The sequence below is a fragment of the Devosia sp. WQ 349K1 genome (assembly GCF_016595685.1).
Classification (GTDB): Bacteria; Pseudomonadota; Alphaproteobacteria; order Rhizobiales; family Devosiaceae; genus Devosia.
In genome coordinates this window covers 1-57671 of record NZ_JAENGO010000006.1, presented here as the reverse complement: position 1 = coordinate 57671, position 57671 = coordinate 1, and the positions used below count along the sequence as shown (strand labels likewise).

Genomic DNA, 57671 nt, shown 5'->3' with positions numbered 1-57671 from the left:
TTGTGGTGCCAGGCATTTCGGACACCGAGCGTAAGGCGGCTTATGCGGCCGATATTACCTACGGCACCAATAACGAGCTCGGGTTCGACTACCTTCGCGACAACATGAAATACTCGCGCGCCCAGATGGTGCAGCGCGGGCATGAATTTGCGATCGTCGACGAAGTGGACTCGATTCTGGTCGACGAAGCGCGGACCCCTCTGATCATTTCGGGTCCATCGGAAGATCGTTCTGATCTTTATGTGAAAATCGACAAGCTGATGGCGATCATAGGCGAGGGCGATTTCGAGCATGATGAAAAGCAGCGTTCGGTGACGCTGACCGATCAGGGCACGGAAAAGCTGGAAGAAGCACTGGCGGCCGAAGGCCTGCTCAAGAGCTCGTCCATGTATGACGTTGAGAACGTGGCGCTGGTTCACCACGCCAACTCGGCTCTGCGCGCCCACAAAATGTTCCGTCGCGACAAGGACTACATCGTTCGTAACGATGAAGTCGTGATCATCGACGAGTTCTCGGGCCGCATGATGGCGGGCCGCCGGTACTCGGAAGGCCTGCATCAGGCGCTTGAAGCCAAGGAAGGCGTCAAGATCCAGCCAGAAAACCAGACACTGGCGTCGATCACCTTCCAGAACTATTTCCGTCTCTACAAGAAGCTTGCTGGCATGACCGGTACGGCGGCGACGGAAGCGGAAGAATTTGCGGATATCTACCGTCTCGGCGTGATCACTGTTCCGACCAATCTGCCGGTTCAGCGTATCGACGAAGACGATGCGATTTTCCGTACGGCAGACGAAAAGTTCAATGCCATCGCCGACCTGATCAAGGAATGTCAGGATCGCGGTCAGCCGGTTCTGGTGGGCACGACCTCGATTGAAAAGTCGGAAATGCTCGCCGATCTTCTGCGCAAGAAGAACGTTGGCACGATGAACGTGCTCAATGCTCGTCACCACGAGCAGGAAGCGTTTATCGTTGCGGACGCGGGTCTGCCGGGCGCGATCACCATTGCGACCAATATGGCTGGTCGTGGTACCGACATTCAGCTCGGTGGTAACCTTGAGATGCGCATCCAGCGGGATGCGGAAGGTCTTGAGGGTGCTGCGCGCGATGACAAGATCGAAGAGATCAAGGCCAGGATCGCCGATGACAAGGCCAAGGCACTGGCGGCAGGCGGGCTGATGGTTATCGGCACTGAACGCCATGAGTCGCGTCGTATCGACAATCAGCTGCGTGGTCGTTCGGGCCGTCAGGGTGACCCCGGTCACTCAAAGTTCTTCCTGTCGCTGCAGGACGATCTGATGCGTATTTTCCCGGTCGACAGCATGGATTCCATGCTCGGCAAGCTCGGGCTTGAGCAGGGCGAAAGCATCACGCACCCTTGGGTCACCAAGGCGATTGAACGCGCGCAGGGCAAGGTTGAAGCTCGCAACTTCGATATTCGTAAGAATATTCTGAAGTACGACGATGTTATGAACGATCAGCGTAAGGTGATCTTCGAACAGCGTCTCGAGTTCATGGATGCGGAAGACGTATCTGAAACCATCACAGAAATGCGCCACGAGGTGGTGAGCAATGTGGTGGGCAAGGCCATTCCGCCGCGCTCTTATCCCGATCAGTGGAACATTGAGCAGCTGACCGCTGCGACCAAGACCTATCTCAATGTTGACGCGCCTATCGCTGAATGGGCTGCGGAAGAAGGCATTGAGGCTGAGGTTGTTGAAGAGCGTATCCGCGAAGCGGCAGACGCTGTGATTGCGGCCAAGCACGAGAAATACTCGGCCGATGTGATGAAGCAGGTCGAAAAGTCGATCCTGCTGCAGTCGCTCGATGGTCTGTGGCGCGAACACCTCGTGATGCTTGACCACCTCTCCAAGGTTGTCGGCTGGCGCGGTATTGCGCAGCGCGACCCGCTGACCGAATACAAGCAGGAAGCCTATGAGCTGTTCCAGTCTCTGCTGGCGAACCTGCGTGAATTGGTGACGACGCAGCTCTCCCATGTTGAGTTGCAGGTGCGCTCACCTGAGCAGGAACAGGCTCTCGCGCAGCAGCAAGCACAGGCTGCGCAGCGTCTTGCAGCTGCCGCCGCAGCGTCTGCTGCGCTGGCTCCGCAAGTGGCTCGCGAACCCTTGGCGCCAATTGATCCAGCTCTGCTCGTCGGCGTTTCGCGCAATGCGGATTGCCCATGCGGTTCGGGCAAGAAGTTCAAGCACTGCCACGGTGCCTTCGCTTAAGCGAACAGCATCCAGAATTGAGAAGGCCCGGAGCGATCCGGGCCTTTTTCTATTGGGGATTAGCAGGTGACGCGTATTTCAGCGTAGCCGGTGAGGCCTTCGTCGCCCGAGGAGGTGACCGAAACGGTGCAGGTCGAATTGGGCAGTGGGACCGCGACGCCAGAGGGGACAATTGTTCCGTCCACAAGGGTGATGTAGCCGCTGTCGACAAGGCTGACGTCGATCGTGGCGGCCTGATCGCAAATGGGATAGCTGTCGCCGGTGGTGACGAGGAGGCGCATGCCTGCGGGCAGGCAGTCATCGCTCACGCCTGCTGTGGGCGCTGGGGTGGTCAGGGGAGCGGGCACAGGCGGCGACGCTGGAGTAGGCTCCGGGGCGCTTGTTTGGCGCTCTTCGAGCGCGGTAAGGCGTTCTGTAAGGGCGCTGAGCTGCTGGGAGCCGGAATTTGAATTGCTGCCACGGGCGTAGAGATCAAGGCTGACGCGAAGCTGCGCCAGTTCGGTCGAGAGGCGCATGATCTCGTTTTGATTGGCGAGGTGCAGGGTCGCTGCTGCGCCGGCCACGCCTATCGCCACAACCATGCTGGCTATCGAGAGAACAATCGGAATTTTGGACGGCCGCGCCACAGGAGGCTGATGATCCTCGGAGGCAAAGTCTTCGGCTGGTACGATGGTTTCATCGATCAAAGTGGACGAAATATCGGGCTCAACGCGGATGTCCTCGTCTCGGCGATCCGGCGTATCGGCTTTTTTCTCGTCCACGTCTTTCTCCTAAGGTCCCCTGCCATTGCAGCATAGTGGGGCCGGAATGCGGCACCAGCGCGTGTTATGGGCGCTGGGCTGCAGAGGTGGGCAGTGTAGCAGGCTTGCCGGTGAAGACCGGTGGAATGTTCGGGTTCTGGCCGGGGTTGCCAAGACCAATGGCGCTGCCGATGCCCGAAACAAAGCCGGTGATGGCTTCGCTGCGCTGCTTGAGGGCGGCCTCGGTGGCAGCGGCGCGTTGGGCGGCGGTCATTTGAGCGTCCATCAGCTTTTGCAACGCGGCTTCGTCAGCCGCCACCTTCGACTTTACAGTGTCGCTCAAGCTGGTCGGCGGGCAGGCACCCATGGCGTCGAGTGGACCAGAGCTTTTTGGGTTGAAGATGTAGCGGCCTTCGCAGACGTCCCAAGTGGGTGGAACTTTGTTGATGTCGAAAGCTTCGTATCCGACCTTGATGTTCTTCCAGAACTCAAGATGCGGGCTGGTGGCATGCTTGGCCATATTGGCCGTTGTCATGCGGAACGGATAGATTTGCAGCTGGAAGGTGGGGTTGCCACCCTTAAAGCTTTCGCGGGCCAGCGCATAAATTTCAGCGATGCCCTCGTCGGTCATGGCGTAGCAGCCGACCGATTTACAATCGCCATGGACCATCAGGTTCGAGCCGGTGCGGCCGTGGGCGCGGTCAAACTTGTTCGGGAAACCGGTGTTGAACGCGAGATAATAGTTGGACTTGGGGTGCATCAGGCCAGGGGAGATGGTGTAAAAACCTTCCGGGCTCTGACGATCACCTTCCTTGAATTTCGGGCCGAGATCGCCCGAATAGGAGCAGATCTCATAGGTCTTGAAGAGGCGATATGTGCCGTTGGCAGACTTCTTCCAAACCTCAAGAATTTCTTCTTCCTTGAAGATACGGATGACCATGCCGTCGCTGGGCGACGAGCTGATATTGCGCAGCGCTTGGACCATTTCTCCGGTGAGCGGAATATTGTGGCGATTATCGCCACCTTTGACAAAGCTTGAGCACGCCGCCAGCGCTAAAGTCACAAGCGACAAGACAACGAAAGCGCCAAGACGGTTGAAGAAGGTGGACAATTGTCAGCTCTAGTTAGAAGCGCCGGAGACAGCGCACAAGGTTAGCGCATTATGACTTGTCGCGGTGAACGAAGCCTTATCAAGGCGCGCATTCTACGCGCTTCGCTTTGGGCTCACGAGACTGTGTCCGAGCGCCAGAGGAGGGCACAGGCACAAAAAAACGCCCCGGAAATCCGAGGCGTTTTTAATTCGTGATCGGTGCCAGACCTTAGAGGTTGGTCCCAATGGCGAGGAATTTCTCGCGGCGGTGTTCGCGGGTTTCGAGGCGCGACTTGCCATCGAAATCCTTGAGGAAGGTCGCAATAGCGCGGCGGGTCGATTCCATGATCGCCGGATGGTGGCGATGGGCGCCGCCAGTGGGTTCGGTGATAATGCCGTCGATGACGCCAAAGCCCAGGAGGTCCTGTGCGGTGATCTTCTGTGCGGTTGCCATGTCCTGCGCGCGGGCTGCGTCGCGGAACAGAATCGATGCACCCGCTTCTGGCGAGATGACCGAGTAGATGGCGTTTTCGAGCATCAGCACGCGGTTGGCCGTGGCAATGGCGATAGCGCCACCTGAACCACCTTCACCGATGATGATGGCAAGGTTTGGAACGCCAAGCTCAAGGCCCTTCTCGGTCGAACGGGCAATGGCTTCTGCCTGACCGCGCTCTTCAGCGCCGATGCCAGGATAAGCGCCTGCCGTGTCCACGAAGGACAGAACCGGAACCGAGAAACGGTCGGCCATGTCCATGATGCGAACGGCTTTACGATAGCCTTCCGGATTGGCCATGCCAAAATTGTGCTTGAGGCGTGTCTCGGTGGAGTTGCCCTTTTCCTGGCCAAGGATGGCCACGGGAACACCGTTGAAACGGCCGAAGCCTGCTTGCAAAGCTGCGTCTTCACCGAACTTGCGGTCACCGGCGAGCGGGGTCCATTCGGTAATGAGCGTGCGCACATAGTCAGAAAAATGCGGACGCTGCGGGTGACGCGCGACCTGTGTTTTCTGCCAAGGGGTGAGCTTGCGATAAATCTCCACCAGCGCTTCGTCGGCGCGTTGGGAGAGTCGCGTCACTTCCTCATCAATGGAGACAGCCTGATCGGTCTGCGCCAAGGATTTGAGTTCAGCGATCTTTGCTTCCAGATCGGCGACTGGCTTTTCGAAATCGAGATAAGACTGCATCCCACCGCCCGTAGGGGTCATTGTTTAAACGCAAAAGCGCCTGCGCTGCTGTTGCGCCTTAAAGTGGCCGGAAAGTGGCGGCGACGCAACGCAGAGTCAAGCTTAGCGAGAGAATTGGTTCCAATTTCGTGAGGATGGAGCATCACGAGTTGGCCAAAGGGTGATGCGTTTCGACCAGATCGCGGAGTTTTTCGTCCAGAACATGGGTGTAAATCTGGGTTGTCGAAATATCGGCGTGGCCAAGCAGAGTTTGGACAATGCGCAAATCTGCCCCACCGGCGAGCAGATGGCTGGCAAAGGCGTGGCGCAGAACGTGGGGGGCGACTCGGTTTGCCGAAATGCCGGACCGGGCCGCCAGCGCCTTTAAATCGCGGCCAAAGACCTGACGGGCCAAATAGCCATCCTCACCTTTGGCGGGAAAAAGCCAAGGACCGGGCGGCAGTTGCGTAAGCCAAGAGCGCACAGCATCTCGTGCACGGTCGTTCATAGGAACAACGCGCTCTTTTTTGCCCTTGCCCACGACGGTGATGTAGGCGGCTTCGCGCAGAACTGCAGCACGGCGCAGACTGACCAGCTCAGAAACGCGCAGGCCGGTGGCATAAAGCAGTTCGAGCAGCACATAAAGGCGCTGGGCATTGAGCTGTTTTGCTGGCTCCTGGGAGGCGTTTGCTTCCTCTTCGGCGAGCGAGAGCAGTTTATCCACTTCTTCCACAGAGAGCACTTTGGGCAAGGCCCGCGCCGTGCGCGGAGAGGCGACAATGCGTGTTGGATTATCCCCGCGCAGATTGTCGGCGCAGAGGAATTTGTGAAACTGGCGAATGGCGGATAGGCGGCGCGCGGCGGAGGAGGCCGACAGGCCCGTGGCATGCAGCCAATCGAGATAGGCCGTCACACTGTCGCGCGTGCAGGTAAGTAAGGTCTCGCTGCGGTCGGCAACGAAATCTGCATAGTCATTGAGATCGCGGCGGTAGGCATCAAGCGTATTGGCCGCCGCGCCGCGTTCGGCGCTCATCATTTCAAGAAAAGCGCCGACGAGATGGGTCCCACTCATTGGGCAGCTGGCTGGCTGGTAACGTTGGGCTGCGGCAGCATGGACCCCGCGCCTGTGCCACCGTTTGTGCCTGTGCCGGTTGTCCCGAGAAGGTCACGCGTCGGCACGCGCTGGCTAACCTCTTTCGGGGTTGGCTCGACAAAGCTGATGAGGGCGAACATGCCTGCATAGACCAAGCCGCCAAGGAAAATCAGCGTGATGAGCATCCGGAATAGTGTAGGCATTTTGGTCCTTCGCGCCGCGCGCCCGGCCTGATGAGCGCGCAAAATCTGCTGATGTGTTTCTGTGGTCAATCTGACCGATTTCACGCTGTTTAATCAACTGGTCCAAGGCTTCGCTTGACAGCTTGCGCGCTGATCGGTTGAAAGCGAGAGTGAATGCAGAGGGCCTCAGGTGAAAAACGGCGACGGCGGCGGTGCGAAGCAAGGCCGGGCGAAGGCCCTGGTGAACAGACTTGGGGGCAAGCCGATTGTGCTCGTGGGCATGATGGGCGCGGGCAAAACGACCGTTGGGCGGCGCTTGGCCAATCGCATGGGGCGCCTCTTTGTCGATAGCGACGAAGAGATCGAACGCGCAGCGCAAATGACCATTCCCGAGATTTTCGCTCAAAGGGGCGAAGTCGAGTTTCGCGCTGGCGAGCTGCGCGTTATCTCGCGTCTTCTCAAAGAAAAAGACATTATCCTGGCGACCGGTGGCGGTGCTTTTGTGCAGCCCGAAACACGGGCGGCGATCAAGGATGAAGGCCTTTCGGTCTGGCTCAAGGCCGATGCGGATGTGTTGTTTGAGCGCGTCTCGCGCCGCTCCAATCGTCCGCTCTTGCAGACGCAGGACCCAAGAGGAACGCTTGAGAAGCTCATTGCTGAGCGCTACCCGATTTATGAAGCGGCAGATGTGACGGTGATGAGCCGTGATGTGCCGCAAGAAACTGTTGCGACAGACATAGTGTCGGCGGTTCTCGACTACCTCAGGACAAAGAAATAATGGCTCAAATCGACCACACCGTGCATGTCGCGCTGGGCGAGCGCGCCTATGACATCCTCATCGGGCCGGGCCTTCTGGATGAAGCTGGTGCGATTCTGGCGGAAAAATTTCCGGGGCGTCGCTATGGCATCGTCACCGATGAAAACGTAGCGCGGGCGCAGCTGCCGCGTCTCGTCAAAAGCCTAGAAGACGCGGGCCTGTCGTACAGCACAGTGGTTGTTCCAGCCGGGGAAGCCAGCAAGTGCTATGCGGTGCTCGAAGATGTGGTCGAAGGATTGCTGTCGGCCAAGCTCGAGCGCGGCGACCTCGTCATTGCGCTCGGTGGCGGCGTGATTGGTGATCTGGCAGGCTTTGCGGCCTCGATCACCCGTCGCGGCATGGATTTCATCCAGATGCCAACATCGCTTCTGGCGCAGGTCGATTCGTCGGTGGGCGGCAAGACCGGGATCAACTCCCCGCATGGCAAAAACCTTGTCGGCGCTTTCCATCAGCCAAAGCTGGTGCTGGCCGACCTCTCGACACTCGATACGCTCGATGCGCGCCAGTTCGCGGCTGGTTATGCCGAAGTGGTCAAATACGGCCTCATCGATGACCCTGAATTCTTCGACTGGTTGGACGCCAACCGGGTGGAGATTTTCAATGGCGGCGTCGCCCGTGGCGAAGCCATTGCGCGGTGCTGTGCGCATAAGGCGCGGGTCGTCATCGAAGACGAAAAAGAAATCGGCGTGCGCGCTTTGCTCAATCTTGGGCACACCTTTGGCCATGCGCTGGAAAAAGACACGGGCTATTCTGACCGGCTGCTGCATGGTGAAGGCGTTGCCATCGGCATGGTCTTGGCTCATGGGTTTTCGACCAAGCTCGGCTTGGCGCCGGGGCAGGACAAAACCCGGGTAGAGGCGCACTTGAAGGCCGTCGGCTTGCCCACCACATTGGCAGATATCCCCGGAACTCTCGGTTCGACCGAGACGTTGATGGCCGCCATCGCGCAGGACAAAAAAGTGAGCCGGGGTGCTCTGACATTCATTCTGACCCGCGGGATCGGACGCTCTTTCATCGAAAAGAATGTCGACCCCACGGCGGTCAGAGATTATCTCAACGAGATGCGCGCTTAGGCGTCACTCGGATTTCAGCACTTGGATGTTGAGCGCATGGATTTGCGTCTTCAACTCATCGTTAAGTGCTCCCATAACAGCGCGGTGTTGCGCAATGCGTGTCATCCCGTCAAAATTGCGGGTCGCGATTCTGACACGAAAATGAGTTTCACCGCCTTCGCGCCAGCCGGCGTGGCCCGCGTGGTGGTGGGATTCATCGATGACCTCAAGATGGGTGGGGTCGAATTGTTCTGTGAGCTTGGCTCGAATGGTGTCCACCATGGACATTGGGTCGGCTCCGCTTTGGTTTGAAGACGTAACTAGAGCATCGGGTTGAAAGAGGGAAACCGCTTTTCAACCGCTCCGATGCAACAAATGAGTGCAATGAAACCGCAATCTAAGCTCTTCGATAGTATCCGCATTAGTAAGCGTCAGGATGACAAGCCTGCCGCGATCGAGATCACGTGTGATTGGGAAGGCTGCCAAGAGGCCGGCGAATACAAGGCTCCTAAGGGCCCGCGCTCGGAAGGTCAGTACCATACCTTCTGTCTCGAACACGTCCGTCACTACAACAAGGCGTTCAACTATTTTGCTGGCATGAGCCCGGAAGAGCTCGACGAAGCGCTGCATACGCCGCCTAAGGCGGAAAGCCGTTCGACCTTTGCTACCGGCAATCCGGGAGCTGCACGCGCTGCGAGCACACAGGTTCCGGGCCGCCCAGGCGACAAATATGGCGATCCGTTTGGTGTCTTCGCTCGCTACCGCTATCAGCAGAGCAAGAAGCCAGCCTCGGAACGCGTTAAACCGCTGAGCGAGCTTGATCGTCGTGCGCTGGAAACCATGGGCTTTGCTGCCCGTGCAAGTTCAGACGAGATTAAGACCGCCTATAAGAACCTTGTAAAGCTGCACCACCCGGACGTTAACGGCGGCGACTCTTCGTCTGAAGAACGTCTTCGTGCGGTTATTGCAGCCTATTCTCAACTCAAGAAATCAGGTCTGGTGGTGCGCTAAGTCTAGGGGGAAATAGGGGTGATCGAACACCTACCCGCCCAGAGACGAAGCTGCTATAGACGCTGTGCCTAATTTGCCAGTTCAGATAATCGACGAGCCCAGACCATGACTGAATTTGCCAACCTGCCCGACACTGAATACAGCGCGCGGGAACTCTTCGGTATCGACACCGATATGAAGGTCATGGGCTATAAAGAGCGCACCGATCATGTGCCGCCGCTCGATCCCGATTATCTGTTCGACCGCAACACCACGCTGGCGATCCTGGCAGGCTTTGCCTACAACCGCCGCGTGATGGTGCAGGGCTATCACGGCACGGGTAAGTCGACCCACGTTGAGCAGGTTGCTGCGCGTCTGAATTGGCCGCTGGTGCGCGTTAACCTCGACAGCCACGTGTCGCGTATCGATCTCGTCGGTAAGGACGCGATTGTGCTCAAGGACGGCAAGCAGATCACCGAATTCCGCGACGGTATTTTGCCGTGGGCGGTACAGAACAATGTCGCTTTAGTGTTCGACGAATATGACGCTGGCCGTCCGGACGTGATGTTCGTGATCCAGCGCGTTCTGGAACAGTCGGGTCGCCTGACCCTACTCGACCAGAACCGCGTTATCGTTCCGCACCCGGCGTTCCGCCTGTTCTCGACCACCAATACCATTGGTCTGGGCGATACATCGGGCCTTTATCACGGCACCCAGCAGATCAACCAGGGTCAGATGGACCGTTGGTCGATCGTCACCACGCTGAACTATCTGCCACACGACAAGGAAGTCGGCATCGTTCTGGCTAAGAACAAGGTCTATGCCGAAACCGAGAAGGGCAAGAAGACCGTGTCGAACATGGTTCGCTTGGCCGATCTCACCCGTTCCGGCTTCATCAATGGCGATATCTCGACCGTGATGAGCCCGCGTGGCGTCATCACCTGGGCTGAGAACGCGCAGATCTTTGGTGGCGATGTTGGCTTTGCCTTCCGTCTCACCTTCCTCAACAAGTGCGATGAGCTTGAACGCCCGGTTGTGGCTGAGTTTTATCAGCGCGTCTTCGGCGAAGATCTGCCGGAAAGCTCTGCCAATCTGGCAGTGTCGGCCTAATTTTTGAAACGCCGCTCTTGGGGTTCTCCTCAAGAGCGGTGTTCTAAAAAGGTCATGGAACGAGGTTCTTGCCCACTGGCAGGAATGACGCCGGAATAGAACGGTGCGTCGGCGTCCGCACACCGGATGAAACCATGGCAACTCCTCCTCGCAGCAAAGCCAATAAGCCAGACCACACGCAGGTGTTCAAAAGCGCCATGGGCGCGACTGTGCGCGCCATTGCTGGCACTGCTGAGCTGGAAGTCACCTTCACCGCTGACCGCCCCCTTCTGACTTCGGATAAGGCGCGGATTGCCAATCTGCCGCGACTGCCGAGCAAGCGCGACATTGCTATTGCCCGTGGGCAGGGCGACGCCATGGCGATGCGTCTGGCCAGCCACAACCCCGAAACGCACCGCAAGCGCGTCCCCATGGACCCGCAGGCCCGCGCCGCTTTTGATGCGCTTGAACAAGCTCGCGTTGAATCTCTGGGCTGTATCCGCATGGAGGGGATGGGTCACAACATCCACGAAATGTTGGAAGACCGCCTGTTCCGTGCCAATTTTGCAGAAGTGTCCGAGCAAAGCGATGCGCCGCTCGCGGAGGCCCTTGGCCTGATGCTGCGTGAAAAGCTTGCCGGCGTGCCTGTGCCGCCGTCAGGCCATGCGCTGGTTGATCTCTGGCGCGGCGAGATCGAAGCTAAGGCCGGCACCTCTATTGAGGCGCTGCTGAACACCTACGAAGACCAAGACGCATTCTCGAAGGCTGCGCGCTCCGTGCTGCGCGATCTCAACCTGCTGGCTGAGGGCGAGCTGGACGATCCTTCGGAAAACGACGAGGACAATGCCGACGAGAACCAGCCCGAGCAGGCGCAGGGTTCTGACCAATCGCCAGAAGACGGCGAAGGGGAAAACGAAGAGCAGAATTCCGATCAGGATCAGCAAAGCGGAGAAAGCGAAGAGACCGGCGACGTTGAAGGCATGGAAGCCGATATGGCTGACGTGGACGAAGACGCCGAAGCGGAGTCGGGCGAAGACGCGCCGATGCCGCCGCCCGCTAAGGACGCTGACACCAAGCTCTCCAACACCTTCAATTATAAGGTGTTTACGACCAAGTATGACGAGATCGTCAAGGCGGCGGAACTGTGCCCACCTGATGAACTTGATCAGCTACGGGCGCTGCTCGACAAGCAGCTGGAAAACCTTGCTGGCGCCGTTGCGCGCCTCGCCAATAAGCTGCAGCGCCGCCTCATGGCCAAGCAAAACCGCTCGTGGCAGTTTGACCTTGAAGAGGGCCTGCTGGATAGCGCCCGCCTGACCCGAGTTGTTACCGACCCGATGCAAGCGCTGAGCTTTAAGGTCGAGAACGACACCGACTTCCGCGATACAGTCGTCACTCTGCTCATCGACAATTCTGGCTCGATGCGCGGTCGCCCGATCACCATTGCGGCGATCTGTGGTGATATCTTAGCGCGGACGCTGGAGCGTTGCGGCGTCAAGGTTGAGATCCTTGGTTTCACCACCCGCGCCTGGAAGGGCGGCAAGAGCCGTGAGGCCTGGCTTGAGGCTAATCGTCCGCAGAACCCGGGTCGCGTCAACGACATCCGCCACATTATCTACAAGGCGGCCGATGAGCCGTGGCGTCACGCACGCCGCAACCTTGGCTTGATGATGCGCGAAGGCCTGCTCAAGGAAAATATCGACGGGGAAGCGCTGGAATGGGCCCGCAAGCGCCTGATGGCGCGCCCTGAACAGCGTCGAATTCTGATGGTGATCTCGGACGGTGCGCCGGTCGATGACTCCACCCAGTCGGTGAATGCTGGCAATTACCTTGAAGCGCATTTGCGCCAAGTTATTGAAGATATTGAAACACGCTCGCCAATTCAGCTGGTAGCGGTGGGGATCGGTCACGATGTGACCCGTTACTATCGCCGTGCGGTCACCCTGCTCGACGCTGAAGAGCTGGCAGGCGCGCTGACCGACGAATTGGCCTCGCTGTTTGATGAAGAGCTCCCCGCCCAAGCGCGGAGACGGACACGCCGATGATCCGAAGCCTAGGCGCTGCTGCTGTTATCCTTGCTTTGACCATGCCGGTCAGCGCAGTGGATGTGACGGTTTCGGCAGCGCCGGTGTTGCGGTTCAAAGGGGTAGACGTTGACCAGAAGGTTGATGGGCTGATCTTTCGCGGTGGGGTGACGCTGCAAAGCCAAGACGACACTTTTGGCGGCTTATCGGGCCTGACGCTGACGGGCGCGAACCAGCGCGTTGCCTTCGTCTCAGACCGGGGCAATTTCGTTTCTGGTCAGTTGGCTTACGACCAAAGCAATCGTCTTTTTGGCTTTATTGGCGTGAGCATAGAGCCCATGCGCAACTCCAAAGGCGAGGTGCTGCCGCGCCAGTTTGCGCGCGATGCCGAAGGCGTCGACACGGTCTGGCGCGATGGTGTTCCATCGGCCGTTCGGGTGGGCTTTGAGAACCTGACGCGGGTCGCCGATTTTGCCATCACCGATGGCCGTCCGGGCGGCGCTGCGCGGGAAGTGGCCGTTCCTGAGTGGGTCAGCCAGGCACGAACCAATCGCTCGCTGGAGGCCATCTGTGTGGCTCCTCCAGCCTCCCCGATTGGGGGCTCGACCCTGTTGCTGATGGAAGATGTTCTCGATAGCGACGGTAATCACCGCGGCACCATTTTGGGCAATCGCGACAAGGGTGATGTGAGCTATATCAACTCGCCAGTCGTGAACCCAACCGATTGCAAATTCCTGCCCAATGGCGATTTGTTGGTGCTCGAACGGGGTGTGCAATTGATCAGCTTTGTCATGCGCTTAACGCGTGTGAAAGCGGAGGATGTGAAGGCGGGAAATCTGATGGGGGGCGAGGTGTTGCTCTCGGCGCAGGGCGGCGAGATCGACAATATGGAGAGCTTGCTCGTCCATCAGGCCCCGAATGGGGAAACCCGAATTGTCATCGGCTCGGACAATAATTTCAACGATTGGCAGCGCACGCTGCTGTTGGAATTTGCTCTGCCGGAGTGATCCCCGGCAGAAGCATTTTTACAAGAGTTTAGCGCGCGTTAGGCAGCGGCCGGCATGCGGCGCAGGACGAGATCGCGGATCGCCTTGTAGGGGGCGAGGAGCAGCACAACCATCAGCAGTTTCACAAGGAAGTCGCCCAAGGCCAGCGACTGCCAGAGCTCGACCTCGGAACCGACTCCAAGGAGAGGAGCCGGGAAAGCGAGCGAGGAATCTTCCATGCCGAAGAAGGCATCAATCCCGGCAAAGGCGGGGGCCATGGCAAGGGAGAAGAAGATGATCGTGTCGAGCGCCGAGCTGAAAAGCGATGAGAAAACAGGTGCTTTCCACCAAGCGCTATTGCGTAGGCGGTGGAAGATCGAGACGTCGAGCAGTTGAGCGACGAGGAAGGCCGAGCCCGAGGCAATAGCAATACGCGGGGTCGCGAGCCAGATGGAGAGAACAACCGCAACACAGAAGCCAGCAACCACGACGAGCCGAGTTTTTTCGGGGCCAAAGGCGCGGTTGGACAGATCGGTAACGAGGAAGGCAATTGGGTAGGTGAAGGCACCCCATGTGAGGAGGTCACCCAAGTTTACACTGCCAATAGAGGCGTTTACCGGAAACTGGACGAGAATATTCGAGGCGGCCACACAGGCCACCATGGCGGCAATAGCCACCAAAAAGCGAGACAGCATCAGACTATCCTTATGTGATCCACTGATCGGCAATCGGCCGAGGCGGAATAAAAAACCGCGCGGAACTGGTTGAGCCCCACGCGGTCAAAACTTGTCAGAACAGAAACCGCTTAGCCAGCGAGAGTGGCGCGGATTTCCTTCTTGATGCCCAGAGCGAGTGGGGAGAGGTCAGCGTCAGCCTGCTTGAGCAGGAAGGCATCGAGACCACCGCGGTGCTCTACGGTACGGAGAGCTGCAGCAGAAATGCGCAGCTTAACCGGGCGGCTCAGCGCGTCGGAAAGCAGGGTCACGTTGACCAGGTTCGGGAGGAAACGACGACGGGTGCGGTTGAGAGCGTGCGAAACGCTGTTGCCAACCATAACGCCCTTACCGGTGAGTTCGCAGCGACGTGCCATATTCAATATCCTGTTTGTGTAAAGGTCCTTCGTGGCAGGCTTGCCTGCAACGGGCCTCGTTTGTGAAGAGATATAGCGCGGTCTTTAGACAAAGAGTCTGGCTGCGTCAAGGCGAGGCCGGGGTAAAGCGTCGTGAGCGCCTTGCTTAGGACTCATCGGAACGGCAGGTTGGGTGATATCCCTGATTCGTCCCGTCCGGCAGCATTACCGGCGGGTTAGTGTGGCCGAGAAACCCATGATCCGTCCTGCCCTTGCCCTGCTGGCTGCCCTTATCCCAATGACGGCATTGCCAATTTCTGCAGCGCCCGTCGAGGCTAAAGCCAGCTATGTGATCACCGTTGGTGGGATCAATGTGGCCCTGCTCGACGTCAACCTCAAGGACGATGGCGCGCGCTATGACCTTGACCTGGCGGCAAATGTGACAGGGCTTGGCTCCGTTGTCGCCAGCGGTACGGCGACAGCGCAGTCGCGTGGCCCGTCCAATGGGCAGCGTCTGCTCAGCGACAATTTCCAGCTTGAAACCCGCGCCAATGGCGAGCGGTTTAATGTCAATGTGGACTATGCCAATCGCAATGTGACCGCCTTCACAGTCGAGCCACCTGTGCTCGATAGCTATGATCGCGTTGCTGTAGAGCGCCGCCATCTTACTGGTGTGCAAGACTTTCTGTCGTCGTTCGTGCTCAAGGGCACGGCGCTCGATCAATCCTTGTGCAATCAGACGCTCCCCATTTTCACCGGGGTTGAGCGCTTCAACATCAAGACCGGCTATCTCAAGCAGGATGAAGCGACCTCGCCGCGCACTGGCTATCAGGGGCCGCTGGTGGCCTGCTCGCTGGAATATCAGCCGGTGTCCGGCCATTTCACCAGCTCGGAAATGACAAGCTATTTGGCTGACAGCTCGCGCATTATCATCTGGTATGCGCCGCTGGCGGACAGCGGTTACTTTATTCCCTACCGCGTGATCGTCGGCACCAGCATGGGCGATCTGTCGATGGTTCTCACCCAGATGCAGTCCTGATTAGACGCAAAACTCACGGCATTGTGATCATCGAAATTATCGGGGCTTAGGCCCCGATTTTTTTATGGGCGCGGCTTGGCCCATCTTGGGCATGACGCTGGCACTTTTGGGCGCCAGCGTGGGCATGGGCGTGGCCTTTTCGGGCGCGGGGTCGTGACGCGAGGGCGAAAAACTGTGCACCGTCAAAGGTGGCTGCGTTTTTTTGGAGGGGCGAGAAGCGCGCGCGGGCGTGGCTGTTGAGATGATGCGTGACGTTTCCGGTGCGAGGATTAGTGGCGGGTGCGGGGAGGGGACACTTGAGCGAGGGGGCGGGGCGAAAGACTTTGGTTGTGTTGACGAAAAATTGCACCGCTCTGGTTCCAATGCGCCGTTACGGCGAGGCGTATCCGGCGCTGCCCAAAGTAATGGCGCTCAAGGATTTTGAGGGCGTTGGGCACTGGTCCTAGTTCAGAAAGTGCTGAGCTTCTTAACTTCGATTTAGCGGGTGATTGGTTGTATATTGAGACCTGCCCCGAGAGCATGACCCCAACTGGCCGACTTAAGGCCTTGGTCGGAACCGAACGAACATGTCAGACCAGCATCGCCACACCAGTCAAGGGCTTCAACTGTCGGCCGACCACGGCAGGTATGAGCGATTGGAAGCGATGATCAACCAGTTTCCAGACTTCATTTATATGAAAGATCTAGAGGGGCGCTTGATCTTTGCCAATGAGGCGATCGTTCGCTCGAATGGTCTGGACAGCATCGACCAAATCCTTGGTAAAACAGATTTCGATCTGCATCCCTACGCTGATGCAAAGAAAATTGCCGATGTTGAGAGCCGGGTGATCGCGACGGGAGTACCTGATCTCGGGATCGAGGAGATTTCTCTTGGCGGCAATGGCGACCGTTGGCTGATGATGTCGCGAGCCCCTTTGCGGGATAAGAACGGTCACACGGTCGGCGTCATTGGCATGTCGCGCGACATCACTTCTCGCAAAATGGCCGAGCAATTGGTGCAGGCGCAGGCGCGCCTCCTTGAACTCGTGGCGACAGGTGTTGAACTCGACAGAGTTCTCGACGAACTGATTTTGATGATCGAGACCCAGACCGTGAATGTCTCGGGCTCGGTGATGATCCGGTCGGAGGACGGGCAGAGCCTATTGCTGGCGTCAGGTCCGTCCATGCCGGAGATCTACAAGCAACGCATCCAAAGCGTGCCAATTGGCCCCGAGGTGGGCAGCTGTGGCACAGCGGCATGGTTCAATGAACAAGTTGTCGTCTCCGATATTGCCAGTGATTATCGGTGGAGCAACTTCCTCCATCTCATCGAAGGCGTGAGTTACCAAGCCTGCTGGTCCACCCCAATCCGCTCCTCCCACGGGGAGGTTTTGGGGACCTTTGCCTTGTACTCGCCAGAACGCGGCCCCCCTGACGCCAAACTTAACGAATTGATCGGGATCGCGGCCCATCTTGCAGGTATAGCCATCGAACGTCGACAAACGGAAGAACGCGTTCGCTTTTTGGCCACGCATGACGGATTGACCGGGCTATTGAACCGCGGCTCCATGGAGCTGGCCTTTGAGGTGACCCTCGCATCGGCAAAAGACGTCGGTGGTCAGCTCGCTTTGGCCTTCCTAGACCTCGACAATTTTAAGCACGTCAATGACACGCTTGGTCATGCCACGGGTGATGAGCTGCTCAAGGTTATCGCGATGCGGCTTGAGCGCGAAGTGGGGGAAGACGGCATCGTCGCTCGCGTTGGCGGCGACGAGTTTGTTATCCTGATGAGCAAGCTGAAAGAGAATGTGATCGGCCGGCTGGAAGCCTTGCGGGCAGCGGTCGCGGAGCCGATCCCCGTTCATGACATGATGCTCGAAATGACGTCCAGCGTGGGTGTCGCCATGCATCCCGAACACGGGTCTGACGCCACCACACTGTTGGCCCATGCTGATGCCGCGATGTATCACGCCAAGGAATCCGGTCGCGACGGCTTGATGGTGTTCTCCCAAGACATCCTGGATAGTAGTAAGCAAAAGCTCGCCAAAACCGAGGAACTGCGGCGTGCTTTGCGCGAAAACGAATTCGTTTTGCACTATCAGCCCCAGTTCAACCAGCGCACCGGACAGATCAATTGTGTCGAGGCTTTGGTGCGCTGGAACCACCCTGTGCACGGCTTGATCGCACCAGCGCATTTTATACCGCTTGCCGAAGACAATGGTTTGATCGTCGCGCTGGGGCGATGGGTGCTCGGCGAGGCGTGTCGCCAGTGTAAACAATGGGTCGATACGCTCGGGCCTGATTTTAAGGTCTGCGTGAATGTCTCTCCACGACAGTTCAAAGAGCGCACTGTCCTGAGTGACGTGCAAGACGCGCTCGCAGAGGCTGGTTTGAGCCCGCACAATCTCGAACTCGAGATTACTGAAAGCCTGATGATGCCAGATTTGCCGCTGGCGCTTGAATTGATGCGGCAACTTGGGGCCATGGGTGTCACCTTAGCCATTGACGACTTCGGGACGGGCTACTCCGGCTTGACCGCGCTGAAACGCTTTCCTGTCTCCAAGCTTAAGATTGACCGGTCATTTATTGCTGACATCCCGCACGATAGCGATGGTGAGGCTTTAACTTCGGCGATCATCGCCATCGCCCATAAATTGGGCCTGCAGATCGTGGCAGAGGGCGTAGAGACAGAAGCGCAGATGAAGTTTTTGTTGGAGACAGGCTGCGAGACCATTCAGGGCTATTTCGTCTCCAAGCCGCTTCCCGCGAGCGAAGCATTTGCGTTCATCACACATACGGCTGCAGCGTGAGACGTCGTCGACTGTAACTGCACGGCGTAATGTCACGGCACAGCACAGCGGCGACGGATTGGGGCGCACATGTCTGCTCGAGGCGGGGTGTGGAGTGCTTTTGCCCGATGTTTGGGGCTTGGTCGTCACCCCACCCTCAATCCCTCCCCCTCTAGGGGAGGGAGGCGAAGGGGCGATGGGGCGAAGAGGGGCCGGTTAGCTAGATAGGCTGGCGAAAACTTCGTATTGGGCGGCGAAGGCGCGTTGGTAGGCCGGGCGGGATTTGGCGCGGGCGATGTAGGAAACCAGAGATGGGTGGTTTGCGAGCAGGCCCGAGCTGCCTAAGCGGCTAAGGGTGTGCACCATTAAGATATCGGCGGCGCTGAAAATGCCCACCAGCCACGGGGCATCGCCGAGAGCGGCGGCGAGTTGGGTAAGGCGCGTCGTGATGCGGGCGTCGATGAGCGCAAAATGTTCGGCCTGCCAGTCTTTGTCTGCCTCAAAGAATTTGGCGCTTTCCCGTTCGAGAATGGGCGGCTCTATGGTGCTCAATGCGGCAAACATCCAGCTTATGGCCTTGGCGCGCTCGGCAGGGGTTTTGGGCAGCAGGCCGGGGTGATGCTGGGCGATGTGCAGAACAATCGCGCCAGTTTCAAAAAGAGCAATATCGCCGTCTTCAAAGCTTGGGATTTGCCCGAAGGGCTGCAGGGCGAGGTGAGGCGCTTGCTTTAGTTCGGCGAAGGTTAGCAAGCGCACATCGTAGCGCTGCCCGACCTCTTCGAGGGCCCAGCGCACCCGCATGTCTCGCGCCAATCCTGCGCCCTTATCCGGCGCGTTTTTAAAGGCTGTGATGGTGGGCACTGGGCGCTCCTGCGCGCGGGCGGTGGACGGTCAGTTTAAGCGCCACGACAGGAGGGTGGATAGGGGCACGTGGTCAGTTTTGAAACCTTTGGGGCCTCGGCTCGGCGCAAGAGCAGCCACGCGGACTTGGAAGCATTGTTTTGCTTTTCGTGGCGGATGGGATGAGGATGGCAGGATAGGGATTGGGGGAAGATGATGGTTGAGAGGGTTCTGTATTATACGCCGAATTTGAACCCGCGCGTGGCGGTGGCTGTTGCGCGGCATCTCAATGCACCGGTCAAATACAAGCGCTATGCGCCTATGGGGGAGGATAAAGACGCCTTCCTCAGGCTCAATCCCAATTCGCTGGCGCCGCTTTTGGTGGAAGATGGCGTGGCGCTGTGGGAGACAGACGCAATTGCGCTGCGGCTGATTGAGCTGACCGGCAGCGATTTTTGGCCCGATGAGCACAAGGTCGAGATGATGAAATGGGTGAGCTGGAGCGCGCACCATTTTACAAAGATCGCAGGCGATATTGTCTTTTACAATTATACGGCAGTGGCTTGGCAGGGGGAGCCTGACCCTAAAGTGGTCGAGGAGCTGGTCGTCGATTTTCACCGCTTTGCGCCGATTTTAGACGCCGAACTGAGCCGGCGGGAATGGCTGGTGGGCGGACGCATGAGCTATGCCGATTTTCGCGTTGCCTCCGCACTGCCTTTTGCCCTGCAGGGTAAGGTGCCGCTGGAAAATTATAGCCATATTCGGCGCTGGCATGACCAGCTGATGGATGTTCCGGCTTGGCGAGAGCCGTTTGCGGATTTGGCGTAAAGCGGCGCAGGCCGCTCGTCTAGGGTTACTTCGGGGGGAGTTCAGAAGCATATGAGCGGATCGTCACACGGGCACACGCAGAGCGAGCGCTTGCTTTATACGAGCATGGGGCCGATGCGGCGCGAGCAGCTGGGGATGATCTTGCCCCACGAACATGTCTTTGTTGATTTACGGACGCCTGATCAACCCGGCTATGCGCAGGCTGAGGCAGGTGATGTCGTTGCGGTGATGGCCCCGCATATTGAGGCCATCAAACAACGTGGCGTGACGGCCTTGGTGGAATGCTCGACCATAGGGGTAGGGCGTCGCGCGGATTTGGATCTGGCGGTTTCACAGGCGACCCAATTCCCCATCGTGGTGCCGACAGGCAGTTATCGCGAGCCTTGGATCACGCCCTTTGTCGCCACGGCCGATGATGCGGCGCTGGAAGCATGGATGGCCGCGGAGCTGACTATTCGGCTGGAGGAAGCCGATTTCCGTGCCGGATGGATCAAGATCAGCGCGGGGGACGATGGGATTTCGCCACTCGAAGAGCGCATCTTGCGGGCCGCGGCGCGGGCAGGGGCGCGCACCGGGGCCATCATCGGCAGCCACACTATTCGCGGGCGCGTGGCCATCCAACAGATCGACATAATTGAGGAGGAAGGATATTCGGCCGATCGGTTTATCTGGATCCATACGCAGAGTGAGACTGATCTCGGCCTGCATGATGAAGCGGTCGCTCGCGGCGCCTGGATTGAATATGACCACGTCGGGCGTGACCCGGACGATGCGGTGCGAGCGCTTATTCTGCGGGCCCACGAAAAGGAGCAATGGGACCAGCTTTTGGTCAGCCATGACCTCGGTTGGTATGACCCTGCCCAGAAGCGCGGGGGCAAGCAGCGGCCCTATACGCATTTGAGCGATGTGATGATGCCGCAACTGCGCGAACACGGGGTGAGCGCGGAGGCGCTGCGGGCTCTGACGCACGATAATCCGTTTAACGCCTATGCGCGCTAAGCGGAGCAGGGCCTCGGGCTGGTGAGAGCTCGATCAGCCCGGTTTGGACGCGTAGACGTGGATTTGCGCGGGTGCAGATTAGCGCTTGGACACGGCAATGCTGAAGATGCTCTCATTGGCTTCATGGAGAGACTTGGCGCTGTCGCTCGGGGACAGATCTGCCTCTTCCATCACACGTTCGTTCCGCTCACTCACGGACTTCACTCGATACATGAGTGGCCCTTTTTCGTGCGGCAAGCATGTCAAAACTTCGCAGGTTCCGGCGGGGCGATTGCTCCGGCGCAGATCGGTTCGCATATCGAGCAAATCGCCGACTTTATATCGGTGCAACATGGCAGATCTCCAAGATTTTATGCAGTCATCGGCTTAACGCTTTGGCCTGGCGACGGACGCCTGCGCGGCAGATTAGGTGACGGCGTTTGCCTACCATTGCGCGCTGGTGCTGGTCGCGAGAGGGGCCGCTTGCATCGGCAGACTGCTTGAGCCCGATGGTCAGCACTGGTGTGGACCAGATAAATAAAAAGGCCGCCCGTAGGCGACCCTCAAGTGCCGTATAAGGCTTACTTGTCCAGAACGAGATTGATCGCGGACTCGCGACCGTCACGGCCTGTTTCAGCTTCGTAGCTGACCTTGTCATTTTCATACAGACCATCAACGCCGGAGTTCTGAACTGCGGAGATATGTACGAAATGATCCTTGCCGCCATTGTCTGGCGTGATGAAGCCAAAGCCCTTGGTGGCGTTGAAGAATTTTACGGTACCGTTCAAACGGGTCATGGGAATATCCTTAGTGCTCGAGATCACTACAAAACGAGCTATTACCCCATCGCGACATGCAATGGAGTTGTAAACGTTCGCAAAGTTGATCAGAAAGCCAAGGCCCAGTTTACACCGGGGAACGGCAGCCGACTTGGGCTGAAAACGAGTAAATAGGTGTATATCAGAAACTCTCGGAAAGCACAATGACGAATGTTTTTTGGGATTTATTTCTAGCGTTTGTCGGATAATTCGGCGCCGAACGGACCAATTCGTAGAGCGAGACTGAATTCTAAAAAAATAATCCGGAGATTGGTGAGCGCTGCCCGGCGTTCGGCGAGAAGAGGATTTGTCGGTCTAGTGCGGGACAGCGCGCGTGGAGGAGAGATCGGCGCAGCGGCTTGCGTTTGAAGGCAAAAAGGATCAGGAACTTGGGTTCATATTAGACGAGGACCCATGGCCCGCACTCCAAACTACAATTTCGAACGTCAAGAACGCGACCGGCTCAAATCGCTTAAGAAGGCTGAAAAGGCGCAAGCCAAGCTCAAGCCAGTGGTCGAGGCCGACGAGACGGTGGCTTCTGACGAAGCGTCCGCTTGAGAGTGAAGGGCGTCGAAATCAGTATGTGCGCTGTTTTGGTGCTGTTTTGCCGTTGGATGGGGCAATGATGAGCCAGATCGAAAACGATGGAGCTGAGGTCTTGAACCACTTGGGCTGGTCAGCGTTTTTCCAAGATCAGCTCGCGGGCGATGAGCATGACCTTGTGCCATTGCGGATCGATGGCGTGCATCGCCGGCGATTGACGGGACTGTCAGACGCCGGTCAGATCCAGCTTGAGCTGCCGCCGCACACCAATACTGGTGATTTTGCGGTGGGGGATTGGGTGTTGGCCGAGCCCATTACCTCTCTCCTCGTGCGCAGGCTCGATCGCAAAACCGTGCTGGAGCGCAGCGCTGAAGGGCGTAAGCCGATGCAGCTGGTGGCGGCCAATGTCGACACGCTGCTCATCGTTGCCTCGTGCAATGCTGACTTTAACCTCGCGCGTCTCGAACGCTATTTGGCTTTTGCCAATGAGGCGGGCGCAGAACCTGTCGTCGTGCTGACCAAGGCCGATCTGGCAGAGGATGTTGGGGCATTGGAGCAGCAAGCCTCGGCGCTACAGCGCGGCCTAGCTGTCATCTCGCTCAATGCGCGCGAAGAAGACGCCGCGGCCAAGCTGCGGCCCTGGTGCGGACCGGGCGCTACTGTTGCGCTCGTTGGTTCATCGGGGGTGGGCAAGTCTACTCTCGTGAATACCCTTGTTGGTTCTGACGGGGGACACCCCCAGCTAACCGGCGCCGTCCGGCAGGGCGATGATAAAGGCCGCCACACGACGACCTCGCGATCGCTCCATGCCATGGCAGGCGGTGGTTGGGTGATCGACACGCCGGGCGTCCGGAGCTTGCACCTCAAGGATGTGGCGCAGGGCCTCGATACGCTCTTTGCCGAGATCACCGAACTCGCGCCCTCTTGCAAATTCCGCAACTGCAGCCATGACCATGAGCCCGGATGCGCCGTGCGGGCGGCTGTTGCCACTGGCGAGCTTGATCCAGAGCGCCTTGAGCGGTGGAAGAAACTGCAGGCTGAAAGCCGGGGGTAAGTGGGGCTAGTTTCTCACGACATTGAGAAGCTATTGGCCGTTTGCACCCTGTACGCACAGAATTGACCCTCTATGCAATATTTCTTACCGTTCCATCGGGAATGGAGGGGGTGTTATGGGTCGGGATGAGAATGTTGCTGCGACGAATAAAGTTGCAAAGATAGGTTTTATTAGGGCGATTGCGCTGTCCGTAGATCGTTCTGTTGGTAAGGTTGTTGAGTCTCGGAGCTATATTCTAATATGGTTCATTGTGATCGGCACTTTCTTGCTTGCTTGTGCTTTTTCACTTGGGGTGGGCTGGGTTCAATTTGACGGCCGTCTCGTAAATGGACGAAACGTCTTTGATGGGGCAGGGAACCCTGTTTCTGCCAAGGAAGTAGGGTACTTTAGCGCGGTAAACTGGTCGTTATTCGGCGTTGTTATCGCCCCGGCTATCGTCTACTTCGGACTTTGTACTGTTAGCGCGTTCGACAGCACGCTTTATAAGCTCTGTGCCAATGGCATACTACGTGACGGCAATCTTGATGCCGTTCAGTACGCACATGTCCGGCGCCTTTGGGAGCAGCATGCTTCCAAGAATAGGTTTTTATTTTTCCTAATCTTCGCGATGGTGATGACGCTGATGCTGAGCGATTGGTGGTCCGTGGTTGCGGTTCCACTGCTTGATCCTGCTGGCGTGACAGCCCTGTTGTCAGACCCTTCGATGGAATATGATTGGTCGGTCGCAGCGCTGTTTTCTGGGACCAAAGTTTCGCTCTGGCCCTTGTTAATATTTGGCTTCGTCGGGTACGTCGTGCTTGCGGGGCTGGTGCCTGCTATCGTGATCTCTGTCACGATCTGTACAATCTACTACATGCACTTTGTGACTAATCTATCGGTTCAGAACGCCGACGGATCGAAGAGCGTCGTTCAGTTCGCTGCTGTTCACATGAAGGCGGATGAGGCCGATACCCGTTTTGGCTTTTCAGCGTTCTCTGAGTTCTTCAATTACTTCCTACTGATGTCGCTGCTCATTTTGGCTGGCCTATGGTTGATGAGCGTTCAAAATGTTTATCTGCGCGACGAGAGTAGTGCGGATTTATACAATTTTATTATTGGAGAAGTTCGAAAGTATCATGAGCTCGCCAATGGCGGCAGTGCTCAAGAGTTCTTATATTGGTTTATCCGGCCAGCAGAGCGGTTTTACTACAATTCTCAAGTGGCGTTCGCGTTTCTACTAACGCCCTTTGTGTGCATCATTGCAATCCTTGGTTGCTGGTTTGTTTTGCGGGTGAAGGCACAGCACGCGAGGCAGTATTCATTACAGCACGCAGATCGTATCGCTGCTGAGCAGGGCATTGATCCAGATCTTTTCCGTTTTCGTTTGCAGAGGGACATGGATGTTTGGCCGGTAGGGTGGATCACCTCTCGCCGTCTAGTGACGCTAATGCTCCTGCTATTTGTATCCCTGGTATCCTACCGCATCATCGCTTTTCCGCTGCTGTTTGGATTCGGGATTGGCATATTTGAACTCATACGACGGCTTTTCAGCCCGTCGCAGTGACGGCGTCGACCAAGCCATTCGAGCATAGCTCTCACGGCCTTCTCCGCTGGGATCGGTCCACTGGACCGATCCCTTCACGCTCCGAAGCCCCAAAGGGAGAGGTGAAGGGGACGGAGGACGAGCGGTGTTGGTGGGGGGGGCTGTGGAGAGGCGTCCCGTTTTGGAACGTCAATGGGCTGTTTTATCAATTTCAAACCTGAGACGCCTGCAATCCCTCGCTTGACGGTGTGAAGGGCTAAAATAGTTTGGCGACTGTGCAGTTTACCTCTTGGTCAGAAGTCTTACCAAACCCCAAAGATTAACGAAGATTTCACCAAGCTGAACGGGTTTTGGGGATTGCGGGGAGATTGAGGGGCGCTGTGGACAGGCGCTTGTGTGTTGTGGGGATAAAGCCGCTATATATAGCCGTGAACAAAAGCGGATTTATGCGTTGGCGTCGATTCGGTTCTGCTTCGTTCCAACTTTGTTCTGAGCGTTAAAATGCCAGCGATCACAGGGAAGACAGTGTGCTTTTCCGAGACGCGTGCGGAAGGTACTCGCAACTGCCGCAAGGACGGACTACATAGGCCCTAATGAGTTTCCGTCCTAACGCCCCGGTCAAGGCAATCCTTGGCCCAACAAACACTGGCAAGACCTACTTCGCCATCGAACGCATGTTGGCCCATCCCACCGGGGTGATTGGTCTGCCGCTGCGCTTGCTGGCGCGCGAGGTCTATCAGCGCGTGGTCGAGCGTGTGGGCGTGCAGGCGGTGGCGCTGGTAACGGGCGAAGAACGCATCGTGCCGGAAAAGCCGCGCTATTGGGTGGCGACGGTTGAAGCCATGCCCACCGATATTCACGTCGATTGCGTGTGTATCGACGAAATCCAAACCGCGATCGACTTTGACCGCGGGCATGTGTTCACCGACCGCATTTTGCACACGCGCGGCTTGCAGGAAACCTTGCTGCTGGGGTCGCTGACCATGGCCGGGGTGATCTACAAGCTCGTTCCGCATGTCGAGATTATCGAGCGTCCGCGCTTTTCGCAGCTGACATATTCGGGCTCAAAGAAGATGAGCCGCTTGCCAGCGCGTTCGGCCATTGTCGCGTTTTCGGCGCGGCAGGTTTACGCCATTGCCGAATTGATGCGCCGCGAACGCGGTGGTGCGGCGGTGGTGATGGGGGCTCTCTCGCCCCGCACGCGCAATGCACAGGTGGAGCTCTATCAAAACGGGGATGTGGATTTCCTCGTGGCGACTGACGCCATCGGCATGGGGCTCAATTTGGATATTGGGCACGTCGCTTTTGCCGACGATAGCAAATTTGATGGGCGGCAGAGCCGTCCATTGACGCCTTCCGAGCTCGGGCAAATCGCGGGTCGCGCCGGTCGTCACAAGCGTGACGGCACGTTTGGCGTGACCGGTGGGACCGAGGGATTCGACGAAGAATTGGTTATTGCGCTCGAAACACACGACTTCGAGCCGATAAAAGTGGTGCAATGGCGCAACAGCGCGCTAGATTTTTCATCTCTAGAGCGTCTGCATGCATCACTAGAAAAAGCGCCTAGCGACAGAACTTTAACCAGAGTTCCTGTGGCTACAGACCAATTGGCACTAGAATTTCTGGCCAGAAATGAGGCGGCAAGCCTCGTAAAAGGCCAGAATAGCGTCAAACTCCTCTGGGAATGTTGTCAGATACCTGATTATCAGGGCATCTCACCTGCTGCGCATGGTGAGATCGTAACGCGCATTTACTCGGACTTAAGGCGAAAAGGTTCTGTCAACGCAGACTGGATTGCCGAGCAGGTGCGCTTTTGCGACAATGCAGAGGGCGACATTGACACTCTGAGCAACCGGATTAAGCAAATCCGGACTTGGACCTTTGTCGCAAATCGTAAAAACTGGCTTGAAGACCCAATTCATTGGCGCGAAAAGACGCGAGACATAGAGGATCGACTGAGTGACGCTCTACATGAACGGCTCACACAGAGGTTCGTCGACAGGCGCACCAGCGTACTGCTCCGCCATCTGAAAGACAAACGTATGGTATCTCCCGAGATCAATGAACGTGGCGAAGTGCGGCTGGAAGGCCACCTCATCGGCACGCTCGAAGGCTTCCGCTTCACCCTTGCCCGAACAGAAGGCGACACTGACGCCAAGGGCGTTCGTACCGCGGCCGAGTCTGTGGTCGCGCCGGAGATTCACCACCGAGCCGACCGGCTCGCGGGTGCGCCGAACGAAGAATTTGTGCTGACGACCGATGGCCGTCTGCGCTGGCGCGGTGAAGTTGTGGCGGAACTAGCAGAAGGCGATAGCCTCTATCGTCCGCGTATCATCACTCTGGCTGACGAAAGCCTGACCGGTCCTGATTTGGACCGCGTGCAGGATCGTCTGTCGCTCTGGCTCCGCCACCACATCAACACCGTGCTTGAGCAGGTGATGAGCCTGGAAGCGCCGGCCGACGTCGAAGGCACCGCTCGCGGCATCGCCTATCGCCTGTTCGAAAACCTTGGCGTCATGCCACGCGCGGCTATGGCCGACGATGTAAAGGGTCTGGATCAGGACGAGCGCGGCAAGCTGCGTAAGCTGGGCATCAAATTTGGTGCTTACCACATCTACCTGCCGCTATCGCTCAAGCCCGCGCCTCGCGAGCTGGCACTGATTCTCTTCGCTTTGAAGAACGGTGGCGTGCGTCAGGCAGGCGTGACCGATATTCCGCACATCGTGCTGTCGGGCCGCACCTCCTTCCTCGTCGATCCTGAAGTCGATACGCGCCTTTATGAGGTTGCAGGCTTTAAGGTTGCCGGTAAGCGCGCTGTGCGTATCGATATTCTCGAACGCCTTGCCGATATCATCCGTCCGCTGATCGCGCTCGATGCATCGCGCCCATACCAGGGTGAGTTGCCAGTGGGTGCTGCCGAAGCCAATGGCTTCCGCGTCACGGTCGAGATGACCTCGCTGCTGGGTTGCTCGGGCGAAGATTTCGCCTCGATTCTCTCTTCGCTGGGCTATCGCCTGCGCAAGACCGTTAAGGTTGCGGCGCCGGTTGAGGTCGTGGCGGATGCGCCAGCGGCCGATGCTGCTGACGCGGTTGCAACCGAAGAGGCAGCGCCTGCTGCTGAAGCGGAAGTGGCTGCACCGGCTGCTCCAGCTGAGCCTGAGTTTGACGAAGTGTGGTTCCCAGGTGGCCGTCGCCACAATGAGAACAGCCAGAATCGTCGTCCTGAAGGCCGTGGCCGTCGCCCAGAGGGCGAAGGTGCGCAGCAGCAGGAACGTCGTCCGAACGAGCGTCCGCGCAATAAGGGCCCACGTCGTCCTGAAGGCGAAGAGCGCAACACGCGTCCGGCTGGCAAGACCCGCCCTGAAAAGACCGAACGTCCGGAGAATCGCCGTCCTCCTCAGCGCGAAGAGCGCAAGGTGGCCTTCGATCCGAACAGCCCGTTCGCAAAGCTTGCCGCGCTGCGCGGCAAGTCCGAGTAAGACAAATTGGGACCGGGCGAGGTTCCGCTCCGCAAGGAGCGGCTCGACCGGTTCCTCTTTTTCTCGCGTGCCGTAAAATCACGCACTCTGGCGCAAAAGATCATCGAAACCGGCGCCATCCGGGTCAATTCCGAAAAGACCGATAAAAGTGACCATAAGGTTGGCGCAGGCGATGTGCTGACGATGGCGCTGCACAATCGCGTGCTCGTCTGGCGCATTGTTGATCCGGGCGTGCGGCGGGGACCGGCGGCCGAAGCCCAAGGGCTTTACGAGGATCTCTCACCCCCACCTCTGCCGAAACTTGAGAAAAGCCCCTATGACGCGGCGATTGCCGAGCGCGCTCCGGGGGCAGGGCGTCCGACAAAAAAAGAGCGGCGCGACACCGATCGTCTGCGCGATGGGTTCGAGGAATAGAATAACGTATTCACCAAGAGCTGTTCTGCGCCAAACAGTCTCCCTTGCTAGCCTTGCGGCCTTGGCAAAAACACGTTAGCACCAAACGCAGTTGAGATTGGCCCGGTCCTGCCCAAGGCTAGGGTCGCTTCCCCACGGGAAATCCTGCAAATATGACTTACATTGTCACCGACAACTGCATCTCCTGCAAGTACACCGACTGCGTTGAAGTTTGTCCTGTAGACTGCTTCTACGAAGGCGAGAACATGCTGGTCATTCACCCGGACGAGTGCATCGACTGCGGTGTGTGTGAACCAGAATGCCCGGCCGAAGCGATCAAGCCAGATACCGAGCCAGGCCTCGACTCATGGCTTGAACTGAATCGGAAGTATGCAGCCGCTTGGCCTAATTTGACCGAACGTCGCGATCCTTTGGCGGAAGCAAAGGAACGTGATGGCGAAGAAGGTAAGCTCGAAAAGTACTTCTCTGAGACGCCCGGCGAAGGCGACTAAAGCTACGTACACAACTTGCCGCCGCCGGTTTTTCTCGGCGGCGCAAGGGTTTGTTGGGAAAGGGCTAAACTGTGACGCGCGCGCGCTTGCGCAGTATTCGCGCTTTGATTAGTACCTTTTGATTCTGCCGAAATTTTATGCTATGGTACTCCCATAAGCAGTTGAGCCCGTCAGCACCGTGCCTTTAGGCACGATTTTTTTGACACACATCATCTGGTGAATGGCGCACGGAAAGCGGATCCGGGCGACCGTGAAGCTCTGCTGCCTGAAGCGCTTCGGCGTTTGAGTAATTGAGTATCTATGGCAGGTCCTTGCCGCAAGGAACCGGCCATTGTGGGGCGTCAACAAGGAGTTCCAGCATATGGTAGCCAAGAAGCAGCAGCAGCGGCTTGGGTTCAAGACGGGCGAATTTGTCGTCTACCCAGCACATGGCGTCGGCGTGATCGTGTCGATCGAAGAGCAGGAAGTCGCCGGGCTAACCCTTGAGCTGTTCGTTATCAGCTTTGAACAAGACAAGCTGACACTGCGCGTCCCTACAGCAAAGATCAAGTCTGTTGGCATGCGTAAGCTGGCCGAAGACGAAGAAGTGAAGAAGGCGCTCGACACCGTTACCGGTCGCGCTCGCGTCAAGCGCACCATGTGGTCGCGCCGCGCTCAGGAATACGAAGCCAAGATCAACTCGGGCGATCTGATCGCTATCTCGGAAGTTGTTCGCGACCTCTATCGTTCGGAAGAACAGCCAGAGCAGTCCTATTCGGAACGCCAGCTGTTTGAACAGGCTATGGATCGTATGAGCCGTGAAATCGGTTCGGTGCGTAAGCTGACCCTGACCGAAGCTGTGCAGCTGATCGAAAAGCAGCTCGCCAAGAGCCCGAAGCGCACCAAGGCTGATGCCGCGGACGCTGATAGCGACGAAGAAGCTGCCGCGTAAGTTTCGACGACGCATTGAGATTAATAGGGTCGGTGGCAACACCGGCCCTTTTTGTTTTTGGGATTTTTGCTGTTTTGGCTTTGGGGATGTTGCCCCGCCCTCAATCCCTCCCCTCAGGGGGGAGGGAGGCGGAGCGGTGTTTTTTGGGGGGCTTGGGGGATGGACCCGGCCATCCAGAGGGATGACGGTGTGGGCAGGTATGGGGTGGTCGCATAAGCCCCCACCTAACCTCCCCCGGAAGCGGGGGAGGGATTGGGGCGGTGTGCTGAGGGGGCTTTGGGGAAGGACCTTTTGGTGGATTAGGCCTTGTCACCCAAAAGCTTGGTCATTGAGACTTTGGCGCTGCCGGGTTTTAGGGGTTTTTGTTGGCTTTCGTGGGGGACCCAGCCGGCCAGCCAGATGATTTCTAAAGTGGCGCGGATGCGGCCGTCGGGGTCGGCGTCGCGGTTCGCATAGGCTTGTGCCGCCTCGGCGAGGAGCGTGCGGGTGGCAAAGCGTTTGGGGCGCTCGAGCAAGGGGTTGGATGCGCCCAAGGCTTTCACTTCGACCATGAGCGCGAAGGGAGATGAATAGCGGACGCGATGGGTTTCGACGTCGGCAACGGGCAGGGCAAAACCGGCGCGTTGCAAAAGACCGCCCGCATCACGCACTTGCGCCATCGGAGCAACGCGCGGCGAGGAGCCACCCGAAATTGTGAGGTCGGCGGAGAGAAAAGCTTCGCGCAGTTCGGTGAGCGTATCGCCGCCCAAAAAGGCCGCCATGAAAAGACCATCGGGTTTGAGACGGCGGCGGAGACGAACCAGGTGCCCGGGCACATCGTCAATGGTGTGGAGATGGAGGAGCGAGATGATGAGGTCTTGCTCGCCTTCGGGCAGGTCGGGAAATTCGGCCCCAGAATAGGCTTCGATGGACGTGACCGGGACGGGGCCATCGGCGGTGAAGAGGGTTGTCGGAAGCGTCGATGCGTCGGGCGCGATGATGATGGCGCGGGCAAAATTGCGCTTATAGGCACTGAGGCGTTCCGCCAAATCTTCCAGCACCAGATCGCGGACGAAGTTTTCGCTTGAGGCGCGGCGCGCCAAATTACGGGCGATCTGGGCGGCGTCGAAGAGGCGGGGCGGGGCAGACATAAGAGGGGCTTTCGCCAAATTGGGGCTGTGACAGAATGTCCCTTATGAAGAGGGGCGGAAGCGAAGTCAAAGCCGGAGCATGGAGGCGTGTGCGCGGGGGGCTCGCGTGGGCGGGTGCTGCTGTGCTCGACCAGTTGTATCCGCCCTGTTGCGGCGGTTGCGGGGCACCATTGGCCGAAGCACAAGGGCTGTGCGGGGCGTGTTTTGCAAAGCTGCGCCCGATCACCGCCCCGCTCTGTTCGGTGATGGGCATTCCGGTGGAAGCGGAAGGGGGAGACTTTCTTTCTGCTGAGGCGATTGCGGACCCGCCGCCCTTTGCACGGGCCAGAGCCAGCGTTCACTACAATGAGATGGCGGGGGCGCTGGTCGCCAAGCTCAAATATGGCGACCGGCCGGAGCTGGCAAAACTATGCGCGCGGTTGATGGTTGGCGCGGGCAGAGAGTTTTGGGGCGCAAAACCGGTGTTGGTGCCGGTGCCGCTGCATGCCAGCCGCTTGCGGTTTCGGCGCTACAATCAATCCATGATGCTGGCGCAGGAAATTGCGCGCCTGGCGGTGCTGGAGGTTGATGCGTTCGTCGTCAGGCGCAAACGCAAAACGGCGCAGCAAGTGGGGCTCAGTGGCGATCGGCGGCTCAGAAATGTGCAGGGGGCCTTTGCCGCTCATCCACACGCTTTGGAGCGCTTGAAAGGGCGCGGGGTGGTGATTGTTGACGATGTTTACACGACAGGCGCGACGGTTAAGGCGGTGACGCGCGTACTCAAGCGGGCGGGTGTTGAGAAGATTGAGGTGCTTAGCTTTGCCCGCGTTGTCATTGGCGACGACAACCCCATATAAGAGGCACAATAGTGACGGAGAATTCAAATGGCTAAGGTCGAAATCTATACGACCCCGACATGCCCCTACTGCCACGCCGCTAAGGCGCTGCTCACTGAAAAGGGCGTTGCCTTTGAGGAAATCAGTGTTGTTGACCCGGCGGTGCGCGAGCTGATGATGGAACGCGCTCATGGTCGTCGCACCGTGCCGCAAATCTTCATCGGCGAAACCCATGTCGGGGGCTATGACGATATGTCGGCGCTTGATCGTCAGGGCGGGCTCGACCCGCTGTTGGCGAACTAAGCAGACCCCAATTTAGCCGAGCTGAGCGTTTCACCATGAAGATCGCCGCCATTCAGATGTGTTCCGGGCTTGATCCGCAGGCCAATCTGGCCGCGCTGGAGCCCATGTTGGCGGAGGCTTCGGCCGCTGGGGTGCGGTATGCGCAGACCCCGGAGGTTGCATTGCTGTTCCCGGAAAACCGGGATCAGCTGCGCTCAGTCGCGGCGAATTTTGAAGGGCACCCACAGCTCCAGCGCGTCGGGGAATTGGCCAAGCAGCACAGCATGTATGTACATATTGGCTCGCTGCCGATCCCGCTTGAGGATGGACGCTTTGCCAATCGCTCGGTGCTGTTTGGGCCCGATGGGCAGCAGGTGAAAATCTACGATAAGATCCACCTGTTCGATGCCGATATTGCCGGGCTCAACGCCTATCGCGAGAGCGCCACCTATAAGGCGGGTGAAGAGGCCGTGGTGGCACAGGTGGATGCGTTTACCCTTGGCTTTGCCATTTGCTACGACATGCGCTTCCCAAAACTGTTCAACACGCTGGCCAATGCCGGAGCGCAGCTGATGGCTGTGCCAGCGGCTTTTACGGTGCCGACAGGGCAGGCGCATTGGCATGTGCTTTTGCGCGCGCGGGCGATTGAAACAGGCTCGTATGTGATTGCGGCGGCGCAAGGCGGGCATCACCCCAATGGTCGCGCCACTTATGGGCATTCGCTAATTATTGACCCTTGGGGGAAAGTGATTGCGGAGTTGGACCATGATCGGCCCGGCGTGTTGATCGCTGATATTGATTTGGCGGCGGTGGGCGAGGCGCGCCAACGTGTGCCGGCCTTGGCCAATGCCCGCAGCTTTGCCGCTCCGGCTTTGCATGAGGGGTAAAACCCCCTATATGACCGGGATGGCACCAAAACTGCCCCTGCAAGAACGATTTGAACCGTGATCCAGTATTCATTGCATTGTGCCGAAGGGCATAGCTACGACGCTTGGTTTAAGAGCGCAGCGGCTTATGACGAGCAGAAAGCGCGTGGCATTGTGCTGTGCGCGATCTGTGGCGGACGCTCCGTAGAAAAAGCGATGATGGCTCCCGCTGTGGCGCGCAAGGACAGTGAACGTGTGTCGTTGTCTGCCGCACATCCGGAAGCGGCCAAGGTTCGCGAATTTTTGCGCCAGTACCGCCAGAAGGTGGTCAACGAAGCGGACTATGTTGGCGATAAATTTGCCGAGGAAGCGCGCAAAATCCATTTCGAGGAAGTTGCACCGCGCGGCATTTATGGCGAAGCGACCAAGGATGAGGTTGCAGCGCTGGTCGACGAGGGTGTTGAGTTTCTGCCCCTGCCTGATGTGGGCGAGGAGAACTGAGGCTTTACGCTTCAGCGTGTTGAATTTTCAAAGGCCGCCAGTGATCTGCTGGTGGCCTTTTATCGTAATATCAAGGTTAAATAGCGCGTTTGAATTCATGCTCGCGTTTATTTGAACTCTTTCCGCCTCTGCCGGCGTTTAGGCAGAAACCGCATTAGGATGAGACCAGTGGCCAAGCCCAACCCGGAACAGAAGACGAAGCGGAAGCGTCCTAAAGGGATGCTGATTTTCGGTTTGGTGGCGCTGGTGGGGCTGGGGGCTTATGGAGCCATTGCTCGCCCCTGGGAGCCCAAGCGTGTGCAAGTGGCGCTGGAAACCATCGCGCCGCAGGATATTTCGCAAGTGTTGGCGGTCAACGGGCGCGTCGCGGCAAAAAACTCGGTGACGGTGCGCGCGGCGGTTTCGGCCAAGGCGCTGACTGTGGCCGCGGACACAGGCGATACGGTGGAAAAGGGCCAGGTGCTGGTCGAACTCGATAAGGCACTGGCCGATGCGCAGTGGCAGCAGGCGCGGGCTGCGCTTGATGCGCAAAAGGTGAAAGAAAGCCAAGCCAAGGCGACCGCTGAGCGTGCGCAGGCCTTGGGCGAAAATGCCTCGCGCTCGACGCGCGAAGACGCCGAACTTTCATTGTCGGCAGCAATTGCTGAGACGGCGCGCCTGCAGGCAGCGCTGGAGCAGGCCGATGCGCAGCTCAAGCAATATACGATTACAGCACCGATCTCGGGCGTGGTGCTGAGCCGTGGTGTTGATCTGGGGCAGTTGGTGGATACGCAAGGCGAGCTCTTCAGCATTGCCGATCTCTCCGACCTCGTGGTTGAGACCGATGTCGACGAGCTTTATTCCTCGCGCGTTGCCGAGGGGCTGAAGGTGTTGCTCAAGCCTGTGGGGGCGAGCGTCGCCCAGCATGGCACTGTTACTTTTGCAGCGCCGACCGTGGATGCATCCACCGGTGGTCGGGCGATAAAGATTGGCTTTGATGAGGCGGTGGACCTGCCCGTTGGGCTGACGGTCAATGCCAATGTGATTGTGGAAGAGGTGAGTGGCGCGCTTTCGGTGCCGCGCCGCGCGATCATCACAGAAGGCGCGCAGAGCCATGTGATGGTAGCCAATGCTGGCGTCGCAGAGGCCCGGCCCATTGAGTTCAATGATTGGCCAGCGGAGCGCGTGATTGTGACCAGCGGGCTGAACCAGGGCGATGTGGTGATCCTCGATCCGGCCAAGGTTGAGGCTGGCACATTGGTCGCGGAATAGCGCCATGGTTTATGGCTTTAAAATCGCCTGGCGCTATCTGACCTCTAACAAAACCCAGACGGGGTTGCTGATCGCCGGTGTGGCGGTTGGCGTGTTCGTGTTCATCTTTATGAGTGCGCTGATCGGTGGGCTCGGGAGCTATCTGGTGCAGCGGACAGTGGGCAATATCGCCCATGTGACGCTGGAAGTGCCAAGCCGCGACGCGGGGCTTCTACTGCCGGAAGACGCGCAAGCCCAGGTCGTACAGCAAAAGGCGACGGGGCAGCGCGAGACCTTGCGCACAGCTGATGCGTTTATGCCCTCCATTGAGGCCATGCCGGGTGTGCGCGCGGTGTCGCCGCAAATCGTGGGCAATGGCTTTGTCATTCGGGGGCAATCGCGTGCGCCGGTTTCTATCACCGGTCTGGATGCGGACAAGGTGTCCTCGATCGCCGACATTGAGACGGCACTGGTGGCGGGAACAACGCTTTTGTCCAACGCCAGCGTATTGGTGGGACGGACCCTCGCCAACGACCTCGGAGTGAGTGTGGGGCAGGTGATCCGGCTGCAATCGGACCGCAATGTTGAGCGCACGCTGGTGATCGGCGGGATTTTCGAGCTTGGCGTCGAAGCGATCGATGCGCGGGCGGCTTATGTGAGCACTGCGACGGCCCGGGTGTTGATGGAGCTGCCGCAGGGGGTGAGCAAGGTTGAGGTGAAGCTATTCGATCTCAATCAAGCGGACGCCTATGCCCGCCAATTGGGTGCGGACACTGGACTTAAGGCGACGTCTTGGACGGAAGGCAATGCCAGCTTGCTCGATGGGCTTAAGGCGCAGGCCAATTCGGGCAATCTGATTAAGGGCTTTGCTCTGGTGACGATCGTTATTGGGGTGGCATCGGCGCTGTTGCTCTCGACCTATCGTCGCCGTCCTGAGATCGGGATTATGCGGGCCTTTGGCGCGAGCCGCGGCTTTGTGGTGGCCGTGTTTGTTATTCAGGGCACGCTGATCGGTGTGCTCGGTGCGTTGATCGGGGCGGGGCTGGGGTATTTGACGCTATCGCCATTTCCCGTGCCGGAAGAGGCCACTTCGGGTGGTCTGCCGATTGACGTGCGGCAGGGGGCATATGGGCTTGCCATCGCGCTGACGGCGCTGGGGGCGATTTTGGCGTCCATTTTGCCGGCGCGAGCGGCGGCGAAGGTGGACCCTGTTTCGGTGATTGGCCAATGAGTGCGCTGGTTGAAATTCGCGATCTAGTCAAAACCTATGGCGAGGGCGAGGCGGAAACGCGCGTGCTCAAGGGGCTCAATATGGAGCTTGCCGAAGGGGATCTGGCGGCGCTGCTAGGCCCATCGGGTTCGGGCAAGAGCACTCTTCTGACGATTTTGGGCACGCTGATGCAGCCGACGAGCGGCGAGCATTTTATGCTGGGGGAGAACCTCAGTACTGCCAAGGATGCGGAGCTCACTGAGTTTCGCAACAAGCACATTGGTTTTGTGTTTCAGTTCCACCATTTGCTGCCCGATTTCACGGCGCTGGAAAACGTGGTGTTCCCGGCGGCGCTTGGCGCGGGGCGGGAAACGGCCAAGGACAAGAAGCGCGCAGCCGAGCTGCTGGAGCGTGTTGGTCTCGGCCATCGCATGGATTTCCGCGCCACCCAGCTATCGGGCGGGCAGAAGCAGCGCGTGGCGATTGCACGGGCATTGATGAACCAGCCCGAGCTTATTCTCGCTGACGAGCCGACCGGGAACTTGGATCGGGAATCGGCAAGTCAGGTAATGGAGCTGATCCACGAGATCAATGAGAATGAGAAGACGACCTTCCTCATCTCAACCCATGACGAAAAAATCGCTGCCTCGTGCAAACGCCAGATCAAGGTGGTGGACGGCAAAACTGTAGCGGACTGAGGGGCCGTTTCAGTCGCTTCGTGCAAGGCGCTAGAAAGTGCAACTGCCTCTCTCGCTGAAGCGGGGGTGTCGCTGCTGACAGATTTTGGCCCATTCTGTGCTAAAGCTTGTCTGAGTGAGGGCAGGCATGACCATGTTTCAGCGCGAAAAATTCGATGAGCTTTTGGGCTCTTGGCCGGGCGTGACTTTTGTCGATCAGTGGGACAGTTACATCGCCAAGGTGGGCGGCAAGGTATTTTGCCTGTTGAGCGATGGCTCGCCGCGGATCGTCGTCAAAGTGAGCGAGATGAGCTTTGAGATGCTGACCGGCCTAGAGGGGATCAGCCAAGCGCCGTACTTTGCGAAGCGCGCCTGGGTGCAGGTCTTTGACACAGCGCCGTTGAGCGAAGACGATCTGCTCGCTTATGCGCGCCAATCCTACACGCTGGTCGCCAAAGGGCTGACCAAGAAGCTACGCTTGGAGCTGGGCATTACCGACGATGTTGGGAAGGTTTAGGTCGGTCCGATAGGGAGGGTGGAATCCCCGCTATCGAACCTAACCAAACAACAACCTTGGCAGGCCGTTGAGTAGCTGAATGTGGGTCTAAGCCTTGTTGCTCTCCGGCGCAACCCCTGAACCGGCGAAAGGCACAATTGTACGGTGCGACAGTTTGAGCGTGCGGTGGATAAGGGCTGGAAGGGCGACTTTGACCTCATAGCGCCAGAAGCGGCGGAGTTCGTAGGTGAGCGAGCGCTTTTGTGTGTGAATATGCTGGGCGGCATGTGCGCGTTCGCCGTGGAGGTCTGACCCCACACGCAAGGTCGGATCGAGACGATCTTCCTGCACGACAAGCGCGGGAACGAGCTGGCGTATGGTCAAATTGGTGGTGTCAGGCAGATCGCGCCAAATCACCCGGTCAACGATGGTGTGATGCAGTGTGTGGATGGCAAGATAGCGCTCGGCGGCTTTGCGGGTGAGGACATAGCCTGCCGCCCCCCATGTAAAGTGCTGCATGTCATGCAGAGTGTATCCGCCGAGGGAGCCAACGGGCGTAACCGAAATCTGGCTCTTGGGGTCGAGGAAGGTTTCCAAGCGCAGCAGATCGCAAGGCAGGCCATGGGCGTCGATGTGCTCGAACAGCGCGCTCAGTTGCGGCGCTAGAATGGCGTCGTCTTCGAAAATGGCGGCGACAGGGGCGTCGGACGCCAGAAAGGCGCGCATGGCCCGGAAGTGGCTTGAGGTGCAGGCCAATTCAACGCGCAACATGGGCTCAAACAGATGGGGTGCGCAATATTTTGCGTCCAGTTCTGTAGTGATGTCGTCAAGCGTGAAGGCGGAGATGCGGGTTGCGTTGAGCTTTAGATCAGCAAAACGTTTTTCCATCGCCTCGCGCCGGTCGGTGCGGCGGTCGAGGTTAATGTAGTAGCTCAGCATGTGCCCCCCGGCAGTTTTTAGTCGTTCTTTTGGCGCGCCAAAAGCGCATCCGGTTCCACAAAGGCACGACGTGTTTTACCCCAGAGACGTCGCCAGAATTTAATGAGGTTGATCTACGCATCGCTGAGCCAGAAGTGAGCGATCGCGTGCGGCACTGCGAGGTGACGGGGCTTCATGCCCATCTTGCCGGTCCTTAACTGGACATCGCCCGCATAAGGCGTGCCAAAGAAGCGATCTTCTTGGATAGCGAGCGCGGGCACCAGTTGCATGGCACGCAGCGCGGTACCGGGTTTGCGGAATGGGAAGAACAGCACAAAATCATAAGGGCGCGACAGCGCCGAGCGTTCTGCCAAAATTGCCTTGGCGGCATCGCGATTGACGATGTAGGCGGCCGCGCCTGCGCAGCGGCTGGCGATTTCGCGGGCCTCGAACGCGCCTAATTGGAGCGGTTCTGTGCTGAAGAAGTGCTGCGGATCCAAATAGGTTTCAAGTCGCAGTATGTCGAAACCGGAGAGGGGCGTTTGCAGCAGATCGGCGACTGCGTTTGAGAGCAACACGTCATCTTCGAGGATGAGCGCGTAGGTGTCATTGGTCGCCAAAAACGCTTCCAGCGCGCGATGGTGGCTGAGCGCGCAGGCCAGCTCGGTAATGCGTACGTGCTCAACATTGGCTAGATTCGTGTGGCCGACAACTAGGTCAGGCGCGATGCCCGCGGGTGTAACCGCTTGGATGCGGGTGGCTGGTAGGGCAAGAGCGGCAAGTTTGCGCTCCATCCCCTCGCGCCGATCTGTACGATGATCAAGATTAATGTAGTAGATTTTCACGCGAACACTGCCAGTAGCTGATGCGGGAACGTCGTCTCCAACGGATTATTTGCTGTACGTCGAATTGCTAGACACAGCTTTTATCTTGCTCAGAGGCATAAAAAAAGCCCCGGCGGTGAGACCGGGGCTTTGTACCTTGGTGGCTCGAAGGCTTAGTCTTCGAGCTTGCTGACGTCTCGGACGGCGCCGGTGGAGGCGGAGGTGACGAGCATGGCGTAAGCCTTGAGGGCAGTCGTAACCTTGCGCTTGCGCTTTTCAGCAGGCTTCCAGCCGAGCTTGTCTTGTTCGACGCGACGGGCGGCCATTTCGGCATCGTTGACCAACACGTTGACGGTGCGGTTCGGGATGTCGATTTCGATGATGTCGCCTTCGCGCACGAGACCAATGGCGCCGCCTTCGGCCGCTTCCGGCGAGGCGTGGCCGATGGAAAGGCCTGAGGTGCCGCCCGAGAAGCGACCGTCGGTCAGCAGAGCACAGGATTTGCCCAAGCCCTTGGACTTGAGGTAGCTCGTTGGGTAGAGCATTTCCTGCATGCCCGGACCGCCACGTGGGCCTTCGTAGCGGATGACGAGGACGTCGCCAGGCTTGATCTCGTTGGACAGAATGGCCTTAACGGTCGCGTCCTGGCTTTCAAAGACGCGGGCTGGGCCGCTGAATTTTAGGATCGACTCGTCAACGCCTGCTGTTTTTACGATGCAACCGTCGAGCGCGATGTTGCCCTTGAGAACGGCGAGGCCACCATCCTTGGAGAACGGGGTCTCGGCCGAACGGATGACGCCGTTCTGGCGGTCGAGGTCGAGCTCGTTCCAGCGGTTGGACTGGGAGAAAGCCTGGGTGGTGCGGACTCCGCCCGGTGCGGCCTTGAAGAACTCGCGTACTTCTTCCGAATTAGTGCGGGAGATGTCCCATTTGTCGAGCGCATGCGCCATGGATGGGGCGTGGATGGTCGGCTCGTCGCGGTTGATCAGACCCGCGCGGTCGAGCTGGCCCAGGATGGCCATGATGCCGCCAGCGCGGTGAACGTCTTCCATATGGACGTCGTTCTTGGCTGGAGCGACCTTGGACAGAACTGGAACGCGGCGGGAAAGCGCGTCGATGTCGTCCATGGTGAAATCGACGCCGCCTTCGTGGGCAGCGGCAAGAATGTGCAGAACCGTGTTGGTCGAGCCGCCCATAGCAATGTCGAGCGCCATGGCGTTCTCGAATGCCGCCTTGGTGGCGATGGAGCGCGGAAGAACGCTTTCGTCTTCCTGTTCGTAATAGCGACGGCAGAGGTCAACAACGACATGACCAGCCTGCTCAAAGAGGCGCTGGCGATCGGAGTGGGTGGCAAGGGTAGAGCCATTGCCCGGCAGGGATAGGCCGAGGGCTTCGGTGAGGCAGTTCATCGAATTGGCGGTGAACATGCCCGAGCACGAGCCACAGGTTGGGCAAGCGTTCTGCTCAACCAGTTCGACTTCTTCGTCGGTGTAATTGTCGTCAGCCGCCATAACCATGGCGTCGACGAGATCGAGTGCCTGCAACTGGCCCTTGATCATGGCCTTGCCCGCTTCCATCGGGCCGCCGGAGACGAAGACCACAGGAATGTTGAGACGCATAGCAGCGTTCAGCATGCCGGGGGTGATCTTATCGCAGTTGGAAATGCAGACCATGGCGTCGGCGCAGTGGGCATTGACCATGTATTCGACCGAGTCAGCGATGATGTCGCGACTTGGGAGCGAATAGAGCATGCCGTCGTGGCCCATGGCGATGCCATCGTCCACGGCAATGGTGTTGAACTCCTTGGCGACGCCGCCAGCCTTTTCGATCTCGCGCGCGACGAGCTGGCCAAGGTCCTTAAGGTGCACGTGGCCGGGAACGAACTGGGTGAAGGAGTTGACGACCGCGATGATCGGCTTGCCGAAGTCACCGTCTTTCATACCGGTGGCGCGCCAGAGGCCGCGCGCGCCGGCCATGTTACGGCCATGGGTACTGGTACGGGAACGATAGGCAGGCATTTGGCACATCCTCGAACAGGGAAGCCGGTTGGGGCCGGTTTGATATCTCCCCTGTCAATAAACCCATTAGCGGCGGCGGACAACTAGAAACCGTACCAGTGGGTACGGTTGCGGCGCAGATTTTTGCCTTGGGTTTCGGGCCAAGCTTGCTTGGTGGAAAACCATAGACTGGCAGACGTTTGCGCTGCGGCCTAGGCGTCTGTTGGGGTTTTGGAGCTCGTGTGCGCTTTGGCAGCAGGGATTTTCGTCACCAGCAATTGGTTGAGCCGCATCTTGTCGGCGTCCACCACTTCAAAGCGGTAGCCTTCGGCCTCAACGCGATCCCCCTTGCGGGCGGCGCGACGCAGGCGATGGACGACGAAGCCGCCGATGGTTTCAAACGAGCCTTCAAAGCCGATGTGATGCAGGCTCAGCGCTGACATGACGTCAACAATTGGAGTGACGCCATCGACGAGCCAAGACTGGTCATCGCGTTGCATGATTTGGCGTTCTTCAAAGGGATTGGCGAGGCCCAAAACCAGAGGTGCCATGAGGTCTTTGAAGGTCACGATACCGACGACATTGGCGTATTCAGAAACCACCAGCGCCACGCCGGTATCCTGGGCTTGGAATTCGGCCAGGACTTCCCAGACGTTGAGGCTGTCTGGGACGGAGGCCATTTCGCGGCGGATTTTCTTGAGTTCGAGCTCGCTGGCGGTATCGAAAGCGTCGGCGAGGACGTCTTCGGCGCGCACGCTGCCAATGACATTGTCGAGACCACCATCGCATAGCGGATAGCGGGAGAACGGGTGGTATTTGACCTTTTCGCGCTGGGTCTCGCGGCTGTCGTTGATGTCGAGAAAGACGATATCGTCACGCACGGTCATGACCGAGGTGACTGAGCGCAGCTCTAGGGCCAGAACATTGTTGATGAGCTGATGCTCACGCTTCATCAAAGCGCCAGAGGCTTCCCCACCGGCAAGGATCATGCGGAAGTCTTCGGTGGTAATCTCGTCACTGCGATCAGGCTCGATGCGCAGCAAAGAAATGATCCATTCCGAAATGCTCGAAAACACCATGACGATGGGGCGCAGAAGGCGGATTTGCATTTCGACAAAGCCGACCACCAGAAGCGCTGTGCGCTCGGGGATCATCATGGCGACACGGCGCGGCACGAGATCGCCGAACATGACGAAGGCAGAGGTGATGATAATAAAGGCGACGATATCAGCGGTGATTGTGGCGATGTCGGTCGGCAGGACAGTGCTCAGACCCGACGCGATGATCGGGCCTAGGGAGCCAGAGCCGACGATGCCGGCAAGGATGGAGACGGCATTGGTGCTGATTTGTAGTGCGGTGATCACTGTGCCGGATTTGGCGCGCAGGTTGATGAACCGCAGGGCGCGTTTATCGCCAGCCTCGGCCAAGGCGCGGATGCGGATCTCACGGGCGGCAGCAAAGGCGATTTCCGACAGAGCGATGTAGACGCTGATAGCGATGAGCAGAAGGATAAGGATTAGGCCGAAAATTAAGCTCATTGCGTCTCGCTGGATCGGAAAAGGATTGGCGTCACAGTGCCAGTGCGTGTGCCGCGGAAGGCGCCTCAAATGATAGAAATACTCTTACACGCGCTTGGTTGCACATAGCGAGGCATTCCGCACAGAATGGCGCGATGAAAGACAATTAGAAGCGATAGCGGATGCCGAGGACCGCAGCGTTTGAGCCATCGAGATGGGCAATCGTGCCAAAGCCGCCAGAGCGGTGGTGGATCCGCCCAAAAACTTCAATTTCAGGCGCGTTGTCGTGGGAGACGGCAATCTCGGGGGACAGGTAATAGAGGAAATAGGGCGAGGCATTGTTGGTGCGCGCCCGGACCGCTTCTACCCCAATTGGATCGCTGACGACCGAAAAGCCTGCGGTCAGCGATGGTGTAATGTTGAGGGGCCCAACTTCGAAGGTCGTGAGGCGCGCAACACCACCAGCCCAGATTTCTCCGGATGTGCTTTCGCCCGCTCTGAGGGCAGCGCCAACTTCGACGCCGAGGCCGAAACTGCCGTAGGAATAAAAGAAGTTTTGGTAGCCCGCGCCGATCGCAACATTGGCTTCATAGGGGCCGCTCCAAAACTCTAAGCTGTCGCTGAAATGGCCCGCGTGCATGACACCGGCAAAAGCGAAGACTGTTTGATCGGGTACCCGCGAGAGGGCTGCAGTTTCAGCAGCATTGAGCGGCGACGCGGTGAGCATAATCACGGCGGTGATGGGCAGGACGGCACGCAGACGCATCATAGGACTTCCTTGCGCGTCGGCTTAAAGCTAACGCGCATTGCTTCAGTTCATCAATTCTTTGGCGGTCGTTGGGAGAACGACACCGGATCAATGAACAGCGAAGCCTAAAGTTGCAGTGGACCACGAATGCGTGATCGTAAGGGCGACAGTGCGTGGTAGAGGAAGAGTTAAGCATAGGGCCGAAATTGTATTCGGTCGCCCAGGGGGAGACTGGGAACCTCTGTGCTGGCTCCTGCGTATAATTACCTAGTGGTTTCTTAGGTGATTTTCAAAATGACTTCTTATGTTCAAGTCAGTGAATCCCGGTTGCCGGCTGGGCAGGCCGCATTGCTCCTCTTCGTTCAAGATGGGAATTTGTGTGCAGGCACGTTGACCCGCCGTCATGATGGGCGGACGGAGCGCAGTGTTTCGCCCCGCCCAGATCCGAGCGATCTGATGCGGGTTATTGTGCGGCTGATGGGCAGTAAGCCGGTGCCGGAAACGCTTTATGTGGTGCTAGAACGCGGGGCACAGTGGCCCGAGCAATTCCCGAAATTGCGCGTTCACTGACAGCGAAATAGTGGGCGCTATTTCTGGCGTTCGGCCAGAACCATGTAGTTGACGGCCATGTCGCGCGACAGACGCCACTCGCCGCTCAATGGATTGTAGCTGACCCCAGATTGGTCGGTGACATTGAGGCCGTTGCGGCGCAGCTCGGCGATGATTTCCTCGGGCGTAAGGAACTTGTTCCAATCATGGGTGCCGCGCGGCAACCAGCGCAGCACGTATTCTGCGCCAATGACGGCGAGCGCCAGTGCGCGGGCTGTACGGTTGAGCGTTGCGGTGAACATCAGCCCCCCCGGCGCGACGAGATCGGCGCAGCTCTTCATGTAGAGCGGGACGTTATCGACGTGCTCGACAACTTCCATATTGAGAACCACGTCATAGCTTTCACCAGCAGCGACCAGCGCTTCGGAGGTGGTGGCGCGGTAATCGATGTCGAGGCCGGCTTGCTCGGCGTGGATCTTGGCGATGGCAATATTGCGCTCGGCCGCGTCGACCCCGGTTACGGTGGCGCCGAGGCGCGTGAGCGGTTCGCACAAAAGGCCGCCGCCACAGCCGACATCGAGAATGCGGATGCCTTCGAACGGACGGATGGAATTTGCATCGCGGCCAAACCGGGTGATCAGCTTGTCGCGAATATAGGAGAGGCGCACAGGATTGAATTTGTGCAGCGGCTTGAACTTGCCCGTTGGGTCCCACCATTCTTCCGCCATGGCCGTGAATTTTGCGATTTCAGCATCGTTGACGGTGGTGTTGGTCATATCGGGCACTCCATTACAGCACCTATGCAACAGAGAGGGCCTCGTGGGCAAGGTGAAGCAGTACGGACACTCAGCCTCGGCTTTGGGTCGGGCTCGGGTCTTTCCCATTGATCCGCAGCGTAGTTTGTGGCATTTCCGGGCCAATCATTAAGCGTACCGCCGGGTTCGGCGGATGACCGGGGAAGCAATTGGCCCGCATCGTCGTTAAATTTGGTGGCACCTCCGTCGCGACCGTAGAACGCATCCGTAACGCTGCACTGCATGTGAAGCGCGAAGTGGAAGCAGGGAACGAAGTCGCTGTTGTCGTGTCCGCTATGTCTGGCAAGACCAATGAATTGGTCGGCTGGGTGAATGAAGCCTCAAAATTCCATGACGCGCGTGAATACGACGCTGTTGTGGCGTCTGGTGAGCAGGTGACCGCTGGCCTGATGGCTGTCGTGCTTTCGGAAATGGGTATTCAGTCGCGCTCTTACGCGGGCTGGCAGGTGCCAATCCGCACCGATGATTCCCATGCCGCTGCGCGTATCGTCGAAATCGACCCGACCGAGCTCAATGAGCGCATGTCCAATGGCTGGGTTCCGGTGATCACGGGTTTCCAGGGCATCTCGCCCCATAACCGCATCACCACGCTTGGCCGCGGTGGCTCTGATACATCGGCAGTGGCCGTTGCGGCCGCTGTTGGCGCCGACCGTTGCGATATCTACACCGACGTTGACGGTGTTTACACGACCGATCCGCGCATCGTGCCAAAGGCGCAGCGCCTGACCAAAATTTCTTTTGAAGAAATGCTGGAGATGGCTTCGCTCGGCGCCAAGGTACTGATGATCCGTTCGGTTGAAATGGCGATGGCGCATAAGGTGCGCCTGACCGTTCGTTCTAGTTTTGATGACCCGAATGCGCCCCAGATCGCGCCTGACGGTTCTGTCGGTGTACCCGGCACGCTCGTATGCGATGAGGATGAGATCATGGAAAAGCAGATCGTTTCGGGCGTGACGCTCGCTAAGGCAGAAGCCAAGATCACGCTGCGCAAGGTCAAGGACAACCCAGGCGTTGCCGCTTCGATCTTTGGCACGCTGGCCGACGAAGGCATTATCGTCGATATGATCGTGCAGAACATCGCCGATGATGGCGCGACCACCGACATCACCTTCACCGTTCCTGACAGCGAATATGATAAGGCTGTTAAGGCGCTGGAAAATAATGGCGGTCGCTTTGAATATGACCGTCTTTCCGGCTCGAAGGGCGGGGCAAAGGTCTCGGTCGTGGGCGTAGGCATGCGTAGCCACGCAGGCGTTGCATCCTCCATGTTTAAGGCTCTTGCGGACAAGGGCATCAACATCCAGCTGATCACCACTTCAGAAATCAAGACTTCGGTTCTGATCGATGAAGAGTATGCCGAGCTTGCGGTTCGCGCTCTGCACACATATTACGGTTTGGACAAGAAGGAAGCCTGATCGCTTTGTCCTGAAGCTTCGGGCTCCTCCATGCAGGGGGGTAGCCCGGGGCTATCCAGGTGAGGCAATGGTTACGATCTCAAGCAGCGCACGTGGGCTGCTGCGGCAGTTGCGCGAAACAATGGCGGAGCCGCTGGCTTCGCAAGATCGCTTAGACAAAATCGTATCCCTCATCGCCGACAATATGCAGGCCGACGTCTGCTCGTTTTACGTTTTGCGCGACGACGGCGCGCTCGAACTTTTCGCCACCCATGGCCTGAAAGCCGAATCGGTCCACATGACCACGCTTCGGCTCGGCGAAGGCCTTGTTGGCCTGATCGCTGCGGAAGCTGTTCCGCTGAGCCTCGAAGACGCCCCCAGCCATCCCTCTTTCGCCTATCGTCCGGAAACGGGCGAAGAGCGCTATAGCTCGTTTCTTGGGGTGCCGGTGTTGCGCTCGGGCCAGACGCTGGGCGTCTTGGTTGTGCAAAACGCCAATCATCGCCACTACGGGGAAGATGAAATCGAGGCGATGCTGACCACTGCCACGATTTTGGCCGAGATGGTGGCTACCTCCGATTTTGACAATCTGATCAAGCCTGGATCGGATATCGATCTGCGGCGGCCGCGTATGTTTTCTGGTGTCAGTCTTTCCGATGGTATCGCTTTAGGGACCGTGGTGCTCCACGATCCGCGCGTCGTCGTGAGCAATTTTATTGCTGAAGACACCGAGGTGGAAAAGGCACGGTTGGACGCGGCGCTGGCCAGCATGCGCGTGTCTATCGATGCCATGCTCGACCGGGGCGATATGCTCACCGGGTCGGATCATCGCGAAATTCTCGAAACCTACCGCATGTTCGCCAACGACCGTGGTTGGGTGAACCGGATGACCGAGGCCATCGACAACGGTCTTTCGGCGGAAGCGGCGGTGGAGCGGGTTCAGAACGACACCCGCGCGCGCATGATGCGCCAGACCGATCCCTATATTCGCGATCGTCTGCATGATCTCGATGATCTGGCAAACCGGTTGTTGCGGGTGCTGACCAATTCGGGTCTCCATGCGCAGCGCGACTTGCCGGACAATGCCGTGCTCGTGGCGCGCAATATGGGTCCGGCCGAACTCTTGGAATATGACCGCAACAAGCTGCGCGGCATTGTTCTCGAAGAAGGCGGCGCGACAGCACACGTCGCCATCGTGGCGCGTTCGCTCGGGATCGTGGCCGTCGGTCAGGCGGAATCCATCGCTTCGATGTGCGAAACCGGCGACGACATCATTATTGATGGTCCCGCTGGGCAGGTGCATTTGCGCCCAACGCCCGAAGTCGAACAAACCTATATCGACAAGGTCCGGGTTTCGGCGCGGCGTCGCGCGCACTATGCGGCTTTGCGCAACAAGCCCAGTGTGACCAAGGACGGGGTTGAAATCACCCTGCTACATAATTCGGGGCTGGTGGCTGACCTGCCGATGCTCGACGACACGGGGGCCAGTGGCGTTGGCCTCTTCCGGACCGAGCTGCAGTTTATGATCGCGAGCCGCTTGCCGCGATTGTCTGAGCAGATTGAGCTTTACGCTGAGGCCATGGCCATTGCGGGCGAGCGACCCATCGTATTCCGCCTGCTCGACATCGGTGGCGACAAGGTCGTTCCCTATTTGCGTTCGAGCGTAGAAGAGAACCCGGCCATGGGTTATCGCTCCATTCGATTGGGGCTGGATCGTCCAGGATTATTGCGCACGCAGGTTCGCGCGCTGTTGCAGGCGGCCAATGGGCGGCCGCTCAAAATCCTTGTGCCAATGGTGACTGAGACATTTGAGTTTTTGCAGACCAAGCGGGTGATCGCCAAGGAAATCGACCGCGTAAAGCGGGCCGGTATTCCGGTGTCGACACAGATCGAAGTGGGCGCGATGGTGGAAGTGCCCTCGCTGTTGTTCGAGCTTGACCAGCTGTTGCCGGAAGCCGATTTCGTCTCCATCGGTTCAAACGATCTGGTGCAGTTCCTGACCGCAGCGGACCGCGCCAATCCGCGTGTCTCGAAGGCTTACGATCCAATTGCGCTGCCGCGATTGCGCGCTATTCGCCTTGTGGTGGAAGCGGGTAAGCGTCATGGCAAGCCGGTGACTATGTGTGGGGAGTTGGCGGGCAAGCCGATTGAAGCGCTGGCCTTGATGGCGGTCGGGATGGATCGTTTGTCGATGGGCCCGGCCTCGATTGGGCCGATCAAAGAGATGATCCTCAATCTGGATCTCAAGCCTATTCAGGACGAGATCGCGGAGGCGCTCAGTGTCGGTGCGAACGGGCTGACGGTGCGGCAGCTTTTGACTGCCTGGGTCGAGAGACAAAACATCCCAGTGGGCTAGGTCTGGACGGATCGGGGCGGGCAGGGTGTGCGTTTCCTTGCCACATTTGCGCTTGGCTCTTGCCGAAAACCCCATTCAACAGGTACGGCAGGGCACCAATGATTGTCTGCACCGACCATACGGAAGACCTTGCCCATGCCATCTTTGCCCCAGGATAAGCTCGACGTTCTGGAAACGCGGTTTCAATATATTGAAGCTGCGCTCTCCGGAGGAGCGAGCCCTGACGAGTTGGCTAAGCTCTCGAAAGAGCACTTCGATCTCGCGCCCATCGTTGGCGAGATCACGGCTTATAAAAAAGCGCTGCGCGACCGAGCCGAAGCTCAAACGCTGCTGAAAAGCGGCGACAAGGAAATGGCGGAAATGGCGGAGATGGAAATCTCCGAGCTGGACGAAAAGATCGAGGCCTATGAGCAGTCGATCCGTATCCTGCTGCTGCCCAAGGACGAGGCCGACGAAAAGTCGATTATTCTGGAAATCCGTGGCGGCACAGGTGGCGACGAAGCTGCCCTCTTCGCGGGTGACCTCTTCCGCATGTATGAGCGCTATGCCGCGAATCGAGGCTGGAAAGTCACGGTGATGGAAGAAAGCCCCGGCGAAATGGGCGGCTTTAAAGAAATCATCGCCAATGTTTCGGGGAAAGGCGCCTATGCGCGCATGAAGTATGAGTCCGGCGTGCACCGCGTTCAGCGTGTGCCGGCGACCGAAGGTTCGGGCCGTATCCACACGTCGGCGGCCACAGTTGCCGTGCTGCCAGAAGTGGAAGACATCGATATTGAAATCCGCAATGAGGATATTCGTATCGACACCATGCGCGCCTCGGGCGCGGGCGGTCAGCACGTCAATACGACCGACTCGGCGGTGCGTATTACCCATATTCCAAGCGGGCTGGTGGTGACGTCAGCGATGAAATCGCAGCACCAGAACCGCGCGCAGGCGATGATTGTTCTGCGCTCGCGCCTTTATGAAATGCAGCGCGAAGAGCGCGACAGCGCCCGTTCGGCAGAGCGTAAGGGGCAAGTGGGGTCGGGCGATCGTTCCGAGCGTATCCGCACCTATAACTTCCCCCAGGGCCGCGTGACCGATCACCGGATCAATCTGACGCTTTATAAGCTCGACAAGGTGATCTCCGGGGAAGCTGTGGATGAGCTGATCGATGCGCTGATCACCGAAAATCAGGCGGCACAGCTGGCGGCTATGGAGCAGTCGAACTGACAGCGCCGCTCTCCATCGGCGCTGTTTGGCGCGCTTGTCGTGACGTACTGGCCAAGCATGATGTGGCCACAGCAACGCTCGACGCCAAATTGCTTGTGGGGCACGCGCTGGGGCTTGATGCGCTCGGGCTGATGACGCGCGAAATGGACGGTGTGAGCGAGGCGCAGCGCGAGGCGATTAACGCAACGATCTCGCGTCGATTGACCGGGGAATCTGTTGCGCGGATTATCGGCTATCGCGAGTTTTATGGGCTGAATTTCAAGCTGAGCGCGGCCACGCTTGAGCCGCGCCCGGACACTGAACTGCTTGTTGATCTGGCGATCAAAGCGCTGCCGAAGGGCGGGCGCCTGCTCGATTTGGGGACGGGCACGGGCTGCATCCCAATCTCCATTCTCGCCAATCGACCAGACGGGCGTGGGCATGCCTCCGACATCAATCCTGAGGCCTTGGCGATGGCGCAAGAGAATGCGCGTGCCAATGGCGTTTCGGAGCGGCTGACCTTTTCGGCTGGGAGCTGGTTTGAGGCGCTTGAGGGGGTGGATCGCGCGGCGCGATTTGACCTCATTGTTTCCAATCCGCCCTATATTGTGAGCGAAGTTATCAACACGCTTGCGGACGAAGTGAAGAATTTTGACCCGATGTTAGCGCTCGATGGGGGTCCTGATGGTGTTGCGCCTTATCGTATTCTTGCGGCGCAGGCGGGCGGTTATCTGAAGGCAGATGGTGTGGTTCTGGTCGAGATCGGCTACGACCAAGCCAATGAAGTGTCCGCACTTTTTGCCAATGCAGGGTTCTCTCAGGTGCGGGTCCACAAGGACTATGGTGGGCTGGATCGTGTTGTGGAAGCGCATCATAAAGCCTGAACAAGCAGGCGCTTTGGGCATGAGATGCGATTTTCTGCTGGCCAAAGCGCCGGGAACCGGATAGTTTGAGCGTGCTGTCAATGGCGCATCATGGGCGCCGCAGCGATCTCAAAAGTTCCAAAACGCGAAGCTGTCTTAAGACAGCGCGGCTCTGGTGATCAGAGCGACGCGAGGGAGTTTTACGGATTTCCGTTGGATCGTTGCCGAAAGCGCCCGGTCTTCATGAAGCCAGTTTTGATCCCGTTCGGTGCGCTATTTGTCACCGTGGGGTAGGGGCCAGAGCGGTTAGCCAATCCGCCCCATGATGTGACGCTTAACTTTTAGAGTTAGACATAGCGACCCGATGAGACCTAACAACCAGAACAACAAGAACCGGCAGCGTGGCCGTAACGGCGGACGCAAGCACGTTAATCCGCTCTCGCGCAATTACGAAAGCACCGGTCCGGACGTTAAGGTGCGCGGTAACGCCGCCCATATCGCCGAAAAGTATCTGCAGTTGGCCCGCGATGCGCAGTCCTCCGGTGACTCCGTCATGGCTGAAAATTATCTGCAGCATGCTGAGCACTATTTCCGCATCGTTTCTTCTGCACAGCAGGCCCTGCAGGGCACGCGTGACGGGCAGAACGGCGACTATAACGACTACGACGATGACGTCAGCGAATTGAATTCGCGCTTCGCCTCGCCGCAGCCGGTTCAGCCCGTGCATCAGCCAGAAAGCGAAGCTGAAGCTGTTGCTGACACCTCGAGCGAACAGCCTCGTGGCGACGCTGGTTCTGCACCCGCGGAGGCGGCGGCAGCTCCAGTTGAGCAGGACGGGGAAGCCGCACAGCGCAAGCCGCGCGAGCGTCGCCCACGTCGCCGTCGTCCGGTTGCCGGTGAAGGTGATGCTGCGCCAAAGGATGCAGGTGTTGCCGATGGTAGTGAACTGCCAGCCTTCCTGACTGGCGCACCAGCCAGCGCTGAATAAGCTTCGGCTCTCAGCAGAATAGAGTTTTGAAATGCCGGGCCGATGGTCCGGCATTTTTCGTTTGGTGCGCGCTAGGCTCAATATCAGTGGTTTGGTGGTCGGCTAAAAATATTGCGTATCAGTCCCTTTTGATCGGATCAAAACACCCTACATCTCCATTCGAAGGATGCGCCGCTTATGGGCATCCAACAAAACGACGCTTCCTCCGTAGCTGCGGTGCCAATTGGGCCGAGGTGCGGGTGAGAACAGGAGAGTTGAATGAATATTGAAAAATATACCGAGCGTGCGCGCGGCTTCATTCAGAGTGCGCAGACTGGCGCGCTGGGCATGGGCCATCAGCAGTTTTCGCCGCTCCACCTGCTCAAAGTTCTGCTCGATGATGACCAGGGCATGGCCAATGGCCTGATCGAACGCGCCGGGGGTAACCCTAAGCAAGCGCGCGCAGGCGTTGAAGCCGCTCTCAAAAAGATCCCGGTCGTTTCGGGCGACAACGGTCAGCTCTACATGGGCCGCGAACTGGCGCGCGTCTTTGAAACCGCTGAACAGGCGGCGACCAAGGCTGGCGATAGTTTCGTCACCGTGGAACGACTGCTCTTGGCACTGGTGATCGAAAAAGACACCGATGCAGGCAAGGTGTTGTCAGCTGCCGGCGTCACCGCTGCTGGCATGAACCAAGCTATCGAAGACATTCGCAAGGGTCGCACGGCAGACAGCGCTTCGGCTGAAAACGCCTATGATGCGCTCAAGAAATATGCGCGCGATCTGACCGCCGATGTGCGCGAAGGCAAGCTTGACCCGGTGATCGGTCGTGACGAAGAAATTCGCCGCACCATCCAAGTCCTCAGCCGTCGAACCAAGAACAATCCGGTGCTGATTGGTGAGCCTGGCGTGGGTAAAACCGCGATCGCCGAAGGCTTGGCTATTCGCATCGTCAATGGCGACGTGCCCGAAAGCCTCAAGAACAAGAGCCTTCTGGCGTTGGACATGGGCTCGTTGATCGCGGGCGCGAAATATCGTGGTGAGTTTGAAGAGCGCCTCAAAGGCGTGCTCAACGAAGTGACCGCGGCTGATGGACAGATCATTTTGTTCATCGACGAAATGCACACGCTTGTCGGAGCGGGTAAGGGTGAAGGGGCCATGGATGCGTCCAACTTGCTCAAGCCCGCCTTGGCGCGCGGTGAGTTGCATTGCGTTGGCGCGACGACGCTCGACGAATACCGCAAGCACGTGGAAAAAGACCCGGCTTTGGCCCGCCGTTTCCAGCCGGTGTTTGTTTCCGAGCCAACCGTGGAAGATACGATTTCGATCCTGCGCGGGCTTAAGGAAAAATACGAACTGCATCACGGCATTCGCATTTCGGACTCGGCTCTTGTGAGCGCGGCAACGCTGTCGAACCGCTATATTACCGACCGCTTTCTGCCCGATAAAGCCATCGATCTGATGGACGAGGCGGCGGCGCGCCTGCGTATGGCCGTCGACAGCAAGCCCGAGGCGCTCGATGAGCTGGATCGCAAGATCATGCAGCTCAAGATTGAACGCGAAGCGCTCAAGAAGGAAACTGACGACGGCTCGAAGACCCGCCTTGTGCGGCTTGAGCAGGATTTGGCTGGGCTGGAAGAAGAAGCGCAAACGCTGTCTGCCAAGTGGCTGGCAGAAAAAGAGCGTTTGCAGGGGTCGACCAAGCTCAAGGAAGCGCTCGATACCGCACGCGGTCAGCTGGAAATTGCGCAGCGGCAGGGCGATCTCGCCAAAGCGGGCGAGCTTGCCTATGGCGTTATTCCAGATCTCGAAAAGCGCCTTGGCGCTGCCGAGGCTGGCGATGGCAGCGCTGCGCCTTTGATGGCGAAGGAAACCGTGGACGCGAGCGACATTGCTGGCGTGGTGAGCCGCTGGACCGGCATTCCGGTTGATCGCATGCTCGAGGGCGAAAAGGAAAAACTGCTGCACATGGAAGCCTCGCTGGGTGGACGTGTGATCGGGCAGGCCGAAGCTGTGCGGGCGGTTTCCAAAGCCGTACGGCGGTCGCGTGCTGGTCTGCAGGATCCGCACCGTCCGATTGGCTCGTTCATGTTCCTCGGGCCAACCGGCGTGGGCAAGACCGAACTGACCAAAGCTTTGGCGCAATTCCTCTTCGACGATGAGACAGCAATGGTCCGCCTCGACATGTCGGAGTTCATGGAAAAGCACTCTGTCGCTCGTCTGATCGGCGCGCCTCCGGGCTATGTTGGTTACGATGAAGGCGGCGTGCTCACCGAAGCTGTGCGGCGTCGGCCCTATCAGGTGATCCTTTTCGACGAAATCGAAAAGGCGCATCCCGATGTGTTCAACGTGCTGTTGCAGGTGCTCGACGATGGACGTTTGACCGATGGCCAGGGGCGTACGGTTGATTTCCGCAATACGGTGATCATCCTGACCTCCAATATTGGGGCTGAGTTCCTGGTTGAGTTGAAGGACGGCGAGTCTGTCGAATTGGCGCGGGGCAAGGTTCTGGACATGGTGAAGTCTGCCTTCCGTCCTGAATTCCTCAACCGCATCGACGAGATTTTGCTGTTCCATCGCCTTGGCCGTGAGCACATGGGCGCGATTGTCGACATTCAGTTCGGACGCTTGGAAAAGCTACTTACTGATCGCGACATTACCCTCGAGCTTACTGATGCCGCTCGGGCGTGGTTGGCGAACGAAGGCTATGACCCTGCCTATGGTGCGCGTCCACTCAAGCGCGTCATTCAGCGTGCGGTTCAGGATGAGCTGGCTGACGCCATTCTCACTGGAGCCGTCAGCGACGGGGCGCGCGTGTTGATTGACGCGAACGACGCCGGCATTGTCATCACCCCAAATGGGGGTTCGGTGCACTAAAAACGCCGATCGAGAGACCATAAAAGGCCAGTCCGCAGGGGCTGGCCTTTTTTCTGTCTTGCGCAACCGCACACTTCCGCCCGACATGGGCTTGAGAGCAGGAGACGAGAATGCCGGACAAAATCACCTATATCGAATTTCCAAGCGCCGACCGCGATGCGAGCGGGGCGTTCTTTGAACAGGCGTTTGGATGGGGGAGGATCAGCTATGGCCCTGCCTATGAAGGGCTTGATCAGGCCGGGATTGACACTGGGATCGATGCTTCGAGTGACCGCGTTTCAGCGCCGCTGGCGATTGTTCAAACCGACGATCTGGATGCCGCTCAGGCGCGCGTTCTGGCAGCGGGTGGTGTTATCACCAGACCGCAGTTTGATTTTCCAGGCGGGCGACGGTTTCATTTTCGGGAGCCGGGCGGCTGCGAATTGGCGGTGTTTGTTGAGCGCCTCTAAACGGCGCTCAACACCAAAGCCTATTGGGCTTGCGCCACTGACACAGCAGCTGGCTCACGCAGCATCAGCTCATTGATCTGAGCGATGGTCTGCTCAAAGTCCGACTTGTTGCGTTCTGGCAGAACATTGTCCTTAGGCAGTTTCACGCTCAGAGGATCGACAAGATTGCCGTTGATCGAGATTTCGTAGTGCAGGTGGGGCCCAGTCGACTGACCGGTGGAGCCAACATAGCCAATGACCTGACCCTGACGCACCTTGCTGCCGGCACTAAGCCCATCGACAAAGCGCGAAAGGTGGCCATAAGCGGTCTCATAGCCGTTAACGTGCTGAATTTCGATCTTATTGCCGTAGCCGGACTGCCATTTGTAATAGGTGATAACGCCGTCGCCACCGGCATAAATCGGCGTGCCCGTCCGCGCGGCAAGGTCAACGCCGGTATGCAGACGGCGGGTCTTAAAGATCGGGTGGATGCGATAGCCAAAGCGCGAGCGTAGCGTGCCGCCGCCTTCGAGCGGACGGCGATTGAGGAAGCGCTTACCCGTTTCGCCATTGGGATCGTAGAAATCATTGGCGCCTTCTGGCGAGGTGAAGCGATAGAATTCGCGCTTGCTGCCCCCCAAATTCAGCGCCACATACAGCAGCTCTGGCTTGGTTTCGGCGGTTTCCCCGGTTTTGAGGATTTCAATCGTATCGCCGGCCGTGATGCGACGGGTCATATCGATATCATAGGCATACATGCCGATGATGCGTTCGATGGTTTCGTCGTCCAAATCGTGTTTGCGGCCGGTTTCCCAAATAGAGCGATAAACGGTGGGCAGATTGCCCACGTTGATCTGCTCGACGTCTTCCTTGGGGAACTCCACCCAGTCAGGCTGCAGGCCGACCACATATTTGCCGTTGTCCGACAGCGCTACGGTGGCGACGTGTCGGTCACCCGGCGCACCATCCGGCATATAGATGGACATGCGATAGGGCACGAGGCTGGAGGCTTCGTTTGACAATGGGCCGTAAAGAATGCGCAGGCGAATGCCTGCCGGAAGGCCACTCGAGGGAATGAGATTGGCGACGGTTTGCTCAACCATGGCCACTTGGCTGCGGGTGAAACCATTCCGCACAAGCGTGTCTGCCAATGGACCCACGGCGCGCACGGTCAAGAAACGCTCGGTACGGCCCGCTTCGCTGTCGCTGCCCAGCGTTGTTTTCGGGACCGCAGTGACGTTTTCGGCAATGCCGGTGACGATGTTATCGGAGGTCGCGCCGGGCGTTGCCAAGCTCTGCACCGATGGAGCGATGGAGGCATAGGCGAGGGCTGGAACAAAGTCGTCGCCGCTGACGCTCATCTGGGTGATGCCGCGCACGAAATCGGCGGCCAGTTCATCGCTGATGGCGGGTGCGGGAACCAAATTGTCGGGGAGGGCGGCCTGTTGGACCGCGACTTCGCCTTCAATATCGGTGCCGTAGATGTCCTTAGCCAAATCCAGAACGGCGCTCTGCAGGGGCTGGGTCTTATTGAGAATAGCCACTGGATCATAATCCGGGACACCAGCAGACAGCTGCGTTGCTGTCGTGGCCAGGGTCGCGCGAATGCGAATGAACGGCTGATTGCGGATCACCTCACGGCCGTCCACCACTTGGCGGGTCGAGGCTTCAATGACTTCTTTATCCGAACGCGTCGCAGCCACGGGGCGCTGACGGGAGGTTTTGGAAACGAAATCGGTCGCAACCGGCTGATTAATGCGCGGTGCCGCGAGTTTCAGCGCGGCATAGGCCGTCGAGAATGTGTCTTGTCCTTGGAAGGAGACGAATAAAGCCGCGCCCATGACGAGGACACTGGTCAGGCCAGTCAACACAGTGCCGCTCAGCCAGGCAAAGCTGAGTTCACGTCCTTGCGGAATGTCGCCGTCTGTCGATTGTACCGTTAAGGCCGGGCTGTCTTCAAAGCCAGCGGAGCGGAGAAGCGAAACCTGACGTCGTCTTTGCGCTGCGTTCAACGCACCATCCTTAGTTTATTCCAACGCGTGGGGAGAGCCGCGCCCAATGAGCGGACATACATTCCCTAACGCGCGTTAACCTAGTCAGAGCTGGCCCTGAGATCAATGCTTGAGCACTCATCATGTCTAAATGCGGCCAAACTTGGAGTATTTCACCCCGGAAAGCGCCTGCGCAGTGGTGATTGCGGCGGTCTCAAAGAAAAATTAACCATAAGGTCTTGCGTGGCGCGCGGAATCTCCTATTTATCCTTCATAGCCGCGAGCCCTTATGCGCCGCGGGCTTGACGGGAGTAATCCACAACGGGTTCTCACGGCGGTGATTTTTCTGCCGAAATTTCCGTAGACCCTGTTGACGGGAAAAGGGGGTGCCCTTATAACCCGGACATCGCTGCAGAGCACAGCGCCTTCCGGCACTGAGTTCTAGCGGCACAGAAATCTGAAAGATCAGGCGGTTTGGCCGGTAACGGCGCGAAAAGCTTTGTCTCTAAGAACTCCGGAAGCTTTGCTTCCAAAATGACGTGTCCGGTTTGCGCCGATGGGTCAGCTCTTTGACATTGTGAAGATTGAAGAAAGAGAAACGTGGACGGCGAGGTTCTTGCGAACGGAAGCTGGGGTTTACTCCGGTGGAAGTTATACAAGACTTCGATGGGTGCGCGTTTCTAGAGGTACACTCTTTTAGCGCTTTTTAGCGCAATTTGATGTGTGTCCTCGTCAAAACGCAAACGTGCATCTAGCGACAATAGTCATGATTAAACTTGAGAGTTTGATCCTGGCTCAGAAC

General features: G+C 58.3%; 51 protein-coding genes and 2 pseudogenes (1 of these 53 running past the window's edge). 34 read left to right on the top strand and 19 right to left on the bottom strand.

From position 1 onward, the window contains the following. Positions 1-2228, top strand: the 3' portion of a protein-coding gene (gene secA, locus JHL21_RS12635; protein WP_200213835.1) for a preprotein translocase subunit SecA. 469 nt of this gene lie to the left of the window's left edge; only the last 2228 of its 2697 coding nucleotides appear in the window; its start codon lies off the left edge, out of view; it ends in the stop codon at positions 2226-2228. Positions 2229-2287: 59 nt separating this feature from the next. Here the strand turns inward: secA and JHL21_RS12630 are convergent, their stop codons facing one another. The 5 genes and pseudogenes from JHL21_RS12630 to JHL21_RS12610 all read right to left on the bottom strand — a co-directional run. Then, the gene (locus JHL21_RS12630; protein WP_200213832.1) at positions 2288-2989 is read right to left on the bottom strand and encodes a hypothetical protein; all 702 of its coding nucleotides are present in this window, start codon (positions 2987-2989) and stop codon (positions 2288-2290) included. Positions 2990-3314: 325 nt separating this feature from the next. Then, positions 3315-3908: pseudogene (locus JHL21_RS17780) on the bottom strand (L,D-transpeptidase family protein); the annotation flags it as partial. A gap of 379 nt (positions 3909-4287) precedes the next feature. Next, positions 4288-5241, bottom strand: coding sequence for an acetyl-CoA carboxylase carboxyltransferase subunit alpha (locus tag JHL21_RS12620; protein ID WP_169195505.1), 954 nt, complete (start codon positions 5239-5241; stop codon positions 4288-4290). Between the two features lie 142 nt (positions 5242-5383). Beyond that, positions 5384-6292 (bottom strand): site-specific tyrosine recombinase XerD, encoded by a 909-nt coding sequence (locus JHL21_RS12615; protein WP_169195504.1) that lies wholly within the window; start codon positions 6290-6292, stop codon positions 5384-5386. Between the two features lie 101 nt (positions 6293-6393). After that, positions 6394-6516, bottom strand: a pseudogene (locus tag JHL21_RS12610) (histidine kinase); the annotation flags it as partial. Between the two features lie 169 nt (positions 6517-6685). Between JHL21_RS12610 and JHL21_RS12605 the strand changes: the two are divergent. Together JHL21_RS12605 and aroB are read left to right on the top strand one after the other, a co-directional pair. Further along, positions 6686-7273 carry a shikimate kinase gene (locus tag JHL21_RS12605; RefSeq protein WP_169195503.1) on the top strand — a complete coding sequence of 196 codons (588 nt, stop codon included), beginning with the start codon at positions 6686-6688 and terminating at the stop codon, positions 7271-7273. After that, complete coding sequence (aroB, locus tag JHL21_RS12600) at positions 7273-8385, top strand: 3-dehydroquinate synthase (protein ID WP_200213831.1); 1113 nt, start codon at positions 7273-7275, stop codon at positions 8383-8385. Before JHL21_RS12605 ends, aroB begins: the two co-directional genes overlap by 1 nt. Before the next feature lie 3 nt (positions 8386-8388). Here the strand turns inward: aroB and JHL21_RS12595 are convergent, their stop codons facing one another. Then, complete coding sequence (locus JHL21_RS12595; RefSeq protein WP_169195501.1) at positions 8389-8652, bottom strand: BolA family transcriptional regulator; 264 nt, start codon at positions 8650-8652, stop codon at positions 8389-8391. An 87-nt stretch (positions 8653-8739) separates the two neighbouring features. Here JHL21_RS12595 and JHL21_RS12590 point away from each other — a divergent pair, with 87 nt between their 5' ends. From JHL21_RS12590 to JHL21_RS12575, 4 genes are all read left to right on the top strand, one after another. After that, positions 8740-9375, top strand: coding sequence for a J domain-containing protein (locus JHL21_RS12590; protein WP_210338901.1), 636 nt, complete (start codon positions 8740-8742; stop codon positions 9373-9375). A 105-nt stretch (positions 9376-9480) separates the two neighbouring features. After that, positions 9481-10464: a cobaltochelatase subunit CobS gene (gene cobS, locus JHL21_RS12585; protein WP_169195499.1), complete on the top strand. Its 984-nt coding sequence runs from the start codon at positions 9481-9483 to the stop codon at positions 10462-10464. 134 nt (positions 10465-10598) lie between these two features. Then, entirely contained in the window at positions 10599-12488 is a 1890-nt protein-coding gene (cobT, locus tag JHL21_RS12580) for a cobaltochelatase subunit CobT (protein ID WP_169195498.1), read from the top strand. Continuing rightward, the gene (locus tag JHL21_RS12575) at positions 12485-13474 is read left to right on the top strand and encodes an esterase-like activity of phytase family protein (RefSeq protein WP_200213829.1); all 990 of its coding nucleotides are present in this window, start codon (positions 12485-12487) and stop codon (positions 13472-13474) included. The genes cobT and JHL21_RS12575 overlap by 4 nt, the downstream gene beginning before the upstream one ends. Positions 13475-13512: 38 nt before the next feature. On the opposite strand, the gene JHL21_RS12570 is transcribed toward JHL21_RS12575, so the two are convergent. Continuing rightward, positions 13513-14148: a queuosine precursor transporter gene (locus tag JHL21_RS12570; RefSeq protein WP_200213828.1), complete on the bottom strand. Its 636-nt coding sequence runs from the start codon at positions 14146-14148 to the stop codon at positions 13513-13515. A gap of 110 nt (positions 14149-14258) precedes the next feature. After that, positions 14259-14543: a 50S ribosomal protein L28 gene (rpmB, locus tag JHL21_RS12565; protein WP_169195495.1), complete on the bottom strand. Its 285-nt coding sequence runs from the start codon at positions 14541-14543 to the stop codon at positions 14259-14261. Between the two features lie 235 nt (positions 14544-14778). Here rpmB and JHL21_RS12560 point away from each other — a divergent pair, with 235 nt between their 5' ends. Both JHL21_RS12560 and JHL21_RS12555 read left to right on the top strand, forming a co-directional pair. Continuing rightward, positions 14779-15561 (top strand): DUF3108 domain-containing protein, encoded by a 783-nt coding sequence (locus JHL21_RS12560; RefSeq protein ID WP_200213826.1) that lies wholly within the window; start codon positions 14779-14781, stop codon positions 15559-15561. 566 nt (positions 15562-16127) lie between these two features. Then, complete coding sequence (locus JHL21_RS12555; protein WP_200213825.1) at positions 16128-18350, top strand: EAL domain-containing protein; 2223 nt, start codon at positions 16128-16130, stop codon at positions 18348-18350. 195 nt (positions 18351-18545) lie between these two features. Here JHL21_RS12555 and JHL21_RS12550 read toward each other — a convergent pair whose 3' ends face one another. Further along, the gene (locus JHL21_RS12550; RefSeq protein WP_200214120.1) at positions 18546-19130 is read right to left on the bottom strand and encodes a glutathione S-transferase family protein; all 585 of its coding nucleotides are present in this window, start codon (positions 19128-19130) and stop codon (positions 18546-18548) included. 252 nt (positions 19131-19382) lie between these two features. Between JHL21_RS12550 and JHL21_RS12545 the strand changes: the two genes are divergently transcribed. Together JHL21_RS12545 and JHL21_RS12540 are read left to right on the top strand one after the other, a co-directional pair. Continuing rightward, positions 19383-19997, top strand: a complete 615-nt coding sequence (locus JHL21_RS12545; RefSeq protein WP_200213823.1) for a glutathione S-transferase family protein — start codon at positions 19383-19385, stop codon at positions 19995-19997. A gap of 51 nt (positions 19998-20048) precedes the next feature. Then, positions 20049-20996 carry a phosphotriesterase gene (locus JHL21_RS12540; protein ID WP_254082043.1) on the top strand — a complete coding sequence of 316 codons (948 nt, stop codon included), beginning with the start codon at positions 20049-20051 and terminating at the stop codon, positions 20994-20996. Positions 20997-21074: 78 nt separating this feature from the next. Here JHL21_RS12540 and JHL21_RS12535 read toward each other — a convergent pair whose 3' ends face one another. Both JHL21_RS12535 and JHL21_RS12530 read right to left on the bottom strand, forming a co-directional pair. Next, positions 21075-21329: a hypothetical protein gene (locus JHL21_RS12535; protein ID WP_169195488.1), complete on the bottom strand. Its 255-nt coding sequence runs from the start codon at positions 21327-21329 to the stop codon at positions 21075-21077. A 227-nt stretch (positions 21330-21556) separates the two neighbouring features. After that, the gene (locus tag JHL21_RS12530) at positions 21557-21772 is read right to left on the bottom strand and encodes a cold-shock protein (RefSeq protein ID WP_169195487.1); all 216 of its coding nucleotides are present in this window, start codon (positions 21770-21772) and stop codon (positions 21557-21559) included. 435 nt (positions 21773-22207) lie between these two features. Here JHL21_RS12530 and JHL21_RS12525 point away from each other — a divergent pair, with 435 nt between their 5' ends. The 7 genes from JHL21_RS12525 (at position 22208) to JHL21_RS12495 (ending at position 30227) form a co-directional block, all read left to right on the top strand. Continuing rightward, positions 22208-22351 (top strand): hypothetical protein, encoded by a 144-nt coding sequence (locus JHL21_RS12525; RefSeq protein WP_169195486.1) that lies wholly within the window; start codon positions 22208-22210, stop codon positions 22349-22351. Positions 22352-22415: 64 nt separating this feature from the next. Then, positions 22416-23390 carry a ribosome small subunit-dependent GTPase A gene (gene rsgA, locus JHL21_RS12520; protein WP_200213821.1) on the top strand — a complete coding sequence of 325 codons (975 nt, stop codon included), beginning with the start codon at positions 22416-22418 and terminating at the stop codon, positions 23388-23390. A gap of 115 nt (positions 23391-23505) precedes the next feature. After that, positions 23506-24933: a hypothetical protein gene (locus tag JHL21_RS12515; protein ID WP_200213819.1), complete on the top strand. Its 1428-nt coding sequence runs from the start codon at positions 23506-23508 to the stop codon at positions 24931-24933. Positions 24934-25505: 572 nt separating this feature from the next. Then, the gene (locus tag JHL21_RS12510) at positions 25506-28391 is read left to right on the top strand and encodes a helicase-related protein (protein WP_200213818.1); all 2886 of its coding nucleotides are present in this window, start codon (positions 25506-25508) and stop codon (positions 28389-28391) included. Positions 28392-28397: 6 nt separating this feature from the next. Further along, positions 28398-28805 (top strand): RNA-binding S4 domain-containing protein, encoded by a 408-nt coding sequence (locus JHL21_RS12505; RefSeq protein ID WP_200213816.1) that lies wholly within the window; start codon positions 28398-28400, stop codon positions 28803-28805. Positions 28806-28957: 152 nt separating this feature from the next. Beyond that, positions 28958-29296 carry a ferredoxin FdxA gene (fdxA, locus tag JHL21_RS12500; protein ID WP_169195483.1) on the top strand — a complete coding sequence of 113 codons (339 nt, stop codon included), beginning with the start codon at positions 28958-28960 and terminating at the stop codon, positions 29294-29296. Between the two features lie 361 nt (positions 29297-29657). Continuing rightward, a complete protein-coding gene (locus JHL21_RS12495; RefSeq protein ID WP_169195482.1) occupies positions 29658-30227 on the top strand; it encodes a CarD family transcriptional regulator in 570 nt (189 codons plus the stop codon). A 299-nt stretch (positions 30228-30526) separates the two neighbouring features. On the opposite strand, the gene JHL21_RS12490 is transcribed toward JHL21_RS12495, so the two are convergent. Beyond that, positions 30527-31357 carry an SAM-dependent methyltransferase gene (locus JHL21_RS12490; protein ID WP_200213814.1) on the bottom strand — a complete coding sequence of 277 codons (831 nt, stop codon included), beginning with the start codon at positions 31355-31357 and terminating at the stop codon, positions 30527-30529. Between the two features lie 35 nt (positions 31358-31392). Between JHL21_RS12490 and JHL21_RS12485 the strand changes: the two genes are divergently transcribed. From JHL21_RS12485 to JHL21_RS12450, 8 genes are all read left to right on the top strand, one after another. Next, positions 31393-32193: a ComF family protein gene (locus JHL21_RS12485; RefSeq protein ID WP_367948188.1), complete on the top strand. Its 801-nt coding sequence runs from the start codon at positions 31393-31395 to the stop codon at positions 32191-32193. Positions 32194-32220: 27 nt separating this feature from the next. Then, positions 32221-32475 (top strand): glutaredoxin 3, encoded by a 255-nt coding sequence (grxC, locus tag JHL21_RS12480; RefSeq protein WP_169195480.1) that lies wholly within the window; start codon positions 32221-32223, stop codon positions 32473-32475. A gap of 35 nt (positions 32476-32510) precedes the next feature. After that, on the top strand, positions 32511-33341 hold the full coding sequence (locus JHL21_RS12475) for a carbon-nitrogen hydrolase family protein (RefSeq protein ID WP_200213812.1): 831 nt from the start codon (positions 32511-32513) through the stop codon (positions 33339-33341). Between the two features lie 57 nt (positions 33342-33398). Next, the gene (locus tag JHL21_RS12470) at positions 33399-33821 is read left to right on the top strand and encodes a DUF1178 family protein (protein WP_182394418.1); all 423 of its coding nucleotides are present in this window, start codon (positions 33399-33401) and stop codon (positions 33819-33821) included. A 168-nt stretch (positions 33822-33989) separates the two neighbouring features. After that, positions 33990-35072 (top strand): efflux RND transporter periplasmic adaptor subunit, encoded by a 1083-nt coding sequence (locus tag JHL21_RS12465; RefSeq protein ID WP_200213810.1) that lies wholly within the window; start codon positions 33990-33992, stop codon positions 35070-35072. A 4-nt stretch (positions 35073-35076) separates the two neighbouring features. After that, entirely contained in the window at positions 35077-36282 is a 1206-nt protein-coding gene (locus tag JHL21_RS12460) for an FtsX-like permease family protein (protein ID WP_200213808.1), read from the top strand. Next, positions 36279-36959: an ABC transporter ATP-binding protein gene (locus JHL21_RS12455; RefSeq protein WP_200213806.1), complete on the top strand. Its 681-nt coding sequence runs from the start codon at positions 36279-36281 to the stop codon at positions 36957-36959. Before JHL21_RS12460 ends, JHL21_RS12455 begins: the two co-directional genes overlap by 4 nt. 127 nt (positions 36960-37086) lie before the next feature. Then, positions 37087-37455 carry an MmcQ/YjbR family DNA-binding protein gene (locus JHL21_RS12450; protein WP_200213805.1) on the top strand — a complete coding sequence of 123 codons (369 nt, stop codon included), beginning with the start codon at positions 37087-37089 and terminating at the stop codon, positions 37453-37455. Between the two features lie 87 nt (positions 37456-37542). Here JHL21_RS12450 and JHL21_RS12445 read toward each other — a convergent pair whose 3' ends face one another. The 5 genes from JHL21_RS12445 to JHL21_RS12425 form a co-directional block, all read right to left on the bottom strand. After that, the gene (locus JHL21_RS12445) at positions 37543-38373 is read right to left on the bottom strand and encodes a glycosyltransferase family 25 protein (RefSeq protein ID WP_200213803.1); all 831 of its coding nucleotides are present in this window, start codon (positions 38371-38373) and stop codon (positions 37543-37545) included. Positions 38374-38486: 113 nt separating this feature from the next. After that, positions 38487-39197, bottom strand: coding sequence for a glycosyltransferase family 25 protein (locus tag JHL21_RS12440; RefSeq protein ID WP_200213802.1), 711 nt, complete (start codon positions 39195-39197; stop codon positions 38487-38489). 152 nt (positions 39198-39349) lie between these two features. Next, positions 39350-41194: a dihydroxy-acid dehydratase gene (gene ilvD / locus JHL21_RS12435; protein WP_200213801.1), complete on the bottom strand. Its 1845-nt coding sequence runs from the start codon at positions 41192-41194 to the stop codon at positions 39350-39352. 191 nt (positions 41195-41385) lie between these two features. Beyond that, the gene (locus JHL21_RS12430) at positions 41386-42711 is read right to left on the bottom strand and encodes a hemolysin family protein (RefSeq protein ID WP_200213800.1); all 1326 of its coding nucleotides are present in this window, start codon (positions 42709-42711) and stop codon (positions 41386-41388) included. Between the two features lie 145 nt (positions 42712-42856). Further along, complete coding sequence (locus tag JHL21_RS12425) at positions 42857-43459, bottom strand: hypothetical protein (protein ID WP_200213799.1); 603 nt, start codon at positions 43457-43459, stop codon at positions 42857-42859. A 273-nt stretch (positions 43460-43732) separates the two neighbouring features. Here JHL21_RS12425 and JHL21_RS12420 point away from each other — a divergent pair, with 273 nt between their 5' ends. Next, positions 43733-44008 (top strand): hypothetical protein, encoded by a 276-nt coding sequence (locus tag JHL21_RS12420; protein ID WP_200213798.1) that lies wholly within the window; start codon positions 43733-43735, stop codon positions 44006-44008. A gap of 17 nt (positions 44009-44025) precedes the next feature. On the opposite strand, the gene ubiG is transcribed toward JHL21_RS12420, so the two are convergent. Continuing rightward, the gene (gene ubiG / locus JHL21_RS12415; protein ID WP_200213797.1) at positions 44026-44763 is read right to left on the bottom strand and encodes a bifunctional 2-polyprenyl-6-hydroxyphenol methylase/3-demethylubiquinol 3-O-methyltransferase UbiG; all 738 of its coding nucleotides are present in this window, start codon (positions 44761-44763) and stop codon (positions 44026-44028) included. Positions 44764-44951: 188 nt separating this feature from the next. Here ubiG and JHL21_RS12410 point away from each other — a divergent pair, with 188 nt between their 5' ends. From JHL21_RS12410 to JHL21_RS12380, 7 genes are all read left to right on the top strand, one after another. Next, positions 44952-46217 (top strand): aspartate kinase, encoded by a 1266-nt coding sequence (locus JHL21_RS12410; protein WP_199532207.1) that lies wholly within the window; start codon positions 44952-44954, stop codon positions 46215-46217. A gap of 67 nt (positions 46218-46284) precedes the next feature. Beyond that, a complete protein-coding gene (gene ptsP / locus JHL21_RS12405; RefSeq protein ID WP_200213795.1) occupies positions 46285-48552 on the top strand; it encodes a phosphoenolpyruvate--protein phosphotransferase in 2268 nt (755 codons plus the stop codon). 135 nt (positions 48553-48687) lie between these two features. Next, complete coding sequence (gene prfA, locus JHL21_RS12400; RefSeq protein ID WP_169195464.1) at positions 48688-49764, top strand: peptide chain release factor 1; 1077 nt, start codon at positions 48688-48690, stop codon at positions 49762-49764. Beyond that, positions 49761-50627 (top strand): peptide chain release factor N(5)-glutamine methyltransferase, encoded by an 867-nt coding sequence (gene prmC / locus JHL21_RS12395; protein ID WP_210338906.1) that lies wholly within the window; start codon positions 49761-49763, stop codon positions 50625-50627. Before prfA ends, prmC begins: the two co-directional genes overlap by 4 nt. Positions 50628-50970: 343 nt before the next feature. Beyond that, positions 50971-51594 carry a DUF4167 domain-containing protein gene (locus JHL21_RS12390; protein WP_169195462.1) on the top strand — a complete coding sequence of 208 codons (624 nt, stop codon included), beginning with the start codon at positions 50971-50973 and terminating at the stop codon, positions 51592-51594. Positions 51595-51852: 258 nt separating this feature from the next. Further along, entirely contained in the window at positions 51853-54450 is a 2598-nt protein-coding gene (gene clpB, locus JHL21_RS12385; protein ID WP_200213794.1) for an ATP-dependent chaperone ClpB, read from the top strand. 110 nt (positions 54451-54560) lie between these two features. Beyond that, complete coding sequence (locus JHL21_RS12380) at positions 54561-54899, top strand: VOC family protein (protein ID WP_169195460.1); 339 nt, start codon at positions 54561-54563, stop codon at positions 54897-54899. A gap of 20 nt (positions 54900-54919) precedes the next feature. On the opposite strand, the gene JHL21_RS12375 is transcribed toward JHL21_RS12380, so the two are convergent. Further along, a complete protein-coding gene (locus tag JHL21_RS12375; protein WP_200213793.1) occupies positions 54920-56890 on the bottom strand; it encodes a M23 family metallopeptidase in 1971 nt (656 codons plus the stop codon). Positions 56891-57671: the final 781 nt, after the last annotated feature.

Excerpts from the sequence above, each read along its gene's own strand:
- JHL21_RS12620 (WP_169195505.1), bottom strand. The coding sequence starts at position 5,241 with ATGCAGTCTTATCTCGATTTCGAAAAGCCAGTCGCCGATCTGGAAGCA.
- JHL21_RS12615 (WP_169195504.1), bottom strand. The coding sequence starts at position 6,292 with ATGAGTGGGACCCATCTCGTCGGCGCTTTTCTTGAAATGATGAGCGCC.
- aroB (WP_200213831.1), top strand. The coding sequence starts at position 7,273 with ATGGCTCAAATCGACCACACCGTGCATGTCGCGCTGGGCGAGCGCGCC.
- JHL21_RS12595 (WP_169195501.1), bottom strand. The coding sequence starts at position 8,652 with ATGTCCATGGTGGACACCATTCGAGCCAAGCTCACAGAACAATTCGAC.
- JHL21_RS12590 (WP_210338901.1), top strand. The coding sequence starts at position 8,740 with ATGAGTGCAATGAAACCGCAATCTAAGCTCTTCGATAGTATCCGCATT.
- cobS (WP_169195499.1), top strand. The coding sequence starts at position 9,481 with ATGACTGAATTTGCCAACCTGCCCGACACTGAATACAGCGCGCGGGAA.
- cobT (WP_169195498.1), top strand. The coding sequence starts at position 10,599 with ATGGCAACTCCTCCTCGCAGCAAAGCCAATAAGCCAGACCACACGCAG.
- JHL21_RS12575 (WP_200213829.1), top strand. The coding sequence starts at position 12,485 with ATGATCCGAAGCCTAGGCGCTGCTGCTGTTATCCTTGCTTTGACCATG.
- JHL21_RS12570 (WP_200213828.1), bottom strand. The coding sequence starts at position 14,148 with ATGCTGTCTCGCTTTTTGGTGGCTATTGCCGCCATGGTGGCCTGTGTG.
- rpmB (WP_169195495.1), bottom strand. The coding sequence starts at position 14,543 with ATGGCACGTCGCTGCGAACTCACCGGTAAGGGCGTTATGGTTGGCAAC.
- JHL21_RS12560 (WP_200213826.1), top strand. The coding sequence starts at position 14,779 with ATGATCCGTCCTGCCCTTGCCCTGCTGGCTGCCCTTATCCCAATGACG.
- JHL21_RS12555 (WP_200213825.1), top strand. The coding sequence starts at position 16,128 with ATGTCAGACCAGCATCGCCACACCAGTCAAGGGCTTCAACTGTCGGCC.
- JHL21_RS12550 (WP_200214120.1), bottom strand. The coding sequence starts at position 19,130 with ATGCGGGTGCGCTGGGCCCTCGAAGAGGTCGGGCAGCGCTACGATGTG.
- JHL21_RS12545 (WP_200213823.1), top strand. The coding sequence starts at position 19,383 with ATGATGGTTGAGAGGGTTCTGTATTATACGCCGAATTTGAACCCGCGC.
- JHL21_RS12540 (WP_254082043.1), top strand. The coding sequence starts at position 20,049 with ATGAGCGGATCGTCACACGGGCACACGCAGAGCGAGCGCTTGCTTTAT.
- JHL21_RS12535 (WP_169195488.1), bottom strand. The coding sequence starts at position 21,329 with ATGTTGCACCGATATAAAGTCGGCGATTTGCTCGATATGCGAACCGAT.
- JHL21_RS12530 (WP_169195487.1), bottom strand. The coding sequence starts at position 21,772 with ATGACCCGTTTGAACGGTACCGTAAAATTCTTCAACGCCACCAAGGGC.
- JHL21_RS12525 (WP_169195486.1), top strand. The coding sequence starts at position 22,208 with ATGGCCCGCACTCCAAACTACAATTTCGAACGTCAAGAACGCGACCGG.
- rsgA (WP_200213821.1), top strand. The coding sequence starts at position 22,416 with ATGATGAGCCAGATCGAAAACGATGGAGCTGAGGTCTTGAACCACTTG.
- JHL21_RS12515 (WP_200213819.1), top strand. The coding sequence starts at position 23,506 with ATGGGTCGGGATGAGAATGTTGCTGCGACGAATAAAGTTGCAAAGATA.
- JHL21_RS12510 (WP_200213818.1), top strand. The coding sequence starts at position 25,506 with ATGAGTTTCCGTCCTAACGCCCCGGTCAAGGCAATCCTTGGCCCAACA.
- fdxA (WP_169195483.1), top strand. The coding sequence starts at position 28,958 with ATGACTTACATTGTCACCGACAACTGCATCTCCTGCAAGTACACCGAC.
- JHL21_RS12495 (WP_169195482.1), top strand. The coding sequence starts at position 29,658 with ATGGTAGCCAAGAAGCAGCAGCAGCGGCTTGGGTTCAAGACGGGCGAA.
- JHL21_RS12490 (WP_200213814.1), bottom strand. The coding sequence starts at position 31,357 with ATGTCTGCCCCGCCCCGCCTCTTCGACGCCGCCCAGATCGCCCGTAAT.
- JHL21_RS12485 (WP_367948188.1), top strand. The coding sequence starts at position 31,393 with ATGTCCCTTATGAAGAGGGGCGGAAGCGAAGTCAAAGCCGGAGCATGG.
- grxC (WP_169195480.1), top strand. The coding sequence starts at position 32,221 with ATGGCTAAGGTCGAAATCTATACGACCCCGACATGCCCCTACTGCCAC.
- JHL21_RS12475 (WP_200213812.1), top strand. The coding sequence starts at position 32,511 with ATGAAGATCGCCGCCATTCAGATGTGTTCCGGGCTTGATCCGCAGGCC.
- JHL21_RS12460 (WP_200213808.1), top strand. The coding sequence starts at position 35,077 with ATGGTTTATGGCTTTAAAATCGCCTGGCGCTATCTGACCTCTAACAAA.
- JHL21_RS12455 (WP_200213806.1), top strand. The coding sequence starts at position 36,279 with ATGAGTGCGCTGGTTGAAATTCGCGATCTAGTCAAAACCTATGGCGAG.
- JHL21_RS12450 (WP_200213805.1), top strand. The coding sequence starts at position 37,087 with ATGACCATGTTTCAGCGCGAAAAATTCGATGAGCTTTTGGGCTCTTGG.
- JHL21_RS12445 (WP_200213803.1), bottom strand. The coding sequence starts at position 38,373 with ATGCTGAGCTACTACATTAACCTCGACCGCCGCACCGACCGGCGCGAG.
- ilvD (WP_200213801.1), bottom strand. The coding sequence starts at position 41,194 with ATGCCTGCCTATCGTTCCCGTACCAGTACCCATGGCCGTAACATGGCC.
- JHL21_RS12430 (WP_200213800.1), bottom strand. The coding sequence starts at position 42,711 with ATGAGCTTAATTTTCGGCCTAATCCTTATCCTTCTGCTCATCGCTATC.
- JHL21_RS12425 (WP_200213799.1), bottom strand. The coding sequence starts at position 43,459 with ATGATGCGTCTGCGTGCCGTCCTGCCCATCACCGCCGTGATTATGCTC.
- JHL21_RS12420 (WP_200213798.1), top strand. The coding sequence starts at position 43,733 with ATGACTTCTTATGTTCAAGTCAGTGAATCCCGGTTGCCGGCTGGGCAG.
- ubiG (WP_200213797.1), bottom strand. The coding sequence starts at position 44,763 with ATGACCAACACCACCGTCAACGATGCTGAAATCGCAAAATTCACGGCC.
- ptsP (WP_200213795.1), top strand. The coding sequence starts at position 46,285 with ATGGTTACGATCTCAAGCAGCGCACGTGGGCTGCTGCGGCAGTTGCGC.
- prfA (WP_169195464.1), top strand. The coding sequence starts at position 48,688 with ATGCCATCTTTGCCCCAGGATAAGCTCGACGTTCTGGAAACGCGGTTT.
- JHL21_RS12390 (WP_169195462.1), top strand. The coding sequence starts at position 50,971 with ATGAGACCTAACAACCAGAACAACAAGAACCGGCAGCGTGGCCGTAAC.
- clpB (WP_200213794.1), top strand. The coding sequence starts at position 51,853 with ATGAATATTGAAAAATATACCGAGCGTGCGCGCGGCTTCATTCAGAGT.
- JHL21_RS12380 (WP_169195460.1), top strand. The coding sequence starts at position 54,561 with ATGCCGGACAAAATCACCTATATCGAATTTCCAAGCGCCGACCGCGAT.